This is a genomic window from Chlorogloea sp. CCALA 695 (assembly GCF_003003885.1).
Lineage (GTDB): Bacteria > Cyanobacteriota > Cyanobacteriia > Cyanobacteriales > Chroococcidiopsidaceae > Aliterella.
Map to the genome: position 1 here is coordinate 1 of NZ_PVWN01000005.1, position 57,671 is coordinate 57,671.

Here is a 57,671-nt window from a genome sequence, read left to right on the forward strand (position 1 = left end):
CAGCTAGACTTGGGAGTCTTGGCTGGAATAGTTATGTACGGGCTTTCACCGTGATTCACTATTCAACGAATCGCACCTACACTATCCATCTACCATTCACCATTGCAATTTTACGGATATTGGTTTAAAAAGTTTTATTTAGCACCCCAAATAAAGAGCGATAAAATAAAAACAGACCCCTAAAAGGCAGTATTTATGGCAACCCAGGTTAGTGAAACCAAAGCCTCAACTGAACTTGTCATCTCTTGGGAAGCATTACCCGATGATTTTCACCTAGAGGACGACCCCGTGGACAATACAGGTCAGCCACTCTTGGCTGGTGCTTTGAGCGAAAGTCTAGAAATTAGTGGTTTCATCCAACTTCAGATGTTGATAGCCGCAAATTTTGGTCTTTGCGCCACCCTCAACGGACGATTTATTGCTAAAGCCCCCGACTGGGTTTATATTTCTCGCGTAAATGAGCCTTTAGATAACCGCCGTAGCTATACACCAAACTATGAAGGTGATATTCCGGTGGTGGTGATGGAATTTTTGTCTGACGATGAGGACAGAGAATATTCAGTAAAGCCAACCTATCCACCGGGAAAATGGTTTTTCTACGAGCAAATTTTACAAGTCCCGATTTACGTAATTTTTGAGCCGGATGGGGGTTTGCTGGAATTTTATCAACTTGAAAATGGACGCTACCAGTTGAAGCAACCTGATGAAAATGGTCGTCATTGGATTGCGGAGATGGGATTATTTTTGGGAACTTGGCAAGGTACAAAAGAAACCCGAACAGGTTACTGGTTGCGGTGGTGGGATGAAACAAGTAATTTGTTACTGTGGGCAGTGGAACATATTGAAAAAGAACGAATAATCGCCGAACAAGAACGTCAACGCGCCGAACAAGAACGTCAGCAAAAAGAACGATTAATTGCCTATTTACAATCTCAAGGTATCGACCCGACTAATTTGCCTAACGAATCCTAGAGCGATTTCAAAACCAATGTTAGAGACGTTGCAATGCAACGTCTCTACATCTAATTAGCAAAGAAAACTCCTAAAACGAGCAATATCAAACTGATAACGACCATAAGCAACTTTTGCCGCCAAATAACGGATTTTAGCTTTGTTTCTACTTCAGCGCGATTGCATTGTTGGCTTTTTAACAAAAATTGATAATCTACATCAATTAAACTTTTATCTTCTGCCCACTTTTGAGCTTGATTCAAAGCCTCGCCGCGCAAGAGTTTTACCGAATCATGATTTGCTACCCATTCCTGTAATGCTTGGGAATAAGGGCGCAGTTTAGTTAATTGTTTCTCTACCCAAGCTAAGGAAAAAACCTCTTGATAAATCCGATTTTTTACTTGCAATTGTCCGCCTTGGTCGATCACTAAACCAGATAGCAACAGTTCTATTTGTTCAGTAGAGCCATCTGTCACAACTTGGGAGCCTTGTAATATCTGCTGATATTTTAGTAGCATTCCCGCCCTTGGTTCGTTCCGCAGCAAGCGATCGCGCACTGTCTGTAAATGCTCTGGTTCGTCCTGTGCTTCCCAGTTTTCAATGATATGCGCTCGCACCAATTTTTCTAAAACGAAGGGCGAAAACTGATAATAGAAGCCAATCAGATGATAATTAACAATTGGTAAATGGGTGTCTAACTTGTACCGCTCCTCAACGGCTTCTCCGTTGCTCGATTTATTGCCACTAGATCGTTGTTGAATGACTATCTGACAAAGCTTTTGAGTTAGAAACGGTTGCCCGTTTGTCCATGCCAAAATCTCTTTAAGTACCGCCAACGGATTATCTACTTTTTCCTCTAATCCGGCGGCTAAAGGTTGAATTTCTGCCAGTTTGAAACCAGATAGATTTATAGATTTACCAATATTGAACGGAGTACGCTGAAAGTCGCCCATTAAATCTGTGGGCGTTGCCACCCCAAATAGCGCCCAAGTGAGACGATTATAAGCCGGAGTTTCTGCCCTTTGGTTGTAGCAAGAGCGAATCAAAGCAAAAAAGTCTTCGGTAGGAAAATTCAGTCCCAAAATACTATCAATTTCATCAACAAAAATAAAAATTCGCTCTTTGACTTGAACTAATAAAATATCTTCGATAAACTGACTTAAGCGTTGAAGCGGCGATAAATCTTCTTTTTCTTGCCACCAAGTTTTTAAATCAACTTTATTAAATAAATTAAAACCTCGTAATAATTCCACTACGATGCCTTTGTACCACTGAGTCGGGGTAATATTTTGGCTGCCGATGCGAGTCATATCAATTGAAGCGCAGATACAACCAGCTTTTTCTAATCGATGCCGAGTTCGCAGACGCAAGCTAGATTTGCCCATTTGCCGAGAACTAAATACATAGCAAAACTCGCTTCTTAGTAAAGCATGATAAAGCTCGTAGTCTGCTTGGCGCTCTACGTAAGTGGGCGCGTCTATTTTCAAACTACCGCCGACTTGATACTCGTACTTATTCATTACTTTATGTCAATTGTTCGCAGAAGTACAATCGATATAACTCACAGCTTGGCGTTGCCTGATTTTCTTGCAACTTGACTAAACCCATGCTTTCTAATTTATAAGCTGCGATCGCTTCTAAAGGCAATGGTTCGACGGCTCTTACTACCTGTTTATAGGCTGCGGCTAGTTTTGGATGCTCTTGGAGATTAGCTAAATGATGGCGTAAATGGTCGCTATAAATACCCGCTACAGTGGGAGCGGTTTGTAATAGTTGACTTAGAGATACTTCATTACGTGCTAAATGATAAAGCGCAACCCGCACTAAATAAGGATGTCCGCCAATAGTTGCTAGAAGGGTAGCTAATTGCTCCTCTGTCAGCCAGTTTAGGCGATGACGTTCAGCCAAATCAAGCACTTGCTCTGGGCTAAATTCGGGTAATTTAATCGGCAAACCAACGTTAAAGGGAGATTGATTAATTGCTAAGGGAATATAAGCCTCGGTAGCATGAACTATTACCAGTCGGAGCTTTTGCCATTTTTCTAATTCCGCCGCATCCTCATACCAGGAGCGCAATAGGGGGAGAAAGTCGCTAGAAATTTCCGGATACTCAAAAAGCCGATTGACTTCATCCAAAGCTAAAACAATTGGGGCGTTTATTTCTGTTAGCAAATACTCTTGAAAATATAAGGTACAGCTAACTTTGCTGCCAATATCTGCATCCCAATAATTATCTAGTTTTGGTTCAAGGGTTAGCTGCCGACTCACGTTAGCGCACAACCAGCGCAGAAACTTATCTAAGGACGTAAAAATGCCGCTATCTGCTTGCTGCAAGCTCAATAGCACCGTGCGTAAACCTGTTTGTTTAGCATGAGCTAAAATCCTGTGCATGAGGGAAGTTTTACCCATTTGCCTAGGTGCTTTGATCCGAATTAAGCTCCCTGGTTTGCTAACTTGTCCGTAGGCGCGTTCTTCGATGGGAGGACGTTTAATATAAAACAGGGAATTGATTGGTACTATCCCGCTCGGAACTTCTAAAAAGTCTTCTTTTGGAGCATCTAGACTTTCATTTGTTCTATTATGCGATCGCCAATGTCGTTCTAGAGCGGTTTGAAAGTTGGTTTTACTAACTGTTTCTCCTAATACTTGGCTAAGAAGTTTCCAAACTTTAGGCCCAACATCGCGGGTAATATAGCTGATTGAATAGCCAGAACTAAAAGCAATCTGCTCATAGGTTTGACTTTGCGAAGATCCTATTAAAATCGCCGTCTCCACATCCGTTAAATGTCTGCCAAAACGGGCAAACATCGATTGATTGACTACTTCCAGCGCTTGCTCAAAATTCATTTTGTGTCATATTTTTCGCTGCGATTAGACTCTACCTGAGATTTCCAGAGATCGGGAAATAGCAGGGTTTTCCTGTAGAAATTTTTGAGCGAAGCATTACTTACTACGGTTACAAGACAAAGATTTCAACAACTGAGTAGTAAGTCCAGACATTTTCTGTAACGACAAATACAAAATTCGCAATTACTTTAGAAATTGTTGGTTGAAAGCAACTATTAACAATCTATTGCAAATATACAGATAAATTATGCAACAAATTATTGCGATCGCCCCAGCTATCGAAGCGCCACAAACGCCACTAATTCTCCTCCATAAAAATCCATCTAATCAACGCCAGTTAGTTGCTTCATGGCAACTAGACGAACAAAAGAAGCTTTACTGCCATTGGGTACAAGATATCAATCAATAATTAGTTCAAAAAAACATCCTCAAAAGCTATGCAAACCTTACGAAAAAATATCGGCGCTCTATTTATAACTAGCCTACTATTTACAGGCTCCGTTGTCTCGTTGAAAGAAGTCCGCGCTCAAATTCCCCAAGCGCCAGCAACTAGCGAAATCCGCACAAATATTTTTGTCCAAGATGAGTTGTACTTTGGCAGAAATAAATCAGTAGGAGAAGTTTCTAATCGTGATTTTCAGCTATTTTTGCAAAATGAAGTCACGCCTCGCTTTCCTGATGGATTAACAGTATTAGATGCTAATGGGCAATTTCTTGGTAGCAATGGAATTATCAAAGAAAAGACAAAACTACTGGTTTTGATTCACTCTAACAGCCAAGAAGATCGAGAGGAAATCCAAGAAATTATTGACAACTACAAAAAGCAGTTTCAACAAGAGTCTGTACTGCGTGTCACCAGTACGCCGAAACAAGTTCGCTTTTAAACAATCTTTAAAGCTGGCGATAAGCGCTCGGCAAAAACTCTAACTTTGATAAAAAACTTGTAAACACAAATGCAACACCAAATAAACACTACTCAAAATCAACAAGCAGACAGATTTACTCTTACTGACGCTTGTAGTGGCATCAGAATAATTTTCTTGCCGCAAATGCTTAGAGGTAATCGGGGAATTCCTCAATTGGATTACAAAGGTTCTGAAGGACAGTTCACTTTCCGAGGTGATGAAGTCAAGCAACAGCAAAGTAATCTCGGTTTACTGATTTCCATAGCCTTAAAAACTAACGTAGGGGAAGAATTAGATTTTGCTTTAGTGCTGCCATCGGTCAACTTAGCAGGTCAGAAAAAACAGGATTTTGAGACGGTAGCGATCGCTACAACTAAAAGCCGAAAAGTAGACGCAAACCAAGCGGGAATTCAATTTAATTGCCAGGTTTTGACGCTAAAAGGCTATGCAGAAAATTTGTCAATGGTTGCGCCAGTCTCCGTACCATCAGTAGATTGGCAAAATCCTTCCTGGTTTCCTTACACTAAAAAGCATGAAGATCGGTTCAACTTAATGGATTTTCAAAGGTTTTAATACTTGCAACTCAGGAATTATTGTTGGCATTCTCAACCTCACACTTACCTTTTCCCAAGTTCACTTAACCATAACTACGGATTTTTATCATGATTCACCATGTTTCGATTTCGGCTCACCAACCGCAACAAGTCGCTCAAGTTCTAGCCCAGTTGTGTCAAGGACAATCGGCTCCCTTTCCCTACCATGAAGGCAGCTACATTGTTCTTGCCCTTGACCCTTATGGAACCATGATTGAGGTACTTCCCCAAGGTACAAAACTAACGCCAACTTCGGATGACTTTGTTTCTGGCACTACAATGGTGCGAAGTTCGGATAATACTACTAGCTATAATGCTTTCCACGCGGCTTTTTCCGTTGCAACTTCCGAAGCCACAATTCATGAAATTGCTACCCGCGCGGGCTGGCACGTGGTGACGTGCGATCGCCTAGGCTATTTCAGCATCATTGAGGTTTGGGTTGAAAATCAACAATTGATAGAACTCCTACCGCCAAAATTCGCGGCTCAATACATCGATTTTATGCAGCCACAAAGTCTTCAACAGTTCTTAGCACTACCTGATAATGAAGCTGTTGAGGAGGAGGTTTTAAAACAAAATCTAAGCCGCTAAATCTCTTAAGCACTTACTAATAAAGGAAGGAATACTCTTAAAAATGCAACTATATCAAGATATTCTTCGCTTCTGGTTTCCAATTTTACCAAAGGGCGATCGCGCGGCGATAGTTAGTCAGTGGGAATGGTGGTTTCGCTCTGGTGCGGACGCAGATATAACTGAACATTTTGCACCTTTGCTAGAACGGGCTATTCGAGGTGAACTCGATACCTGGACTAACAATCCGCGATCGCGATTAGCGCTGATTCTTATTCTTGACCAGTTTTCGCGATCGCTCTATCGGGGAGATCCTCAAGCCTTTGCCCAAGACTCCAAAGCTTGCGCCTTAACTCTTGAAGGGATCGATATCGGTCATTACGCGGCGCTCAAAACTCCTTGGGAGAAAACCTTTTTCATTTTACCTTTGGGTCATTGCGAGGAGATCGAGAACCTAAACTTAGTAGTCAAGCTTGCAGAGGATCTTGTGAAAGATTCGTCACCGGAGGATCGCGCGTTGCTGGAGTTTTCTGCCGCGCAAGCGTCCAGACATCGGGAAATAATCAACAAGTTCGGTCGTCATCCTCATCGTAACGAGATTCTAGGGCGCAAATCTACTTCCCAAGAGCTTGAATACCTAGCAAGCGGTCAGCTTGTACATCAGCATCCGATGCCGCTCCACTTAGAGCAGTTACTCTCTAGTAATTGACAATAAAACCTCAGCCTATCATTTTTCAAAAGTGTTTTCCATCTAACACTTATCGGCAGTTTAACTATTGTAGATTTTCCCTTTCCTTTTTTTAGAATTGGGCATTCTTGCGCTTTGTCCTAAATTTAAAATACCTGGTTCAAGAACGAAATTGGTCAAAAAAAGCGGTTGTACTGAACAACCGCTTTTTATAACTTTAGTATTTTGCTTTTTTTCGAGCTAATTTTTGCTGCTTGTTCCGCCGCCTATGAGCCGCAACTACCGCTTCATCTACTGGATAACCAATAAGCGGAATTACCTGATACTGACGTTCTTCTTCGTGCTTTTTGACTTCTGTATAATCTAACCAGTGAATGCAATCGACAGGACAAGTTTCAATAGCCTCAATGATTAATTCTTCCGAATCTCCGTCTTGACGAATTACCCGCGATCGCCCATAATCTGGCTCAATATAAAAGGTATTACGGGCTACATGAGCGCAATGCTTGCAACCAATACAGGTCACTTCATCTACATATACGCCATTTTGCCGAACTATACCACCTAATTCTGGTTCTAAACCCGAACGGTCGGGGTTGTCTCGAAAGATTCCCCCTAATTCTGGTTCTAAATTCGATTTCTCTTGTTCAGCCATTAGTTACTCCAACGCTGCACTAAAAGCCGAATGGAACCATCGGTATTTTGTTGTTGTTCGGAAATTTGAAAGCCTTGCTTTGCTGTCTCGTTAACTACTGTATGGTAAGCATAACGCTGAGTTACTTGGCGCAAAAACCCTGCCACCGATAGCGGTTGCTGCCAATATTGCAAGTCTGCTACTAATTCGTACTCTTTGCCATTCCAGCTAAAACCTACATCGTAGCCGTTTTCTTGCTCAATTGCGATCGCCGCTTTCCGGCTTTGTCCTCGATAACCCCTCACTGCCTCCGGTTCGGGTTTCCATTCTATTCCTAAATCGGTAAGTGCGGCTTGCAGGGATGTTAAATTGCGGATTTGAGTTTTGATTTGGCTAAAATGTGACATGGTGTTTGTGTGTAAAGGAGTCTAGAACTAAATAAAAAATATAAATTACCACTGACTCAAAGCATTTTGAGTTGTAGTATCATTGGTTTGATAAACTTGAGCGGCAAAAAACTCTGAGGTTTGCTCAGTGTCAACCACTGTTCCTAACTGGGCTTCAATGGCTGAAGTAACTTCCGCACAAGAAGAGCCAATAATTCCTGTAACTGTTTCCATTACCCGACCGTCTGGATAAATAACAAACTCTAAAGTTTCCATATATCGTTAAATTTCCTACAGCATAGATTTCCTTAACTGTACTAAAAATTTACATAACTTAAGCGACAATTGCTTATAACTAATGTGTCAGTTATTACTTTAAAGTTTCATCTATCAAATTATATATTATCAATAGTTTACAAAACTTATAGATACATGAGCAGCTACATCAGTTATCTGTAAGTTTCCCTTAACTAGACGCTGCCGTCAAGGGAGAAAGAAAACTTTACAATTGAGGTGATCGCACTGTAACGTAACAAATTAAGGAATTTTTGCGCTTAAAGGGGCAGAATAAAGCGGCAAAAGTTTACGATAATTAAACTTTGTTCAATGTGGGTAACAGGCATGAATGCCGATATTAAAAGTTTTACGAGTGCTACTCCAATGCGTGTAGGAGTATTAGGTTTTGGTGGGTTAGGGCAAGCGGCGGCTAAATTAATTGCCCCCAAAAGCGAGATGTTGCTAGTAGCCGTCGCCGATCTCAAAGGGTATGCTTATGCTGCGGAGGGCTTAGACGTAAATAAGTGTGTGAAGGCTTACGCAGATCAGGGTTCCGTAGGCTATTTAGAAGCGGGGGGAATGCTGAGTAACCAAAGTATTCAAGAATTGATCGAATGCTCAGAAGTAGATGGTTATTTTTTAGCATTGCCCAACTTGCCTAATACATTTATAGCTTCTGTAGCTCAAATGTTTATGCGATCGCCTTGGCAAGGAGTATTAGTAGACGCAATTAAACGCACCAGCGCCGTTGAACAACTATTAACACTACGATCAGACTTTCAAGCGGCACAAATTACTTACTTAACAGGCTGTGGCGCAACTCCAGGATTACTCACCGCCGCCGCCGTTTTAGCCGCCCAAAGCTACGCCGAAGTTCATAGTGTAAAAATTACCTTTGGTGTCGGTATTGCCAACTGGGAAGCTTACAGAGCAACGATCCGAGAAGATATCGCCCACTTACCAGGTTACAGCGTCGAAAGAGCAAGAGCTATGACTGACGAGCAAGTAGAAGCCTTGCTAGAGGAGACAAACGGCGTGTTGACCTTAGAAAATATGGAACACGCCGATGATGTAATGTTGGAATTAGCCGGAGTATGCGATCGCGATCGAGTTACTGTTGGGGGTGTCGTCGATACTCGCAATCCTAAAAAGCCTATCAGCACCAATGTACAGGTAACAGGGAGAACCTTTGAAGGCAAAATTTCTACTCATACTTTTACTTTAGGAGACGAAACCAGTATGGCAGCAAACGTTTGTGGTACTGCCTTTGGTTATCTCAAAGCCGGAATCGGATTGCAACGCCGGGGTATTTATGGCTTATTCACGGCGGCGGAAATTATGCCCCAGTTTGTCAGATAAAATCATCAGAGCGCTTAGGTAGAGACGTTTCGCTGAAACGTCTTTCTATATTTTCCTAAACATTCTATATTTTCTCTAAACATTTTCTCTAGTCAACGGGGCTAATTCTTCCTGATCCACAGTAATTACTTGAGGAACAAAAGGCAAATTAGCACCTTGCAAGCCTTTTTTAATTCTGTCGGGAGTTTCTGGGAAGATAACAAACAACGGATAAATAGCATTAGCTCCTTCACTAAAGATATGTTTGTAGCGAGGAGGCATTACCCATTCGTAATCCTTATCTAGCCAAACTTGAATTTGTCGCCAGCGCCGGAGCAAATCGGAAAAATCTTCATCGGGACGGTGAATAAAAATAAAAATTTCTATTCCCGTCTTAATTTTCCACTCTGGATCGCACATCAAAATAGCGACTTCACAAGGTAGCATTCGTGCTTCAGTAGTTTTTTCTGCAAGGCTAGAAGCAGGTTGACGCAAGCGCACAATCGGAAAAGGAATAGTAATTACGCTTTCTTCCGGGCGGCGGAGGCTGGGGACAGCTTCTAAATAAGGTCGATATTGCTTTAGGAGTGCGATCGCTGACAATGGATTGCTATACTCTGCCAATAACTGCTCGTAATCAGATTTTTTGCAAGTCATATTATCAAGTTGGCTATTTTTTAATATTTCAGACGAAAAATTTAATAGAGTTTAAGGTAAATTGCTAAGGCATTAAAGTAAGAAGTTATAATTCATTGGTTATTTTAATACCCGCTACAATTTTTTTGCTTTAACCCAAAGTTTCAAATACCTTGAACATTGGTAAATACATTGATAGTAAAATTATTCCTACCATTCCACCCAAAACGACAATCATAATCGGTTCAATGATACTGGTTAGCGCTTTTACTGATTGTTCTACCTCATCCTCATAAAAATCTGCAACTTTCATCAGCATTTGGTCTAATTCCCCAGTTTCCTCACCAATACTAATCATTTGAATTGCCATAGCTGGAAACACAGCATCTTTTTTTAAAGCCAAACTAATCATGCCACCTTGTTGAATCTCTAACCTTGAAGCATCCAAAGCATTAGCAATTACTTGATTTCCCGCAGTATCGCGGACAATTTCTAGGGCGGTCAAAATGGGTACGCCCGAACGAGTCAAGGCTCCAAAAGTCCGGCTAAAACGAGCTACGGCAGACTTTTGAATTAAATCGCCAAATAAAGGAACCTTCAAAGAAAGGCGATCGATAGTTTCTCGACCTAGCCGAGTTCGGTAGTATTGTCGCAGAAAGAAACTACCACCAACAAATACAGCAAAGGGAATCAGCGCTCTCCAACTTGTAATTATTCCACTAATTGTGAGCATAAACTGCGTTAATGGCGGCAATTCTACACCTAGCTGCTTAAAAATATCCGCAAAAATTGGAATTAAAAAGACAGTCATGCCTAAGAAAATCAGCAAGGCTAAAACACCGACAGCAACGGGGTAAGTTAAAGCTGATTTAATTTGATTTTGTAGTCTAGCAACATCTTCCAACAACTTAGATAAACGATTCATAACTTCGTCAAGTACACCGCCAACCTCTCCGGCTTGTACCATACTGACGTACAAAGTATCAAAACATTGAGGGTGTTTTCTCATGGCATCAGAAAGGTTTACACCCTGTTGCACATCCTCACTAATTTCAATTAGAGCTTTTTTTAATTTGGGATTAGAAGCTTGCTCTGCTAATACCCCAAGACTCCGAACAATTGCTACTCCCGCATTCGTCAACACCGCGAATTGACGAGAAAAAATCGCTTTGTCCTTCACCGAAACTTTTGCCAAAGAGGCTTGAAATTGACTTAAGTCTAAATTCCCACTTAGCTTAAATTCTTGAGCTTGCTTCAAATCTTGAATTGTAAGCCCCTTTTCTCTCAAGCTAGAACGGGCTATAAATGGAGAAGCTGCTACAATTTTCTCTTTTCTGGCATTCCCTTTAGAATCTCGAACGCGAGCGACGTAAGTAGGCATAGCCGATTTCCTAATAATTTGTGATTAAAGCTGATAACGTAGCAAATAGAGAAAAAACTAACGAGCCGTCATCCCCGCCATCCCTGGTTTTGTTCCCGGTGCTGTTCCAGGAACTCCACCAATCAAACGCTGGAACTCGTCAGTTTTAGAAGTTTTAGACATCGCCGCTTCAAAAGATATAGTTCCAGCTTTGTACAAGTCTGCTAAAACTTTCTCCAAAGTTTGCATCCCCAACTTACCCCCCGTTTGAATGGCTGAGTAAATTTGCGCGGTTTTGCCTTCCCGAATTAAGTTAGAAATCGCTGGAGTAACGATCATAATTTCTTGGGCCATTACTCGCCCAAATTCGTTGGCTTTGGGCTTTTTTCTCGATACCAAAGTTTGACTAAATACAGCAATTAACGAGTTAGATAGCTGCACACGGATCTGTTGTTGCTGTTCGGAGGGAAAAACATCCACCATCCGGTCAACGGTTTGAGCAGCCGAACTTGTGTGCAATGTCCCAAATACTAAGTGACCAGTTTCCGCCGCCGAAACCGCCAATTGGATAGTTTCCAAGTCGCGCATCTCCCCCACCAAAATCACGTCTGGATCTTCGCGTAAAGCGGCTCTCAAAGCGTTGGCAAAGCTTCTAGTATCTTCTCCAACTTGACGTTGGTGAATCAAACTTTTAAGTGGCTCGTAAATAAATTCGATCGGATCTTCCACCGTCAGAATATGCTCAGCGCGAGTCATGTTAATGTTATTGATCATCGAAGCTAAGGTTGTGGTTTTGCCTGATCCGGTGGGGCCAGTTACCAGTACAAGTCCTCTAGGCTTTTCTGATATTTCCCGGACGATGTTGGGCAAATTCAAGGTTTCCATTGCCGGAATTTTAGAAGACAACGCCCGTAAACAAGCTGCGTAAGCACCGCGATCTTTGTACACATTGACCCGGAAGCGAGCTAATCCTTTTACGCCATAAGAACAATCGAGTTCCCAGTTTTGCTCTAAGTTTTTGCGTTGGGTGTTGTTGAGCATACTAAATATCAGGCGCTGACACTGTTCTTGGGTCAATGGTTCGTGTTCTGTAGGTGTTAATTTGCCACTAATACGAATGTAGGGCGGTAAACCCGCCGATAGGTGCAAGTCAGAGCCACCACTTGTTACTACTTGTTCCATTAAGTCTTCAATCATATATTCCATGTTTTTTCTCCTTGTTAAATATATTTACGGTCAGAAATAGCAACGTCTTTTTGGTTCAAAAATTAAATCTATTTATTCTTGAAAGCGAACGGTCATGCAGTAGGGACAGTCTAGCCACTCTTGTCGTAATTGAGCATGACAAGTACGGCACTCAAGAGAGCTTTTACGCTTAGACTTGAGTTCAGCTTCTAAACCTGAATCTGTAAAGGTTACTCGTTCTACTTCTTCTAACGTGGTACTTCCTTCTCGTACCAGGTTGAGGCTGTAAGCTAATAAAGTCACCATCCCTTCTTCTACAGCAACTTCTTTGAGCCTTTCGGTGGGCGCTCCTTCGGTAATCAAAGTTTGCAACTGCTCGGTAATCCGCATTACTTCATAAACCCCACACCGTCCTTTGTAACCTATTCCACTACAGTTTGAGCAAAGTTCTCCCGCACTTCGAGCTTGCTGGATTTGATCTGGTTGCAAAGCATTGGCTTTATACAAACTAATAGATACGTCTTGAGAAGACGTAGTTAAACCAAATCGAGCAAGTTCGGCGGTACTAGGCGTGTAAGCAATTTTGCACTCAGTACAAACCCGCCGGACTAAACGTTGAGCGACCACACCCAGCAGCGAACCCGATACCATGAATGGCTCTACGCCCATTTCATCTAACCGCGAGATGGCTCCGGCGGCATCGTTGGTATGGAGAGTCGTTAATACTAAGTGTCCAGTTAAGGCAGCTTCAATAGCTGTTTTGGCTGTTTCTTTATCGCGGGTTTCTCCCACTAAGATCACATCGGGATCTTGGCGCAAGAAAGAGCGCAAAATTGACGCAAAATCCATCCCTTTTTCCCGAATTACCTGTACCTGAGTAATTCCTGGCAAAGAATACTCAATCGGGTCTTCGGCGGTGCAAATGTTTACGCCCGGATCGTTGCGTTCAGATAAAACGGAGTATAAAGTAGTTGATTTGCCTGAACCTGTAGGGCCTGTAACCAGTAATAACCCAAAGGGACGACTAGCCATATCTCTAACCGTTTGCAAACAAATGGGGTCGCTAATTAATTTATCTAAGCCAAGCTGGGTAGCGGCGTTGTCTAAAATCCGCAGCACGACTTTTTCGCCGTAGCGGCTGGGTAAGGTACTAACTCGAAAGTCTACTTTGCGCCCTTCAAACATCCGCCGAATCCGCCCATCTTGAGGCATCCGCCGCTCGGCAATGTCTAATTCAGCAATAATCTTAAGTCGGGCGGTAACGGCAGCAACAATTTGTTTGGGTAAAGGCTCAAAAGCTTTACGCAATACGCCATCTTTGCGAAACCGAATGCGGAGATTTTCCTCTTGAGGTTCGACGTGAATATCCGAAACTTTTTCTTGCAGCGCTTTGACAAGAATTTTATTGACTAGGGCAATGATTGGAGCCGCCGCCGCATCTTGAACGGCGGCTCCTAAGTCTGCGTCAAGATCTTCGGGAGCCAATTGCAAGTCTAGGTTTTCTAATTCTGACTTGACATCAACGGACTTTTCTATGTCTATAAGCTTTTGTTTTTCAACTTGTTCGTCTAAATATTTGGAGAGGATTTGCTGAAAGTCGTCTTGGGTGATAACCATCCTCTGTAAACTCAAACCTTTAGGGCGCAAAATTCGGTTTAAGGTGTCTTGAGCATCTAAATTATCAGGATCGACCATCGCCACTAGCACCGATGGGGGTGGCGTATCATTTTGCGATAGAGGAATGATACGATAGCGACGACAAGCATCGACCGGAATTAGCGTGTTGATTAAGTTTCCGGCGGTAGTGAGGCTGGTTTCACTAACTTCAGGATCGAGAGATTCAACGCCGTAAAGAATTTTTAGCTCAAATAATTGTTGTTTTTTATAGTGTCTAATTAAGTCAGGGGTAAGTTGTTTCCCCGTAATCGCCTCTAAAGCATCGGTCAAAGACTTTCCTGATTGGCGGCTTTGAGTTAAAGCTTGATTTATTTGGTCGCGGTTAGCAAAACCAGCTTCAATTACTTTGTTGCTAAAAGGAGATAGGTCATCTTTAACAATTAGCGCCCTTCGCTGCTGGGGAGAATAAGTCATAAGTTTTTGGGATAAAAGTTGCTATAGATAGAGTATGCCCAAACTCTGGGTTAGAGTTGCTATCCCAAAGCATTTTGTGGCAAAAAATATCAGCAGAGATATTTGGAGAGAATTTTTAGGGGTCTGAAGTTGCCCGAAATGACTCAAGAAAGTCAAAATTAAGTCTTTAGCTGGACGGAGCGTTTAGAGCAAAACCCTAGGAAAAAACCTTTATAACTATTAACTAGCAACAAAATGTCTTCCTCAAGCAGTTTATTTTTAAAACTTTGTTATTCCAGCGTTAATTGGTGCATCCTTAGAGAAGGTGACACCAATTAAATATGCCTCTTGAAGCACAGTTTTGAGTGTCTGGGATTAGTGCATAATGGTGGACGAGGAAAAATAAAGCAGTAATAAACTAAATTAATACAGATTCCCCAAAAACATCAAACCTAACAATCGAGACAACAACACCAACAATGAATTCTAACTTCGATCCAAATAGCGAGGAATTTCCTCAAGCGGAATCTACTAATTTATCGGGCGATGAAATTGCTTTAGAGGAAAATTCTGTCGCCCCCCCTAAAGAAAATAATCCCAACTATCAACAATTATTGGGAGAAAAAGAGCAGCAAATAGCATCACTGCAAAGTCAGGTTGAAGAACGTACTAGCCAATACTTGCGAATTGTGGCGGATTTTGATAATTTCCGCAAAAGATCGCAAAAAGAAAAAGAAGAGTTAGACCAGCTTATTAAAGGCAATACTATTACCGAACTGCTACCAATCGTGGATAATTTTGAACGGGCGCGATCGCAACTTAAACCTCAAACTGAGGCGGAAATGAGCATCCACAAAAGTTATCAAAGCGTTTATAAACAACTGGTAGATGGTCTTAAGCGCTTGGGAGTTGCCCCCATGCGTCCAGAAGGGCAGGAATTTAATCCAAGTCTTCATGAAGCTGTCATGCGTAGTCCCAGCGTTGAACCTGAAGGGACAATATTAGAGGAATTAGTGCGAGGATACTTTTTAGGCGATCGCATTTTGCGCCACGCTATGGTCAAAGTTGCGGCTCCGATGGAAAATGAGCTAAATTCAGAAGAAAATTCCCCTTTACCAGAAGAAAGTTAAGTTGCCCTAATTAGGAATTACAACTTGCTTGTTAAAAAAACCGATCCATTCAATAACCTAGATACTACTAAGCATGGGAAAAGTCATTGGCATCGACTTAGGCACAACAAATAGTTGTGTTGCCATCTTAGAAGGTGGCCAACCAACTGTAATCGCTAACTCTGAAGGCGGACGAACTACCCCAAGTGTTGTTGCCTTTGGCAAAGGTAGCGATCGCTTAGTTGGTCAATTGGCGAAGCGGCAAGCGGTAACAAACGCCGAAAATACGATTTATAGTATCAAGCGGTTTATTGGTCGTCGCTGGGATGATACAGCCTCAGAGCGCCAAAGAGTCACCTATAAGTGCGTCAAGGGGAGAGACGATACCGTTGATGTACAAATTCGCGGACGTAATTACACTCCGCAAGAAATATCGGCGATGATTCTGTACAAGCTCAAACAAGATGCGGAAAACTTTTTGGGAGAAACCGTAGATAGTGCGGTGATTACAGTTCCAGCTTATTTTACTGATGCTCAAAGACAAGCAACCAAAGACGCTGGCACTATAGCCGGGTTAGAAGTTCTCCGCATTGTCAATGAACCCACCGCCGCCGCCCTTGCCTACGGATTAGATAAGGGTCAAGAACAGAAAATTTTGGTATTTGACTTAGGCGGTGGAACCTTTGATGTCTCAATTTTGCAGCTTGGCGATGGCGTATTTGAAGTCAAAGCAACTTCTGGTAACAATCACTTAGGGGGCGATGATTTTGATAACTGTATAGTTTTGTGGATGCTCTCCCAATTTCAAGAACAGGAAAAAATTGACCTGTCCCAAGACAAAATGGCAACTCAGAGGCTTAGAGAGGCCGCAGAAAAAGCAAAAATAGAACTTTCTACCCTGGGCGCAACATCAATTAATTTACCCTTTATTACTGCCGATGCTACAGGTCCAAAACATTTAGCAATGGAACTAAGTCGCTCCAAATTTGAGGAGATAGTTGCTCACTTAGTAGAAAGAACTATCGAACCAATGGTACAGGCGCTTAAAGACTCCGAACTTAAACCCGCAGAAATCGACAAAGTAATTTTAGTGGGCGGTTCGACCCGAATCCCGGCGGTACAAAGTGCGCTGCAAAAGTTCTTTGGCGGCAAAGCTACCGATAGATCCGTCAACCCTGATGAAGCAGTAGCTTTAGGGGCGGCTATTCAAGGTGGGGTATTAAGTGGCGAGGTTCAAGAGGTATTGCTGCTAGATGTTACGCCCCTATCGCTGGGCATCGAAACTTTAGGAGAAGTATTTACTAAAGTAATCGAACGCAATCGGACAATTCCCACTAGCAAAGCCCAAATATTTTCTACAGCCACCGATGGACAAATTTCTGTAGAAATTCACGTCCTCCAAGGCGAACGAGCAATGGCAACGGATAATAACAGCCTAGGACGATTTGTCCTAGCAGGTATTCCCCCCGCACCGCGCGGAATGCCGCAAATTGAAGTAAGTTTTGAAATTGATGTCAACGGGATATTAAAGGTTGCGGCTCAAGACAAAGGAACGGGTAGGGAACAAAGCATTCGGATCACAAGTACGGGAGGATTAAGCACTAGCGAAATAGAGCGCATGCGCCAAGAAGCAGAAATTTATGCTGACCAAGATAAAAAACGTATTGACCTAATCGAGTTAAAAAATCAAGCAGAAAATTTGATTTACAGCTACGAATCAACGTTAAAAGATAACGGTACTTTAATTGCTCAAGAGTTGAAAATCCAAGCAGAGGAGAGCATAACTCTAGTTAGAGGACTATTTGTCGATCCAGAAGTTACCACCGAAAGGGTGCATCAACAAATAGACAACTTCCAGCAGTTATTGCTAACAATTGGCACTAGCGTCTATCGAAAAGCTAATTCTTCAGAAGCAAGCGACTCTATAGAAACTACAATATTACCGACCAATAGAGAAACAAGTACCCAGTTTACCAAGACTTCAGTACCAATAACTCAAGAAGAATTTGACTTAGATTTTGCTGAAGAAGATAGCACAGTCACCGTTGACTATGAAGCAATTGAATAGAGTAGGATTGTTGTAACTAAAATTATTTGTCTACATTCAAGAATAGAACTAACTATTACTCTTGCTCATAGCTAATAAATTTTCGCTCCACTCGTAAACTTTATCTATAAACGAAGCAGCGCTCTATGGCCCGCGACTACTACGAAATTCTGGGTGTCTCTCGTAATGCAGACAAAGAAGAACTAAAATCCTCTTACCGCCGCCTAGCCCGGAAATATCATCCTGATGTCAATAAAGAAGCTGGGGCTGAAGACCGCTTTAAAGAAATTAGTCGTGCTTACGAAGTCTTGTCGGAACCAGATACCCGTGACAGGTATGATCGCTTTGGCGAGGCGGGAGTCTCAGCCGGTGCTGGGGGGGTAGGGTTTCAAGACTTTGGCGATGCGGGCGGCTTTGCCGATATTTTTGAGAATTTATTTAATAACTTCGCAGGCGGTGTTCCAGGAGGGCAGAGCCAAAGGCGACGCAATGGGCCAGTACGCGGCGACGACTTGCGTTTAGACTTGAGACTAGACTTTCGCGAAGCTGTATTTGGTGGCGAAAAAGAAATTCGCATCTCGCACCTAGAAACTTGCCAAGTGTGTAGCGGTTCGGGCGCTAAACCTGGTACTCGTCCCCGGAGTTGCTCGACTTGTACGGGGTCGGGGCAAGTGCGCCGCGTGACTAGAACGCCTTTTGGGAGTTTTACTCAAGTATCGGCTTGTCCTACTTGTAATGGTACGGGGCAGATGATTGAGGATAAATGCGAAACTTGTTCTGGGGTTGGGGCGCACCAAGTTACTAAGAAACTAAAAATTACGATTCCTGCTGGGGTAGATAACGGTACGCGCTTACGCATCTCCGCAGAGGGCGATTCTGGGCAGCGCAACGGGCCTCCAGGGGACTTGTACGTATATTTGTTCATTAATGAAGATGCGGAGTTTAAGCGCGACGGCATAAATATTTTGTCAGAAATAAAAATTAGTTATTTACAGGCCATTTTAGGCGCGCGAATTGAAATAAGTACGGTTGATGGATTGGTAGAACAAGCGATCGCGCCAGGAACCCAGCCAAATATAGTGTTGACGTTGGAAGACCGGGGCGTACCGCGTTTAGGCAATCCTGTTAGTAGAGGAAATCACTTAGTTACTGTTTTAGTCGATATTCCGACCAAACTTAGTAGCGAGGAACGGGAGTTACTAGAAAAATTGGCAAAAATAAAAGGCGATCGCACGGGTAAAGGTGGGAGAGATGGTTTGTTTGGTAAATTATTTCAGTAATGAGTAATATATCTTGCCCAGATGATCGGCTAGACTTGCGCGGCACTCCTTGCCCAATTAACTTTGTGAGGACTAAATTGCGTTTGGAGCAAATGCCGCCAGGGGCATTACTTGAAGTATGGCTAGACCCTGGAGAACCTATTGAGCAAGTCCCCGATAGTTTAACTATGGCAGGTTATAGTATTGAGCAAATAGCCGCCGTTGCCAGTTACTATTGCTTATTAGTTCGCCGTCCCCTTGCTATGACATGAAGGACGAGCAGCAATCAGAAATTTTAACGGGTACAGTAATTGCCGTACAAGCAAATTACTATCAAGTTAAATTAGAGCTTAGTCAATCGCCCTTATTACTATGTACTCGGCGGGCATTGTTGAAGAAAATGGGGCAAAAAGTCATGGTAGGCGATCGCGTGGAAGTTGTCGAACCAGACTGGGCAGGCGGTAGAGGCGCAATTTCCCAAGTTTTCCCTCGACATACAGAGCTAGATCGCCCTCCGGTGGCTAATGCCCAGCAAATTTTGTTAGTTTTTGCCCTTGAAGAACCAAAAATTGAACCTTACCAATTAAGCCGTTTTTTAATTAAGGCGGAAACTACAGGCTTAGAGGTGTACTTGTACTTAAATAAAAGCGACTTATTAACCCCCCAACAGTTGGAGCATTGGCGGGTTCGCCTAGGTCAGTGGGGCTACAATCCTGTTTTTATCAGCGTACATCAGTCTGCGATCGCCCAAATCCAGGGTCAACTAGACCAGAAAATTACTGTAGTTGCGGGGCCTTCGGGGGTGGGCAAATCTAGCTTAATTAATTACTTAATTCCTAATGTCAATTTGCGGACTAACGAGGTTTCGGGCAAATTGGGCAGAGGTCGTCATACTACGCGCCATGTTGAACTATTCCAACTGCCTACGGGGGGCTTGCTTGCCGATACTCCGGGTTTTAATCAGCCCGATTTGGACTGTCAACCAGAGGAATTAATTAATTATTTTCCTGAAGCTAGAGAGCGGTTAGCGGTGGCTCGTTGTCAGTTTAATGACTGTACGCACCGGGAGGAGCCAAACTGTGTAGTGCGGGGCGATTGGGAACGCTACGAGCATTATTTAGAATTTTTGGCGGAGGCGATTGCTCGTGCGGCGGTGCAAAGTCGCACTAGCGACCCAGAAGCTAATAGGAAGTTAAAATCTAAGCGCGGCGAAACTCAGTACGAACCCAAGCTTGAAACAAAAAAGTATCGCCGTACATCGCGTCGTAGTCAACAGCAAGGATTGCAAGAGTTGGGTGAGGATGGTTGACTTCTCCTCGCCCTAAAAGGAACGAGGATTCTTAAGACCATATTTTCAGTTTTAAAGGCGTAGACAATGCGCCGCTACCTACTCGGATCAATTACTCAATCCTTGCATATACTTTTTAATTTTTTATGTTTTCCGAGTCCAACACAACGCCAGAACGGTACGTTCCACATTTTGCTTTGCTTGTCAGTTGTATAGGCTTGCTACTCAAAGGTAGTAGTGACTTACTGTACCGGAATTGCACCGATACTAAAATGTTTCAACACGTAGATGGTTTTTCTTACTCACAGGTTAATTTTACCATTTTTGAGCAATGATGCGGATCTATTCCCGCGAAGAAGTAGTAGGTATTAATATAAAGCCGGGTTGAAGCCACGGGGCTTTAAACCCAATTTTCCGGGAATTGGGAATTGGGAATTGGGAATTGGGAATTGGTGACAATGACTATAGGGCTTAGAATTAAGAATCATTATTTATAATAGAGATACTCATTATGGCTGCCACTGTTGAAATCTATACTTGGAGAACTTGCCCCTACTGCATTAGTGCCAAACAGTTGCTTCAAAGTAAAGGTACAGAATTTACGGAGTACAGTATTGATGGCGATGAATCTGCGCGTAGCTTAATGGCTAAACGCGCTAATGGTCGAAGGTCTGTGCCGCAAATATTTATTAACAACAAACACATCGGCGGTTGTGATGATTTGCAGGAATTGGACTATCTAGGTAAGCTTGACGAACTGCTTACGGCTAACAACACCGTGTAAGTCGGTGGTATTTTAGTTTATTGCCCAATTAATTACTAAATAATTGCTGTGTTAAAACTTGCCTTTATTATCGATCCCATTGCTAAACTTGACCCTCTGCACGATACTAGCGTTGCGCTGATGGAAGCTGCTCAATCTCTGGGTCATCAAGTTTGGATAACTCAGGCAAACTTGTTAAGTGTTGTAGATAGCAAGGCTTGGGCGACTTTAGAACACGTACAGTTGCAAAAAGTAGTATTGGTAGAGGGACACTGGGAAGTAAATTTACCTTGGTATCAATTGGGCGATCGCATTTTTGCCGAGCTAGAAACAATGGATGCGATTTTTGTGCGTACCGATCCCCCGGTAGATGCCCTTTATCTCTACGCTACTTACATACTGGACTATGTAGATAAAGCTAAAACCTTAGTAGTTAACGATCCCCAGGGATTACGAGCCGCTAACGAGAAAATGTATGCTTTGCAATTTCTAACTTCGATCCCCGAAACCATTGTTAGCGCTGATAAAGAAATTATTAGAGAGTTTATGCGCTCAAAAGGGGCGGCAATTCTGAAGCCCTTGGGCAATAAAGCTGGTGAAGGCATACTTTATTTAGAGCAGCGCGATCGCAATTTTAATTCTATAGTCGAACTCAGCACTCTCCAAGGCAAAATTCCGGTAATGGTGCAGACGTTTTTACCTGCCGCCAAGCAAGGAGATAAGCGAATTATCTTACTTGACGGTGTACCTATTGGCGCGCTCAATCGACTTTCTAGCGGTAACGAATTTCGTAACAATATGGCTGCCGGAGGTACGGTAGCTAAAACAGAAATTACCCCGCGCGAGCAAGAAATTTGTGCTGAACTTGCGCCCAAATTGCAAGCTGATGGCTTGTATTTTGTAGGCATTGATGTCATTGGCGGCTATTTAACCGAAGTCAATGTTACGAGTCCTACGGGGATTAGAGAAATAGATCGGCTAGACGCTACTCACTTGGGCGAACAAGTAATTAAATGGGTAGAACAACAGAAATTGGGAAAAATAACTTAGATTCTTCCCGCTTTTGTATCGCCTAATTAACGTGACGGTCTTCTTCTTTGCAGAAAATCAGGAATGTCTAAACCTGTTTTTTCTTTAGGCTCGTAATTAGTAGGGCTTGGTGGCGGCGTAGCAGGTTGTGGTGTCTTCCCCGCAGCTTTGGCAATTGGGGGGGGCGCTGCCAGCATTTCCCCGGTAAACCCGGTTGCTATGACTGTAATTCTCACTTCTCCTTGCAAGCGATCGTCAATGACTGCTCCAAAGATAATATTGGCGTTGGGATCGACCACTTCATAAATAATTTCGGCGGCGGCGTTGACTTCGTGCAGCGTCAAATCGCTGCCCCCAGTAATATTAAAAATCACCCCTCTAGCCCCTTCAATGGATGATTCCAATAGCGGTGAAGAAATCGCAGCATTAGCGGCTTCTTGGGCGCGAGACTTGCCCGATCCTACCCCTATTCCCATCAATGCCGAACCCGCATCTGCCATAATTGCCCGGACATCGGCGAAGTCTACGTTTACTAAGCCGGGAATTGTAATAATATCGGAAATTCCCTGCACTCCCTGGCGCAACACATCATCAGCAAACCGAAAAGCCTCCTGTACTGGAGTTTGTTCGGAAATCACCGACAATAATTTGTCGTTGGGGATTGTAATTAACGTATCTACTCGGCTCTCTAACCCTTCAATACCTTGCTCTGCTTGACTTGTACGCCGCCGACCTTCAAATAAAAACGGTCGTGTCACAACTCCCACTGTCAGCGCACCCATTTCTTTAGCTATTTCGGCAACTATTGGAGCCGCCCCTGTACCCGTACCGCCGCCCATTCCAGAGGTGATAAATACCAAATCCGCATTCTCTAAAGCTGCCGCAATTTCATCGCGGGATTCTTCCGCAGCTTTTTGACCGATCGCCGGGTTGCCCCCAGCCCCCAAGCCCCGCGTTAGTTTCTGCCCTATTTGCAAACGTTTAACGGAGGCTGACTGTACCAAAGCTTGAGCATCGGTGTTAATTGACCAAAACTCAATTCCCGATACGTTACTGGCAATCATGCGATTAACGGCATTTCCCCCACCGCCACCCACACCAATTACTTTGATATTGGCTACTCGACCAGGGACAATACTATTACTTGAGTCGTCGGTTGCAGGTCTTCCCTTGTCGTCGTGACCAAAATTAAGTCCTGCACTGTTAAAAGGATTGTTAGCATTTACTGCTAGGGTAAATGCTGACTGTGCTGAGGATTGAGAGTTATTCTGAGCAAACTCTTGTTTGTTGTTGAGTGACATTGCAATTTTTCAACTATCTGTATAAACGACTTTGGGCAATGGGGCTAGAAGTCTACTGCAACCACGGACTTTTACAATTGGTCTGAGTGTTCAGCTTACTTTTAGAACTGAAAAATCTCCTATTCTTATAGGCAGCTTTGAGGACAATCGAGCTTAGTAAAAGTAGGTCCCTCCTGAGCTTAAAGTTTTGTTAGATAACTAACAAGGTGTTTTTGAGCCAAAACGCGATGAAGAGATGCGCGATCGCTTCTGAACTCCTTATAATTTTTGACTTAAGGAGCGAATAAACTCTCGAATTACGTCGGTTTTTGTGCGTTGGGAATTGTGACAATATTGCTCTAAAACTTTCATTTCTGTTTCTGGAAGTCTAATACTGAGATGACTTTCTAACATGGATGCTGCAATATGCTTTACAGTCCCTAGGTTACACTACCTACGCTTATTTGGCTTAACTAAAGTTGGGTAATCGGTAATTGGTAATTGGTAATTGGTAATTGGTAATGAGGAGGAGACAGGATTGCAAAAAGGAAAGATCATCGCGCTTTTAGCAACGCCAAGTTCGATTAGGGGCGGGGATCGGTTTTTTTGGCTAATTTATCTCTCTGCAAACTTTCAGAAGTCATTTGTACGAATGGATCTTTAGGGTTTGTTAGATCGATATAAGCAACATCTTGAGGATTAACTTTTGTAGGTAAGCGACGCATTTCCTCTAAACGCCGGAGTTGATCGCTTAATTTTGAGCTATAAGCACCTAAATGTATGATTCCAAGTTCAGTTTTTAAAATCAAATTATCGGAATTTTGCCAATCAATTTCGCTGACTTTAACTTCAAGGCTGTTTACCGCTTGATAAAGTTGGCTCCAGTACGGTTTATACGCCTCTACTTGTCCCCTAACTTTTAGTTTTGGCATTTTAAACGATGTACTATTGGGCGCAGCGTAACTTTGCTGAGGTATCCATACTCCGTCTGCGGCGATTAATCCTGGGGTAAGATTTTTGGTTAAAGCGACAGCTACAGGGATTCTTTCAGTAACTTGTACTGTTAAACTTGGCGGAAATAGACTCCGCGTTACTTTAGCGTCACTAATGGTTGGTTGTGCTTCTAATTGTTGAGCTAGAGCTTCGGGTTTAATTTCTAATAAGGTTTGCGGATAAGAAATTTTTAATAGCGATTGAATTGCTGGGGTAGTTAGCAATTGATTCTCTATAACATTAATTTGCCCAGATTCTCGGATTACCCAAACAGGTTGAGTTGCTCCCCATACTAATCCTCCCAATAGCCCACTAATAGCCAAAGTTCTCCAAACGGATTTGATCTGTTTTATGCGTCGATTACGGCGCAGCACTGAGCGGCGCTGAGTTAATTCTCCTGGGGAAACAGAGGCTAGATTGTTCATACTAAAATTACACAATAAGTTTATCTACTTAGCGATCGCCTTTTGCCAGCCAAATTAACCCAATTTTCACCCGAAAACCTAAATTATTTGGCTAATTTTTTGAGTATATTACCATAATTGGTTTGAATTGCTAGAAAATAAATTAATCAGACTTACGCATTTTTTTTCCGGTAGGAATAGCCGCAATTAGGCGGCGGGTGTATTCTTGTTGCGGAGAGCGGTAAATACTTTCAGCGTCGGATTGTTCGACAATTTGACCTTGATTCATCACTAAAATGCGATCGCTCATAAACTTAACTACATTTAAGTCGTGAGAAATAAAAATGTAAGTTAGGTTAAATTCTTGTTGCAATTCCTTAAGTAGGTTTAATACTTGGGCTTGCACGGAGACATCTAAAGACGAAACCGATTCATCGCAAATAATAAACTTAGGTCGCAGCGCCAACGCCCTAGCAATACATATTCTTTGCCGTTGACCGCCGGAAAATTCGTGAGGATAGCGATTTATTAAAGTGGGGTCAAGTCCTACGCGCTCTAAAAGTTCCCCGGCAATTTTTCGTCGATTGCGATCGCTTGATCCCCTACCATGAATTACCAACGGCTCAATTATCGCATCGCCAACTTTGAGGCGCGGATCGAGGGAACTAAACGGGTTTTGAAAAATAATCTGCATTTCCTGGCGCAGTTTTTGTAAGGTATGACCGCCAATAGTAGCGACATCTTGCCCATCAAACATTACACTGCCACTAATGGGAGTAATTAATCTAACTAAAGTTCTCCCCAAAGTTGTTTTACCACAGCCAGATTCGCCGACCAAACCTAAAGTTTCTCCGGGGTAGACTTGAAACGAAACCCCTTTAACTGCCATAAAATAACGTTTAGTTTGACCAAAAGCTCCAGCTTGGGGAAAACCTACTTGCAAATTACTAACATCTAGCAAGGGCTTCTGCTTCATGAGGTGAGCTAAACGCTGCTGCAATGCCTCTTTTGTGACTTCGGGCGGTGATGGAGGGCTTTTTTGTTCAATTTCCACATTGCCATTAGCTGCCCTTGTCATGCCCATAAAATCCGCTACTGTCAGCAGGTATTGCGATCGCACTTCCAAATCTGGGCGACAAGCAAGTAAACCTTTAGTGTAGGGGTGTTGAGGGTGAGTAAATACTGATTCTACAAGTCCAGATTCGACAATTTGTCCTTGATACATTACTGCGATGGAGTCGGCAATTTCTGCTACCAATCCCAAGTCGTGAGTAATGAATATCATCGCCATTTGACGGCTTAAACTCAATTCTCTAAGTAAGTCTAGAATTGTAGCTTGTACCGTAACATCTAAAGCCGTTGTAGGTTCGTCAGCAATTAAAATGGCGGGATTACAAGAAATTGCCATAGCGATCGTCACTCTTTGCAATTGACCGCCCGAAAGTTGATGAGGGTAGCGATCGAGCATGGCTCGTTTTTGCTCGGCAACTTCTTGAGCCAACTTACGCTTATCTTGTCCTAAAGCGGCTTTGGTCGAAATTATTTGAGATTCTAAGTCTTCATCAGTAGGTAATAGCTTGACTTCTTGCAACAAACCTAAAGCTATGCGTTGTGCTTCTTTTGAGGATACTTTTTGATGGCGTAGGATCGCTTCAACTAATTGAAAACCACAAGTATAAACTGGATTTAGGGCGCTCATCGGCTCTTGAAACACCATCGCTATTTTGCCGCCTCGGTATTGCAGCATTTGCTTTTGGGATAATTTCAATAAATCTACCTTTGGCGATTGTTTGTCCCCAAACCAAATTTCACCTTTGCTAATTATGCCGGGACTTGGCACTAAACCCATTAATGCTAGGGATGTGACGGATTTACCTGATCCCGATTCGCCTACAATTCCTAAAGTTTGACCTTGCTCTAACTTAAAAGAGACATTTTGCGCCGCCGTGATTACTTTTTCCTCGGTAATAAAGTCAACTTGTAAGTTGCGAACATCTAAGATTTCACTCATAGGAATTGTTGGGCGTACAACGGAAAAATTAACAGGATTTTAACAGTTTCTTTCGTTGCTTTTTGTGCGTTTGACTAAGGTTTTTATTTTTGCTCCGTCAGCTACAGGCATAACTGACGGAGAGTTTTAAAATGGAATGTCGTCGTTGTCTGTACTATAATCTGGTTGCGGTGCTGGGGGCGCAAACTTACTACTACGATCGCTCTCTTCATCGTAAGTATCTTTTGGCGGAGTTGGATTATAGGGCGCTCCCGCAGTTACAGGCGATCGCATTTCTTCCTCATTAGTTGGGTTTAGCGATGTATCTGTACTACTTACTGAGCCAAGATTAACACCTGCGCCCAAAGGATAAATTTTTTGTACGGTTAATTCCGCTCTTTTTTCTTTATAACCTTCGGCTTGAACGCTGTTAATAGTCAAGCGTCCTTCAATAACTACGCGATCGCCTTGATGGTAAGATTTTTGAATTTCTTGAGCCAAATTTCCCCATCCCACTACTTTTAGTCTAGAAAGAGTTGGTTGAGAACCGCGCTCTGAAAATTCTACCAACATTTCGCAAATCGCCATTTGGTCTGAAGTAAAGCGCAACTGTGGTTCTTGAACGATTTGAGCCATTAAAATGCAACTATTCATAGATTTGTTACCTAAGCATTTTTTTCTAAAGCTGAGTAGACCTGTAGGAGAGCGACTTTTGCTCTCCTTTCTTTATCCCATGACAGTTTCTTGAGAATTAATCTCTGTACCCATTTCTTGCTCTTGCTCAACAAATAATTGAACGCGAGAACGGTACTCTCTTAAACTGTTATCTACCCACTCTCTATCATTACTGTTAGCGTACAAATGTACCAGTGGTTCGCTGGCATCTGGCAAAATTAATACCCAATTATCATTTTGAGGATTAATAATTTTGACTCCATCGACTAACTCTAATTCTTGGGCAGGGTGAGTTTCGACCAAATGACGCATTAGCCCACCTTTAACAGTCCAAGGACAGCGCACGGTATAAGTTTTGTGATAAACGCGCGGTAACTCTGTACGTACTGAAGCAAGCGATCGCTCTTGAATAGTTAGCATCTCAATTAGTTTAGCAATCGAGAACATGGCATCAAAACCCGGATGCAGTTGCGGGAAAATAAAGCCAATATCGCCGCTTCCTCCCATTACTACATTGGGATCATTTTGGCATTCTTCCATCAAGGCGGTGGGGTTTGCTTTGGTACGAATTACTTTACCATCGTGGCGACGGGCAATTTGCTCTACGGCGCTAGAAGCATGAATTGGTACTACTACCGTCCCTCTAGGATGGGCTGTTAAGATTGTATTTACCATTAACGCTGTCAGCAATTCGCCGCGAATCGGCATCCCCGATTCATCTACTAAAATTAATTGTTCGCCATTAGCAGATACTTGCACGCCAAAACTAGCTTTTAATACCTCAACCACCTGTCCTAATTGAGTCAGCAATTGCTCTCTTTCCACCGGAGAAACCGCCGAGGGTTTGAGGCTAGCATTTAAAACTACCGCATCGCAGCCAAACTTAGCCAAAAGCTGGGGTAGTATTGCTCCCGAAACTGAGTAACTATAGTCAATAATTACCTTTGAGTTGCTGTGACGAATTGCCTCTACATTCAAATTCTTCTCAAAAGCCGTACAGTAAGTATCGATCATTTGAATTGGATAAGTTACATTACCAATTTCATGAATTTGTACCCGCCGCAAGTCTTCTTTAAAGTAAGACCCCTCAATTTTCTTTTCTTTAGACTTGGAAATATTAATCCCATTGCGATCGATAAATTCAATTAAAATCGAATCTGGGCGATCGGGATGTAAGCGCACATGGATACCGCCAGCTACTGAAAGCTTAGAAACGACCGTCCGCGCCATTGGTAAAGCTGTAGCATCTAAGTTTTGAATATTTATGCCTACAGACATCAATCCCGCAATCAAACTGCGCGTTACCATCCGCGACATACTGCGCTGATCGCGCGATACTGTAACTTGACTACCAGGTTTTAAAGTCGAACCGTAAGCTGCCCCTAGTTTAACGGCAAATTCGGGCGTTATATCAATATTTGCTAATCCCTGCACCCCTCTTTGACCGAATAAATTGCGCTGGGCGGTGTGACCCCAAATTAAATTGATATTCAAAGTCGCTCCCGATTCTATTTGCTTGCTGGGCCAAACACGCACTCCAGGACTAATTAGCGCTTCTTCTCCCACCGTAGATAAAGAGCCAACTACAGCCCCCTCTAGCACCTGGGCGCGGCGGTCTACGCGCGTACCGCGAGAAATGACGCAAGCTCTTAAATTAGCTTCTTCGCCGATAATTGCCCCATTCCAAATAATCGGACGCTTGATATTTGCATCATTACTAATGGTTACATTGTCGCCGATTACGGTTCCCGCATCGATTTGGACTCTAGCGCCGATACGGCAATTATCACCAATTAAACAGGGGGTAGAAATTTTGGCGCTGGGATCGATAAAAGTATTTTGCCCAATCCATAAATTAGGCGATTGTTCCTCGTAAGCATAATCAAGCTTGACTTTGCGTTGCAAGCCATCGTACTGACTTTCTCTGTAAGCTTCTAAGTGTCCAACATCGCACCAATAGCCTTGAGCAATGTAACCGTACATTGGCTGATCGCTTTCTAAAAGTAGGGGAAATAAATCTTTAGAAAAATCACACTCTTGGTTTGCTGGCAAGTAATCTAATACTGATGGTTCTAATATGTAAGTGCCAGTATTAACGGTGTCAGAAAAAATTTCGCTGGTAGAAGGTTTTTCTAAAAAGCGGCGAATCCGATAGTCTTCATCGGTAATTACTACCCCAAACTCAATGGGGTTAGGTACGCGAGTTAATATTAAAGTTGCTTTTGATTTTTTGCGTTGATGAAATTCAATGGCGGCGGTTAGATCAAAATCGGTAATACTATCGCCGCTAATTACTAAAAAAGTTTTATCTAAAAAGTCAGCAATGTTTTTTACGCAACCCGCCGTCCCCAACGGCTGATCTTCTTCTACGGCGTAGGTCATTTGTACGCCAAAATCACTACCATCGCCGAAGTAATCTCGAAACACATCAGGTAAATAATACAAAGTAGCAATTACTTCGGTAATTTGATGTCTTTTGAGAAGATTGATAATATGTTCGGCAATTGGGCGATTTAAAATTGGCACCATCGGTTTAGGACAATCACAAGTTAACGGTCGAAGCCGCGTCCCCGATCCTCCAGCCATCAATACTGCGCGCATAATTTCTCCTTGAAGTGTTGGCAATTCGTCTCTAGGCTTAAAGCTGACGATCGCCCTTTAACTAATCTTTAACTATTTTCTTATTTTTCTTCATTTCTAAGATACTCCCGCAAGACACATCCCGGGGAGGAAACTAAGATCAATTTTGGAAACGCTCATTTACACTGGTAATACCAGCGATTACTTGTCTTTGCTATAGACTCCGTGATCGCCGACGGTTTACTAGGGAATAACACAGTCCCAAAATGTATAATTATTTAATTGGCAGGTTCAATTTCTATTTTGTCATTATCTTAAGAGGTTGAATAAAATGAACTTAGTTATCTTTGGTTTGGTATTGGTTTATGGTGGCGGCGTGTGGAAGTTTTGGAACGGTTTTAGGCGCACAAATTTCAACGTTGCTTTCACCAATAAATTGCGTTTGGCTCTACTATGGCCTTTTTTGTTAGCGTACAGCAAATCCTATCGCCAGAATTTTAGAAAGGCTCTCAAAGGCTAAAGTTCATTGTCAAACGTTAACTCTACCCGCCGCCTCTGGCTAATTGGCGGTACTACTGAAAGTGCTGTCATAGCTTCAGCAATTTCTTGTAATATTTCTTGTCTAGTCTCTGTAACTACGGTTTCCGCACGAAGTCTTTATCCTTTTACTCCTAATCTCCAAGTCTGGATAGGGACTTTAAAACCCCAAGAGTTAGAGGAGTTTCTACTACTGCAAAACATTACGGCGGTTTTAGATGCGTCTCACCCTTACGCAGTAGAAATTTCCTTAAATGCAATTTCTGCTACCCAAAAGCTGAAAATTCCCTATCTGCGTTACGAAAGACCAGCGATTGATGATTCTTCGGTAATTAATGTTGCTAGTTTTGATACGCTGCTTTCGAGCGATTATTTGCGCTCTAATCGAGTGCTGTTAACTATTGGCTATCGAGCATTACCCTTATTTCAACCTTGGCAAGCCAAAGCTACTTTGTTTGCGCGAATTTTACCTAGTGCGAAGTCTCTAGACACTGCTTTAAATTCAGGCTTTACAGCAGATCGCTTAATCTGTATGCGTCCCCCTATTTCTGTAGCTTTAGAGCGCAGTCTTTGGCAACAATGGGGGATTTCTTTAGTTGTTTCTAAAGCCTCTGGTACGGCAGGTGGTGAAGATGTTAAGCGCCTTGTTGCTCAACAATTAAATATTCCTTTGATTTTGGTAGATAGACCCATGGTTAACTATCCTCAGCAAACTAACGATGTGACCGTTGCCTTAGAATTTATCAAGCTTAATTGTTAACTTTTATTCAAAAAAACCTGTTTATTTTTACAATTTTTAACTTTATCTTGACTCTTTTTCATATATTATTAAATAATAGGAATCTGTAAACTTTTTAAGTTTGAGTTTAGCTCCCAATTGTAAGACAAATTTTATCAAAAAGTCAAGCAAATAGTAAGGTTCTACTAACAAAGATTTCTTAATTTTTCTTAATAAAAATAGGCTCTAATTTTGGGTATTTAAAAAACTAAAAACATGGCTGGGAGCGATCGCAAATTCGATTTAGTTTTCAAGATTAAAATTCATTAATTAGCGAAACTTTCTTTCAGATTCTTGAATTGAGACATCGTTAATACTTGCTTGTCGCCTTTGCATCAAACCATTGGGCGCAAACTCCCATTGTTCGTTGCCATAGGAGCGATACCAGTTATCCGCCGTATCATGCCATTCATACTCAAAACAGACAGAAATCCGATTATCTGTAAAACTCCAAAGTTCTTTTTTGAGTCGGTAGTCTAACTCTTTCTCCCACTTGCGTTGTAGAAAAGCTGCGATCGCCTCTCGTCCGCTAAAAAACTCATCTCGATTGCGCCATTGGGAATCTTCTGTATACGCCAACGCTACCTTGTGCGCCTCGCGGGTGTTCCAGGCATCTTCCGCCGCTTGTACTTTGGCTATTGCTGTTTCTAAAGTAAAGGGTGGTAAAGGCGGTTTGGTTTCCATGATTTAGGCTTCAGGATTGATTACGGGGTACAAGTCTAGAGTGTTGGCAACGGTTATAAATTGCTCAAAAGGTTTCATTACTGTTTGCTCATGGTATTTACTTGCAATTGCAGCAATTCTGGGCGAGAGTAATGACTTACACTATTGATCATTCGTTTGGTAATTAGCGAAAAATAAAAATTTTGGGCTAACGGATTTTGGGACGATGGTAGCTACCGAAGGCGATCGCAATCACTTCTGCTATATATGCGCCAATGGTAGTAGTTATAGCAAATCTACCCTGAGAACTGCGATCGCTCAACACTTTTACACCTTCAGTAATTGGCGGCGCAAGTGAGGGTTTTGTCGCTGTCGATACTAAGGAGCTAAGTTTAGTTATAAGCATAGGTAGAGATGCGAAGCCCTGCAGGCGCGCTAGCGCTATCGCGTTTGTCGCAGATGCAACCTAATACCAATTCTTTATAAAGCTGCACTAAACAAAGCTTCAAGAATAAAGTTATAAGAAGTAAGAGAAGCAATTGTTTCTGGTGTAATGGTCTCCAACACCGCCGATAACCTCTGTCGTAATTGGGTAAGACTAGAGCAATTTTCCCACTCAAGTTTGCTTTTAAGAAACTCCCAAAACCGCGATTGGGGGATTGAGTTTAGGACAGTGAGAGGGTTGAAAAATTGGGATAATATTTTCTAGGATAATCAACAGTGAAGGAACGGTGAAACGACCCTCTATCCATTTGTAGGACTACAACGTCATCCCCAATTTCCACCGCCAAGAGGTCTAAAAACCTTTGAAAACATTCACCATCAAGATGTGAGAACTCGTAAAAAAAACTGTAGCCACTCTCTGGTTCCACTACTCCATACAGATAAAAGTTATCCCGCCAGCATTGATTTAGTCCCAGAGGTTTAACTCCCTTAGCCGTAATTAAACGTCCAGAGATTGTTTTGAGTCCCAACCGCGTCTCGTCTTGGCACAAATACCTTAATCGTTTTGTACCACCAAATTCCTCCTGTAAAAACTTAACAGCTAAAGGAATTTTTTTTGGAAGTGAGGGATGCTCTCTGGCGGTTGTTTTAGACTTTGAGGGCGAGGTACTTTCAGTTTGGCTCCTAGTTCGTAACGAACAAGTTGATAGACCGTTTTATAGGCAATGGTCAGTCCTAACTCGGTTTGAATCCATTGTTGGATTTGACCATAGCTCCTAAATCCAGGAGCTTCAAGTAACTTTTGTTTGAGACGTTCCAACGCTAGTCCACGTACAATTCCAGCTTTCCCCGGTGCTGATTTGACTTCCAGCAAACTTTTTAGCCCAAGCTCTTGATACTTTTTCAGCCATCGACTAATCGTCGCTTGATTTCGCCCCAGTAATGAAGCTAATTGTTGTCTGCTGCTTACTTGTCCGCTTTTGAGCCAGTAGAGCATTTGTAATCTTTCTTTGCTGCTTGCTGTCCTCGCCTGTTTGATTGCTTTCTCTAACCTTTCTTGGCTTTCAGCTATCTCTACTTGGAACGGACGACCCATTACTTTTACCTTCTCCTCACCTCTCTACTAATTTATCGCTTCTTCATCCAGAATTGGTATAACTAAATCAATAAGTAAAAGTGCGAAGCCCTGCAGGCGCGCTTGTTGTGTTTTATATCAGCTATTTAACTATTTGAGGAGTATCAAAAAGAAATATTCAGGGCAATTCCAATTAAAACCAGTAATTGTAATAGTTAATTAAACTAGAGAAATCCCGCTAACATTAGTACGAAACTTCACCATCTCCTCACTAGCGTTAAAGTGTAGGGCAATTTGAGCAATAGTCATTTTTTTTTGAACTGCCCACAATAAGCCACGTCTAGGAATTTGCAGACATCCCCCTAAATATACTGCTTCGTCTTCGTCTTGTTGTCGCCGTTGGGGAAGATTAGTTTTAGGATCGTAGCCAACCATTTTATGTTTTAGAATGATATGAGCTAATTCGTGCATTAAATTAGATTCTTGTCTGGTAGGTGCATGACGAGAATTATGAACGATCCAAAGTGGATTTTTACGGATAATTACTGCTGACCAATTGTCACTATTGCATAAAGATTTTACTTGTTCTAGTTCGGCATTAGGGACTGTTTCAGCAGTAGAAATTGTTGCTTGAAAGTATTGTGCCAAAACACTTGCGGGCAATCGCTCAAAAGCTTTGTAACTTAGTTGATTGCGTTGGGTGGTGGCGACTTCTTCCAATCTCTGTCTATTCTCAGTCGATAGGCTAGTTATCAATCCCACTTGTAACTATTCCTCCTTATTTTTCTGTTGAGATAAGTCTTTATATGCTGCTTTAACTAAAGATGCTAAAGCATTGGCGATCGCAGGATCGAGATTTTTATCAGCCCGTAATTGAATAGAAATCGCTTCAGGAGTATCTAAATGTTCGTCCTCCGTATTTTTGATTAACTCAGATAACGGTACTTCTAGCCAGTCACATAAAGCTAAAAAAGTATCCATATCTGGGATTTTGCCATTTTCTACCCGCGAAATAGTAGAAGGGCTAACATTACCAATTATGAGCGCTGTTTCCCGTAATCCACAAGAACCACGTTTGCTACGGACTAAGCTGGCTAATCTTTCAATATCTAAATAACTTCCCATAATACTATGTTGTTTAACAGAAAAGTCTTCGTTGCTCTATTGACACAAAAAGAGAGACTGGTGTATGTTTGATGAAACGATTGTATCGCTTGTAAGAGAATTAGAGAAAATAACTTAACTATAAATCAAGCAGATAGTTTTATGTCTAGTAGTAAATTTGATTGTCTACTCATTGGATTAAAAGAATACTTAGGTCAAGCAAATAAATATCCCTATCCAGATTTGTTACATCACGGAATGAATTTTTTATCATTGGAGATGCAAAAAAGTATTCCTTTCCCAAAAACGATGAATGGTTTTTTGCTGTTATTGAAAGAACCAGTAAAAGATTGATGTCCGAGTAGCTTTATTCCGCAAGAATTTGATTGCGATTTTGGTTTACTGGATGAAGATAGTTTAAGCGAGGAAGCAAATGATTATCTAGAGGAACTTTCATTAAAAAAAGGCGTAATTCAAGAAATTGATAATCAAAAATTTACTATAATTTTAGACAAACTGCGAGATGCTTACAATAATGATAATTCTGAACAAGCGCAGCAGGAATATTCAATATTTCGTCCGTTTTTAATTCGCTATCAATTTACTACCCCCGGCAAGATTCGTAAGGCTTTTAGGCGTACCAAATATCTTGTTGATGAAATCTCACAAATTGGAGAGTTATATGAAGAATGTCAGGAAAATCAAATTTATTGGTGTTGCGATCGCTGTGGTGTTTTAACGGAAAAATACGGGCGATTAAAAGGAATCAAACCTAGGTTGTGCGGAAATCATCACAAAAACCAGTCTTATGTCAATCAAATTAAGTGGGAAACAGGCTTACTTCGGATTAAAGATGGTATTCATCAACGAGTTTGTTTTCCTGGCATTCCCGAACTTAATTTGCATTCAGCTTTAGAAGAATTAAAAGAAGAACATTCAGATTATTTACAACAAGTCAAGTTATATCCTGGCTTGGATCGTTACGATTTACAGTTGCGCTTCAGTGATGATGCAGTATGGGCGATTGATATTAAGGATGTGCGCGATCCTTATAAACTAGCTAAAAATCTTCAATCTTTATATAGCGAGGGAAGTTTACGTTACGACGAAAGCTTTTATGTAATTAGCGATCGCTGTATTCAAAATCATCCAGATTATTTAGAAATTGCCCGCAAAGCAGCGAAAAACTTGCCCTATGAGACTCATTTGATTAGCGACAAGGTTTTTAGAACCAAAGTAAATAACAAAATTACCGGGTTACAAAAAGGAGGAACAGTTTAAATGTCTAACAATAACTTATTTGAACCTCCTGATTATTTTACAGATCGGATTGCAGCTTTAAAAGAACAGAATGTAAAAGAACCGGGATTACTATTACAAGTCGAACTTGGTTTTGCCTTGATGGAACAATTAGGACTTGATGACGAACCATTTACCGCAGTCTGGGCAATTTTAAGCGGGATGTTTATCAGACATCATAAGTTACAGAATTTAAGCGTAGAAGATAAAAGAGCGATCGCAAATGTTAGACAAATTGTACCTTTTTCGGCTCGTTTCAACTGGCTTAACGCCTTACGAGATTATATTAGAAATATTCCTGAAGATTGGCGCAACTATAATTTCGACCTTTAAGACTTAGATAATCAGATTATTAACGCTGCCAAAAATCTACAACAACAAGCTAATCAAGATATTTATGAAAGATGTTTGAGTGCTACATTAAAGTATCGCCGACGAAAGCGTGAAACAGTAGAAGCAGAAACTTATTATCAATTTGAATCAGAGACAAAAGAAGAAAAGGTAAGGCTACAGGTTAAGTTTACTCAAGAGCAAATTGGAACTATTTATCCTTTACGCTGGTTTGATGGAGTAAAAGAGCGATCGCCTGTTGCTGTTAATCTCACTAACTTAGAAGTAGAAGCTGCTTTTTTAGACGATAGAGAAGAAGTATTAGCACAACAATATTCTTGGTCTGACACAGCAAAAGGCAATTGGGTAAGGCGTTTTAGCAAACTCAACTATCACAAAGTTTTGCCAGGAAACATTGTTGAACAACAAACTGCACAGACTTTGAACATAGACGGCTTTACTCATGTTGCAGGGATGGTAGCATCAGGAAAATCTACTTTATCTTTACTGTTAGCTAGTAGTGTAATTAGAAATCATCCCAATCTGCGTATAACTATAGTTGTCGGTGATACCCAATCAGCTATTAAAATAGCGAATCAAGTTAATTGGTGGTTTTGTGACGATTCAGAAACAGACGATCCTGTAGCTGTACCAATTTTAGGCTCTACCCAGCGAGATAAACATTTAAAAGGCTTTTCTAACTCTAACGATTATCTGGCACATCTTGAAAGAGGACAACCACACTGGGGGGAACGCTGGTTAAGTATTGTCTGTCCTTTACAAGCAAGAATTTCTCAAAGCGATCGCATCAATATTTTAAACCGTTTACCATTTAAACCAGGAACAAAACCTTGTCACAGTCTCAGAGAAGCACCGAAGAATAAAACAAAAGAAGCTGGCAAATCTTATTTTTGTCCTTTATTCGATCGCTGTCCATCACAACAAGCGTATCGAGATATGCCAAAAGCGCAAGTTTGGATTACTACCCCTGGTGCAATGGCACTAGCAGGTATGCCTTATCACTACGAATTACGTCCAATCAAAATTGGTGAATTAGTTTACGAACAGTCGGATATTGTGGTGTTTGATGAGGTGGATACTATTATCGAGTGGTTTGATAAAGCTTATGCGCAACAAGTAACTCTGACTGATAAGAGTAGAAGCGGTGTTTTTGACGATATTGGGGTTAAAACAGAGCAATCTAATCGAGTTGATTTACTGCGATCGCCTTTGAAAGCGAGATGGAGTGCTGTACAAAGAAATGCTCAAACAGCAATCAATGCTACTCTAACGCTTTTAAGCAATGAATCAGGACGAGAAATTTTGCAAGCATGGGTACAACAGGGTTATTTTACGCCTCATGTTCTTTTTTACAAGTTAGCGCGTCGTTTTGCGGGGTTAAAAGAGTTTGATTCTTATCCGCGATCAGAACAGCCACTAAAAATCGACGAGCAAAATATACTAGCAATAATGGATTATTTTGATGATTTTCTCAAAGACGATCCCCTATTAAGGCGTAATGGTTCAAATTCCGCTACAACTAGCTTGTTAGAAATTGTGCAGCGCATCGATAATACGGGTGAAAGTGCAACTGATGAAGACATTTATGATGATTGTCTCAACTGGATTACTACTTTTTTCCCTGATACACAAAGCAACCTAAACCGATTAAGAACAGAGTTAGATAAGCTCAGAAATCAACCAAATTCTCAGGTTTTATACCCATATCTAACCAAAAATGAAGATATTGATACTCTTGAAACTTTAGCTCATCGTTTGCAGTTCGCCCTCACCGTTACTCTGTTAGATCGCCATACCAAAATAGTATTTTACGAATGGCAAAATCGACCTGATAATATTCGCGAAGCCTCTCCTCATCAGCGAATGCCAAGCGCAATGATGAATATTCTGCCATTACCAGTAACAGGGAGACAGTTCGGTACTTACTATTCTCGCAAAGATAGTAATACTCTCAGCTTATTTGCTTATACCAATATTGGGCGGGCCTACGTGCTTAATTATCATCGCTTGTTAACCGATTTTGATGGGCGACGAGGCGGAAATGTTTTAGCACTTTCAGGAACATCCTATTTACCCGACTCAACCACCTTTCATGTGGGCGATCCTCAAGGGATATTAATGCCTGAAGCAAGCGCACAAGAGGCAATTAAGCAAAGTGAGTTTAAGTTTATCCCTCAGTTTGACGATACCAATAAACCAATGCGGATTTCAGGTAATTTGAGTAATAAAAAGCAAGCCAATTCTAAATTTTACCAAATTGCTCAATCCCTAGTCACAGCTAACGGTAGCAATCATTTGATAGAAGAATTGCAAAAACTCAAAGAATTAGGCGAAAATGAACCTGAACTATGGGCAAATCGCGATCGCGTTTTATTACTTACTAATTCTTACGAGCAGGCTAAATGGGTAGCTGATGAGATGCGTAATTATTGTCCCAGTATGCGTCAGCAAATTTATCATCTAGTCAATAACGAATCAGAACCGACAAAAGACGGTAAATCTCAACTAGGAGAGCTAAAAAGAGCAGATATTGAAATATTTGGATACGAGAAAGGCAAGATACTGGTTGCGCCTACAAGTTTGATTGGGCGAGGGTTTAATATTTTAAACAGTAGTGGAAAGGCAGCTTTTGGTGCAGTTTACTTTCTAACTCGCCCTTATCCCCATCCTAATGATACGCAAGCGATCGCTCAAGAAATGAATCGGCGCGCTTATAATTGGCTGGAAAAAGAAGATTTTATTGCTTGGCAACAAGGAGATGGCATTGCCCATCGTGCAGAATTATTGAGGAAAATAGCAAACAATTATTGGCGATCGGTAGAACAACGTTCTTATTATAAAACTTTGCGGGTTAGTAAGGATTTATGCTCTTTCCCTCGTTATGATTTAGCAGCAACTACATTAGGCAGAATTATTCAAGCAGTAGGGCGTTTAGTTCGTGGTGGTGTTCCTTTTCATGGCTATTTTGTTGATTCTGCCTGGGCGGATAACAGTGCTAAAAAGCTTGCTGCTATTAGAGTAGGAGACGATCCTGATTCTATTGATAATGACACAGAAGAAAATAGCTTGTTAGTAGCAACAATTCTCAGAGTTTGTGAATATGCAGACGAAGATAACTCTGTTGGGAATGCTTTATATAAGCCTTTGGCTAATGCTTTAGAAAATAATATTAAAGACGTTTTCTTTTAAGAGCATTTGAAAAGCGGGCAATACCTACCTTGCTGTTGAATAACGTTAAGTAAAAAAATGTAAATACAAACTATGCCTAGCAAAAACAATTTAGCTTTACCTGCTCGTATGGATTTAGCCAACAATTCCCTATCTGCAATGACAATTGCTGTATTAATGTTTCCTTTTGCCAAAGAAGTCAAAGACTTTTGCCAAAATATCGAAAAAGTATTACGCAATAGAAAGAGAATTGATACGCCGTATCGTCAATTAAATAATGGTTTGCTTGCTTGCACTTATACTCTGACTTATGGTTTTGAATATTTTGAAACTATAAATGACATCTCTCAATATAGAGCTTTAGCTGTTGGCAAATTAAATAAAAAATTAAATATACCAACACCAGAACAAATATACGAACTAATTTTTATTTGGGCGCAAACTTGGACAAAACAATATTTCGGTAATAAAGGTAAACAAGATGAAATTAAAACTGTATGCGATCGCTTTCTGGATACAATTGCAGATATTCCTCCGAACTGGGATTGGAAGTATCTTCAACCAGAAACTTTAATTAAAGATATAAACTCACAAAAGAGTTTGGGTTATCAAGCCATACCAAGTTTATTAGCAATTTTACTACACGAGCAAATTTGTATTGTTTCTTCTGGAGATAGAGAACAAAAAATTAAATGGCGCAAAGTACAAGGAGGCGGCTCGACAAGAACAGGATTACATTTAGTTAGTCAACCTTTTACAGCAAATTATATTGACGATGACAAGGAAAGAGAAGGTTACTTTGCTTATCGTTTAGATTTTCATTTGCAGACTCAAGCAGGAAGATTTAATTCAGAAAATCATCTAAAACCTTGGATATTTATACACCTTAGTTGTCCAAAATACGCTCATGAACCTTTAGTAAATGCTAATTATGGACGAGATATTTCAATCTTAATAGGTATGAATCAAGCTCGGTTGGATAATTTTAATTATCCTATCAACTCAACCTTAGTCCAATTGACTATCAAAAATAACGGTAAAAAATATTGGCAAGAACAATTACCGGATTTACTAACTGCATTTAAAGCGCGATCGCTTGTTAATCCTCAAGAGATTTTGAATAATCCAAGTGAATATGGCAATTTAGATAATGTCGATGATTGGGATAAAGATGAATATTATATTAGTCATTCTGAAGGTTATAAATACAAACAAGAAGGTCAAAAAGGAAGAGGACACGGACATTATATTAAAACAGGTTTTAGTTTAAAAGAACGTGCTGATATTACTAATCAAGTATTGCAATTGCTCAATGGTGTATTAATTCCAGATAAACCGATGGAATGCGACATTGACGCACCTATTGGTAAAAAAAAGCCTTTAGCAATGAGAGATTACGAATGGCATCGTAAATCTTTAAATTCATCTTTACCCAAAAAGCTTACTGAAGCAGGAAAACAACAATTCCGAAAAGAGAAGCAAATTATAATTGCAGATGCTATTAAACGAGCATTAAATAATAAACAGATATATTTATTTATTATTTACTACGAAGAACACACTAAAATTTTAGCTCTTCAACAATTACGCCAAGCTTTCTTATTACAAGACGGTGATAATTTTCCAGAACATATCAATGTTATAGATGTTTTTATTAACGACCCTGAACTTTTACAAAAATTGCCTGTATCTGGATTGCCCTCAGTTAATGATAATTTTAAAGAGGAAATTAGAAAGCAACATCAATTTAAACGTCAAGCTTGGCAAAAGTTTATTAAACAAAATGTCATTACTTTAGTAAAAGATAAAACTAACTGCGATCTTTTTGCCATTATTGAAATCGGTACGAGTAAAGAAAAAGGAATACATCCTGAACAAAGTATTCGTGGTGCAGTCAGAGAAGCTTGTGTATTAGAAAATATTAATTCTCAAATGCTGCAAACAGTTAAACCAAAGGTCAAAAAAAATCCAGAAGACGATACAACTTATAGCGATGCGGACGAAGGAAGAGTACTAAATGCAGTGTTAGATGTAACTTTGCGTCAAACAGGAACATTATACGGCTTACCATTAGAATTTTATAAAGTTGCACAAATACCAGAGAATATTACTCAAAAACTAGATGTAATTGCCTTCTGTCGGATTCAAAAAAACAACTTTATTGGTAAATCTCCGTTTCAATATGCAGTTGCAGTTCGTCTTAATGCTACAGGTACAGTAGATGTTTTGCTTCCTCATCAACAGCAATGGATTCCTTACTCACAAGCAGGAATAGCTATAGGTCAATTATTTCATCAGGTACGAAAAGCAAGAAATGTAACAGGAAACGAGCGAAAAATTCTGGATCGAGTTCAAATGAAAGGTGGACAATTAGTGAAATTTGTAGCTGATGTTTTGAGTCAACATATTGAAAATCCCAGTATTGTTCTAATCGAAGCTGATGTTTGGCGCAATGAAAAAAGTAAAGAAGGAAGTAATAATCAAGCTTGGTTTCAATTGAAAAATGAATATTTGTTAGGACAACAAGATATTTTAAACTTCGATGGTGTGTCTGATCATAATTGTCAATATCAAAGAGATGACAAAAATTTTGAAAACTTACTTGGTATAATTCGTCTTCGTAGTGGGAATGAAACCCCACAATATGTAACTAATAGAGCAAGTTGGAACGAAGATTCTACTGCAAGAGATTTTACAAAATTAAGTGGCTTTATAGATCGAACTGTTCCAGAATTACTGCACTATTTTTCTGTAGGAAGAATCCCAGATACACAAAAAAAGACACAAGATACTCGTGATGCTAGAGAATTGTATAAGAGCGATCGCACTGAGAAAGTATACGCTGCTAATATTGCCTACAAACATCAACAAATGGTTGAAATGTTACCGTTTTTTGTTCGTCCCGATTTTCAATCAGAAGACAATCTTAAAGCACTTTGTCGAGTACCACATTTTCTAAGAACTTCCTCGGCATTTACGAGAGGAAATATTATTCATCCCTACCCAATGCACTTAGGAATAACATTAATTAAAGATTTGCTCTGCATCTTAGATTTAGACTAAACAATGTCAGTCACTAGCGTGTAATTAAATCCAGCCATTAGCGATCGCCTGACACCGAGTTTTTGCCTTGAACTTCACCAAAACATTGTTCATGTGAAACTTAACTGTACTTTCGCTAATAATTAAATGCTGGGCAATGTAGCGATCGCGCTTTCCCTGCCTTAGTAAAGCCAAGCTCCCTAAATCGCGCTCTAATGTTTGGCTCAGTTACCTCCGCCTCAATGCCCCAAGAATTGCCGCTAACAACAGAATTGAGGCGCAAACTCACTGTTACTTTTGGATCTCAAACTACGGGTTGCCTATTTTGCTAGCTCAAAAAGCTTGTATCCACTCCTTAACTTCGTACTCTGTCCAAATCCCATTTTGCCAGTAAGGATCGGCTTCAACTAACTGGCGTACCGTCGCTTCAGTATCAGCCTTGTAAATCCCAAAAACTTTTGTTACGTCCTTAGTAGGGCCAATAGTAACTAAAACCCCAGATTGTTTCTGTTCGGCTAGTCCATCTAAATGAGCTTGACGGTAAGGATCGCGTTTTTCTAACACGTCCTCACAATAAGTTCCCCACATTACATATTTAGGCATGATTATTAACTTCTTAAATTGACACTGAACTTTTCGATTAGAGATTCTCGGACTTTTTGATGTACGGGTTCAACTTCGCTATCAGTTAAAGTGCGATCGCCTGCGCGATAAATTAGCCTGAATGCCAAGCTTCTTTGACCTTTAGGGACATTTTCACCCCGATACTCATCAAACAACTGTACCGATTCTAAAATTTCGCCCCCAGCGAAGGACATTACTTTAAGTAATTCTGCTACCGAAATCTCCCTAGCAGCAAAAAAGGCAATATCTCGATCCGTTGCAGGGTAGGTAGAATAATTTTGGAACTGATGCTTAGACACCACTTCCGCATCTACACCATCAACTAGCACATCTAAATATAGTTCAAAAGCATACACTGCATCGGGCAAATCTTTCTCTTTCCTCAATTGAGGATGCAACTGACCAAAGGTTCCTAGGCGATTTCCCTGCAACCACAAAGACGCTGTACGTCCTGGATGCAGGCGCGGATCTTGATGACTGGGTTGATACTCTACCTTTAAACCCAAACGCTGAAATACTCTCTCTAGTAAGCCTTTAGCTTCAAACCAATCAAGGGGACGACTTTTGCCGCCACGAGTCCACTTACCACTACTGGGATCGCCGCCCAAAATTCCGGCTAATTCTTCTGCTTCGGCGAGTCCTTCTTCATCTTGCCAAAAAATTCTGCCAATTTCAAAGCCATTAAGCGGTTGATTACCTTGAGAGTGGTTGTGTTCAAAAGCTGCAATCAAGCCCGAAACTAAGTCTATCCGCAAAGCAGAATATTCAGCAAATAAAGGGTTAGCTAAAACTATTTGCCGATCTTCTCCAGGTTTAACTAAAGAATAATGGATTAATTCTGTAAGTCCTGTAGCGCGAAAAGCCTCCCGAATTTGCCGCCTTAGCTGCTGCTCTAAACTAAGATAACCCGGCTCAGTTTTTTCGGGGAGAGTGTCGCAAAAGCGGTTGTAGCCGTAAACTCGACCAATTTCTTCAATTAAATCAATTTCCCGTTCCAAGTCTCGATGGCGGTAAGGGGGAACTTTTACCGTCCAAATTCGCTCCTCCTTTGGGTTAGGGGTAATAACACATCCCAGAGCGATCAATATCTGCTGCATTTGCTCGGCTGCCAATTCCCCCGTAGTTTCGCCTAAGTCTACAGGGCCAAGCAATTGATTTACGCGGTCTAAACGCAGTTCAATGGAGCGCGAGAAAGTTTCTAAGTTTGGGCGGGTATCGACAACAACTTGCGCCTCTATTACGCCGTGAGTTATCTCCTGAAGCAAATTTAAAGCGCGATCGCACGCTATCTCTAGTTCTACCGAATTTACACCCCGTTCGTAACGTGCCGATGCTTCACTGCGTAATCCCAAGCTTCTCGCCGAACGCCGAATTGCCGCACTATCAAATAATGCTGCTTCTAAGACTAAGTTCTTTGTCCCTTCATGCACCTCAGTTTCCGAGCCTCCCATCACCCCAGCAACGGCTACAGGCTTGTCATTGGCAGTAATTAGCAAGTTTTGGGTAGAGAGCATTCTATGTTGTCCGTCTAGAGTTTGTAAAGATTCTCCAGTTTCGGCAAAACGAACACCCATTGTTAGGCTATCTCCTCCAGCTACCGATTGTAGGCGATCGCCATCGAAAGCGTGTAAGGGCTGTCCCCATTCCAATAAAACGTAATTGGTAACATCTACAACATTGTTGATCGGTCGTACTCCCGCCCCTTGCAAGCGCTGCTGCAACCATGCAGGAGAAGGAGCGACTTTTACTTGAGATATTACCGTTCCAATATAAGTAGGATTAGCCGTCGTTGCTGATACCTTTAATTTCAAGCTACTTTCAGCGCTAGGTTTTTCAACTTTTGTCGCCCTTGGTAATTTTACTGATACCCCAGTCAAAGCTGCTACTTCTCGCGCCACCCCTACCATACTTAGAGCATCAGCACGATTTGCCGTTGCTGTCAAGTCTAAAATTACGTCATCTAAACCTAATAAAGGGCAAACATCACTACCTACTTTAAATAAACTTGAATTCTCCTCATTTACCTCCGCAAATATATGAATTCCTGCCGATTCTTTAGCTAAACCAACTTCCGCCAAAGAGCAGATCATCCCTTCAGAACGAACGCCCCGCAACTTTGCTGGGCGAATTTTTAAGTCTATTTTTGGTAAATAAGTACCAACAGTTGCTACCGCCACATAAATATCTGCTCGGACGTTAGCAGCCCCACAGACAATCTGCAATGGTTCCGAGCCAATGTCAACGGTTGTAACGCTTAATTTGTCGGCATTAGGGTGAGGAGTACAGGTCTGTACTCTACCGACGACAACACCGGAGGCCCAAGAGTTGCGATCTTCAATGTCTTCAACCTCAAACCCCGCCAACGTTAGGGTTTCGGCTAACTCCTCTGGAGAAAGTGTCAATGCTGGTTCTACCAGTTCCCGCAGCCAGTTAAGAGAGATACGCATGAAAAAAGTGCTTGCTTATGCTCAGGTCAGATTGATTATTTTACTGCGGTCTGGTAGAAAAACCAAATAGTTGGGAACTATAAACTTGAGAGTAAAAAACGTAACTTTTTGATGACAAAGGGATTCCCGTAGCTAGGCTTCCGTATTACGGAGTTAACAATGGGTGTAACTTTATCAAATCTTCAAAAAACTTTCAGCAAAAATGACTTTGTATTTGTGCATATTTATTTGGATAATTGAACTAGGGTACAACTATTCAAAAAACCCTAGCCCTAGGAGTTGACCCGTTCATGACTTACTGCCTAAATCCTAAATGTCGTCATCCAGAAAACCCTATAGATCGAGCTAAGTGCGAGTCCTGTGGCAATGATCTAGTCAGGTTGCGCGATCGCTATCGTGTATCCCAAGCTTTGGCTCATGGAGGGTTTGGTGCTACTTTTTTAGCCCAAGATGAAGGCTTACCCGGCGAACCAATTTGCGTTATTAAACAACTGCGCCTATCGGTTGACGATCCGAATGTGTTTGAAATGGCACGAGATTTGTTTGAACGCGAAGCTAAAACCCTAGGTAAAATAGGCAATCACCCGCAAGTACCGAGGTTGCTTGATTATTTTGAAGAAGATAATCAATTTTATTTAGTCCAAGAGTATGTCAATGGGCCGACCTTGCAACAAGAAGTCAAACGCTTTGGCGCTTTTAGTGAAGCTGGAGTTAAGCAATTTTTAAGCGAAATTTTACCGATAGTTCAGTACATCCACGATCAACGGGTAATTCATCGAGATATCAAGCCCGCTAACTTAATTCGGCGTGTGGAAGACTGCAAACTCGTGATGATTGACTTTGGTGCTGTCAAAAATGAAGTAAATAATACAATTAATAGTCAATCATTGCACACTACTGTTACTTCCTATGCTGTTGGCACGGCGGGTTTTGCGCCCCCCGAACAAATTGCTTTGCGCCCAGTTTATGCTAGTGATATTTATGCCGTAGGTGTAACTTGCATCTATTTACTTACAGCTAAAGCGCCTAAAGATTTTGATTACCATCCTTCTACAGGAGAAATGTTATGGGAGCAAAAAGTTCGCGTTAGCGATTCCTTAGCTAAAGTTCTCAAAAAAATGCTAGAGGCTTCCGTTCGTCATCGTTATCAATCTGCGACTGAGGTATTAGACGCTATTGAGCTTGAACCCTATGAAGACAGTTTAGCTAGTAGTATGGCTAGTAACCGCAAGTCGCTCCCAAATAGCGATAGATCCGGGTTCACGGATCGTTCTAATCCTGGAGAAGGTTACAATCCATCAATTGTCCAGATGGCAACATCAATCCGCGAAAGACGGGTCAAATCTATAGAATCTAATCCCAAGTCTAGTGTAGATGTTGCTCAAGAATTGAAATCAAAAACTTGGAAATCAAAAATAACCAGTTCAAGTATTCCTCTTACCAAAAATCTACCCGTTGCCAGGATAAATAGCCATACTTTACTGAGTGATTATATTAACGGCAAACGTGACTTTGCTATGCAAAACCTGAGTATGCTGGATTTAGAAAGGGCAGATTTAACCGAAGTAAATTTTCATGGTTGCAAGCTGCATAAAACTAATTTACACAAAGCAATTTTATTTAATAGCGATTTAGGGCAAGCAAGTCTCAATCAAGCATCTTTGAAAGAAGCTAACCTCAGCAAAGCTTATTTGAGCCATGCTGACTTGGAAGGCGCAGATTTACGGGGAGCAGATTTGAGTAATGCCTATCTCAATCATGCCAACTTACGCGGAGCTAATTTAAGCGGCGCCAACCTAACCAATGCTAAGGTTTCGGAGGAGCAGTTAGCAATGGCGAAAACTAATTGGATGACTATACGACCTAATGGTAAACGTTCGGTTTTGTAGAGACGTAGCAGTGTTACGTCTCTACTCAATTAATTTGTAAAACTACGTCTCTACTCAATTGATTTGTAAAACCTGTACTTGTTCTCCGGCGCTAACATGAGTTTGTCCTATAGGCAAAACAGCTAAACCATTGGTTTGAGCTAAGTTAATTAAATTCCCTGAACTTGAATTGCCTTTAGCAAGTAAAAATTCATATTTACCATTTACTAAATGCAACTGTCCCCACATATAACTTTCGCGTTTGCCATCAGAGGTTAAATCGTTACAACTGCGCGCTAATACAAACTTTGGTTGCCAGTTATGGGTTAAACCCGAAAGCTTCCGCAATGCAGGCTGCACAAAGCGCCAAAAAGTTACTAAAGCTGAAACCGGATTTCCGGGTAAACCAAAGTATAAAACCCTTTGTTTGGTTTTGGGCTTAGGAAAAGTAGCAACAGTTAGCGGTTTACCAGGTTTTATGCCGACAGCACGAATATGGATTGTTGCCCCCAATTGTTCTAAATTTTTATCTATATAGTCGTAATCTCCTACCGAAACACCTCCCGAAGACAAAACTACATCGGCTATAGATATCGCTTGAGAGATAGCTTTTTTGACGTATTCTGGGCGATCGCGCACAATTCCCATAGGTACAGGTTCCGAGCCAATTTGCGCCACTAAAGCCGCTAAAGCATACTGATTTGAATCGACTATCTGACCCATATGGAGGAGTTCATCAGGGGCGACTAATTCGTTGCCTGTAGACAAAATTGCCACGCGCGGACGGCGATAAACCGTTACTTCTCGACATTGCGCCGCCGCTAGTACGGCAATTTCTGCCGGATTAATTGTAATTCCGGGGGGTAGTAATTGCTCTCCGGCTTGGTAAAAAGAGGCACGATGGCGCACAAACTCCTGATTTTTGGGCGCTTCGAGAATTAATACGCGATCGCCTTCAATTTGCGTTTGTTCTTGCATCACAACAGTATCAGCCCCTTCAGGCATAACTGCTCCTGTAAAAATCCGGGCGGCTTGTCCAGATTTTAGGGGGCGCAAAGGTTTAACCCCGGCGGGGATTTCAAAGGCGATTTCTAAAGCTGTTGGTTGCTCTTTATTAGCGCCTTTAACATCGTCATAGCGTACCGCATAGCCATCCATTGCCGAATTATCCCAGTGGGGAAAATCTAGTTCGCTAGTGACAGGTATGGCTAAAATGCGATCAATCGCCGTTAATAAAGTTACAACCTCTCTATCCCACTTTTGATCTAAAGGCTGGACTAAATTAAAGATAATTGCCTCCGCATCGCTAACTTGTAGCATGACGATTTCTTACTCCCACTTTTTTACTAAACTATCAGTTTAAAAAAACATCCACAACCTTAATTTATTAATGGTTAACGAGCGGTGCGTCCAACTTAATATATTATTTACCTAGTTAAAACAGTTAATCTCAACTTTTTAGTTGCGCTCATCGCCGCTCTTGTGACAAAATAGATATTTGTGTAAAATTTCGCCTTGAGCAAAAAGCACTGATATTATGGCTAAAAGTAAGGGTGTACGGATTGTTGTGACTCTGGAATGTACAGAATGTCGCACCAATCTAGATAAGCGATCGCCGGGTGTATCTCGTTATACCAGCATGAAAAACCGCCGCAATACTACCGCAAGATTAGAATTAAAGAAATTTTGCCGCTACTGCAACCGTCACATTGTTCATAAGGAAATTAAGTAATATATGGCTTACTATCGTCGTCGGCTATCTCCAGTAAAGCCCCAAGATCCCATTGATTATAAAGACATCGATTTGCTGAGAAAGTTTGTTACCGAGCGCGGAAAGATTTTACCACGTCGGATTACTGGATTAACATCCAAGCAACAAAGAGATTTAGCTTTAGCAATTAAGCGAGCGCGAATTGTGGCTTTGATGCCGTTTATCAATGCTGAAGGATAAATTGTAAAAGACTGCGCTAAATTGGGCTATTTGTGGAAAAGTTAACAATTTTTTACGCTTGTTGTGGATAAGGGAACGCTAGTTGAATTTAAAGTCCAAAGCGATCGCAGGCTAGCGGTGGTAGACCGTCCTGATGGCAAAACGCGCTGGTTTGTAGTCGATGAACGCGGTACGGCTCACAGTTTAACGCCTCGACAAGTTACCTATAGCGTTCCTGGACAAACTTACAAAGCTACGGAAATTCCTAAGTTTTTAAAAGAAGTCCAACCTTATATAGACCCAACAAGCATAGAAATAGCCTGGGAGTTGTTAGTAGAACTCGGCGAGGAGAGTGTAAACCCACCAGCAATGGCAAACTTGCTGTTCTCCGAGCAAAACCCACCCCAGTGCTACGCGGCTCATTATTTGTTGTCGGAAGACAAGGTTTATTTCAAACAAAAAGGCGACTTTTACGAACCGCGCAGCGCGACCCAAGTAGCAGAACTCAAGCATCAGTTAGAAGTAGCCACCCTCCGCCAACAAGAGCAAGAGCAATTTTTTGAGCGGATTTCTCAAGTTTTAGCTGGTACAAACGTAGAATGGGAGAAGTATGATCGCCAAAGATTAGAAGCGATAGAACGTTTTGCTTTAACCAGTATTGAGGCAGGGCGGACGGGAGGAATGCCGGAACCTAATCGCAATCCTCCACCTCTAGTTATAGAAATTATGAATCATCTAGAACGCACCGCTACCCCGCAAGCGGCAATGCAGTTATTAGTTGATTTGGGCATTTGGAGCGAACACGAAAACTTGGTACTGCGGCGCTCATCAATTCCGAGTCAGTTTCCCCCAAAGGTATTAGAAATTGTGCAGCAGTGCTTAGATTCTCCACCGCCAGACTTAGACGTAAACCGTTTAGACTTAACAAAATTAAAAGTTTATACGATTGACGATGAAAGCACTAAGGAAATTGATGATGGTTTAAGTTGGGAATTGTTGGCTAATGGACAAGAAAAGCTATGGATACATATCGCCGATCCTACACGCTGGCTGATCCCAGAAGACGAATTAGATAAAGAAGCAAGAAGGCGCGGGACAACGGTGTACTTGCCCACAGGAATGGTGCCGATGTTTCCGGCAGTATTGGCTACAGGCCCAATGAGTTTAATTCAGGGGAAGGCTTGTTGCGCTTTGAGTTTTGGCGTAATTTTAGACGACCTAGGGGCGGTAGAAAGCTATAGCATTCATGCCAGTGTAATTAAACCTACCTATCGCCTAACTTATGAAGATGTAGATGAGATGTTGCAACTAGGAGTAAAGGCAGAACCAGAAATTGCCGCGATCGCCTTAAAGGCGCAATTGCGTAAAACTTGGCGACATTCTCAAGGGGCAATTAGCATTCATTTACCCGAAGCAAGTATTAAAGTTAAAGGCGACGAAATAACAATTAATGTTTTAGAAGATTCTATTTCCAGGCACTTAGTAGCAGAGATGATGATTTTGGCGGGAGAAGTTGCCGGACGCTACGGTCAAGTTCACAATATTGCCTTGCCTTTTCGCGGTCAGCCCCAGCCGGAACTACCATCGGCAGAAGAATTGCTCCAATTACCCGCCGGGCCTGTCCGTGCCTGCGGAATGCGCCGTTGTATGCCTAAAAGCGAGATGAGTATTACCCCTAATCGTCACGCAAGCTTGGGTTTGCCTGCTTATACTCAAGCAACCTCTCCGATTCGTCGATACAGCGATTTGCTGACTCATTTTCAACTCAAAGCTCACCTGCGGGGCGAGGATTTGCCTTTTTCTGACGAACAGCTTAAAGAAGTAATGTTAAGCGTGTTTAGCGTCACCCAAGAGGTAGTTTTGGTAGAACGTCAAACTAATCGTTATTGGAGTTTAGAGTACCTCCGCCGCCATCCACAGGAAGTATGGCAAGCCTTAGTTTTAATGTGGCTGCGGGAAGATACAGGTTTGGCACTGATATTGATTGAAGACTTGGGCTTGCAGTTGCCAATGCCCTTTAAACGCGATGTCGCCCTAGGCGAACAAGTATTAGTTAAGGCTGCCTATGTAGACCCCCGCCAAGATATCCTTCAGTTTCAAGAAGTAAGTCAATGTGAGGTTTAATCAGGGCGTTTAAAGTCTTGCAAAATTTCTGTAAGCGATAAATGTTTGCGAATATCCATCATTTCGGCTAAAGATGGCCCATCTAAATCGCTAGGTTGATCTCTTTCTGGTGGTAGTACAGTGACGATTGGGGAACTAGGCTTTACAGATTGGTTTTCTATTAATGGTGGCACTATTTCGGGAGTGATTTCCGCCATACCTGCATCTTGTTTGAGTAATAGTCGGCGCTGCTGGCGACGTGATCGCCCGCCTTTGAAAACTATTGGCAAATTTCGCCCTTTAAAAATTACTACGGTAGTAGCCACGCCAGCACCCAATAGAGCCATAGCCCACCAGTTTCTAAAGGCAGAATCAACTTTTTGGGTAGCTAGGGTGGTTTGTTTGCTAGGGTCTTTTGCTATCCGCCCAGTACTGGTTAAACTGATAATAGCTACCGAGGCGATCGCTATTGATAATACTCCCCCTCCCACTATTAGCAACCATGGATGAACTAAAAATCGTGATTTGGGAAGGTTGGACTTAGTTAGGCTGGGCGATCGCTCAGGAGTATGAGAATTTTTTGGCATGGCGATCTTCAACTACTATTTGTTAGCAAGCTTACTACAAATAATTGTCACCATAGCAGCCATTTATTTGACTGTAAGCGGCTTTAGATAAATGGGTAATTGGTAATTGGTAGAAATGAGGGGGAGACAGGATTGCAGAAAGGAAAAATCATTACACTTCCGCAATACCGAAAAATTCAAAAATTAACAGTAAAGCGATTAATGGGAACTGTAATCGCCCTTGTTGGTCAAACTACGGCTTTTAAATTAGGCAATTGATTTTAGCTACAAATAAGTTACTTATTTGCCCTGCTGCCAGTATTTATAAGCACTATAAGCCATCGTTACAACTCCCGTGACAATCGCCGTTTCATCCACATCAAACAACGGATGGTGTAAAGGATAATTGAGAGCGCGATCTTTGTAACCCACTCCTAAACGAAACATCATTCCTGGGGCGTGTTCTAGGTACATAGAGAAGTCTTCGGCCCCTAAAGAGGGTTCCGTAAGTACCAAAACGCGATCGTTCCCAAAAGCTTCTTCGGCGGCATTCTGTACCAACTGCGATAAAGCTAAATCGTTTTGCACCGATGGCACACCGGGACGATAATTAATGTGATAACGAGCGCCGTAACTATCGCAAACGCTAGAAACTATTTTAGTAATCCAATTAGGCAAGTTAGCGCGAGTTTCTGGGTGCAAGCTTCGCACCGTACCTAACAATTTTACGTGATCGGCAATTACATTTGGCGCTCTACCGCCGTTAATTTGTCCAATACTCAACACCATTGGGCGCAAAGGGTTCTGAGTGCGGCTAATTGCTTGCTGGAGATTCGTTATCACTTGCGAAGCAATCCAAATCGCATCTATAGCTTCGTGAGGTCTAGCACCATGGCCAGACTCCCCAATAATCTCTATTTCTAAGTCGTCGGCGGCGGCGGTTAACGCACCATAGCGGACACCAATCGACCCGGCGGTAATTGATGGAAAAACGTGCAAAGACAATATTGCCGTCACTTGATCCATTCCCCCATCGGCAATCATCCAACTCGCGCCTTGAGCAATTTCTTCGGCGGGTTGAAACAACAACCGCACATTACCAGGTAATTCCTTGGCTAATTGCGCCAAAATCATCGCTGTACCTAAGCCTACGGTTGTGTGTACGTCGTGTCCGCAGGCGTGCATGATTCCCGGTTCGCGCGAGGCATACTCTAAGAGCGTAAGTTCTTGAATGGGTAAAGCATCCATATCTGTCCGAATTGCCAATAATCGCTTATCTGTGCCATTGCCGATTACTTCGGCAACAACTCCAGTCTTACCTACTGTTTCGGTGACGCGAAGCCCACTTGAAGATAAAACCCCCGCCACAAAAGCAGCAGTTTTGTGTTCTTGGGCGCTTAATTCAGGGTGGAGGTGGAGGTGGCGGCGAATTTCAATTAGGCGATCGCGCAGGTTTTCTGCCAGTTCTTGAATACGAGTTAGCATTAATCAATTAATCGAGCGGCTTATCCCCCATCATAAAGAATTGTTAACAGCTAGGGAGATATTTTTAAACTACTTACCCCCCCTTAGGGCAGTAATATTTGGTAGCTAAGTTAGTAATAATTTGGGCATTAACTATACTTGATTGCTCGACAGTTTCTCTAGCCTGCTTTTGTTTGACTTCATCAAGAGAAAGTCCTGATTTTAGTTCGTTACACACTCTTTGAGCTTGCAAACTGCTCATTTCTGGCGATTGCTGCACGTTAGATAGCAAATTATCGCGTACTTCGGCGTACTGCATGACATTACGCTTGTATTCTCCTAAAAATGCTTCGTCGATATTAACTGGAAGTTTTGGCACAGTTTTTTGAGCGCCACAGAGGGAAGTTTGGGAAAAATCAATGGTGCTGCCAGAATTGGTAGTTAAAAAACAAGCGTAGTCTTGTTGCTGTTGAGCATAACTAATTCCTGGCAGCAGGCAAATAGCAGTAAAGGCGATCGCGCTTAGGTATTTAACGTTCATTTGGTTACGGAGATTAGAGTTCTGTACTTAGTAATCCCCAGTAACCAGAAAAACTAACATCCCAACCAAAAATCTTTAGTAACTACCAGTAGCGACGGTCGGAGGTTACTAAACCGCTAGGCGAAGTTGTTAGCCTAAACCTAGAACCGCGAAAATTAGCATAGGTTGTAGTTGCACCTTTAAAGTTAGCGCCATCTAGATTAGTAGCAAATAATCCTGCACGGCTCAAATTAGCATTTTCTAAGGTCGCTGATTTGAGGTTAGCACCTGTCAATGTAGCGCTGATTAAGTTAGCACCCGTCAAGTTAGCAACTTCTAAATTAGCTTCGGTTAAATCTGCATCAGCAAGATTGGTTTGAGATAAATCAGCTTGACTCAAGTTAGCGTTGCGTAAGTTAGCGCCACTAAGGTTGAGTTGCGAGAGGGGAGCGCCTGTTAAATCACACCTCGCACATAAACCCGTTTGTTTTAACTGTTCCAAGTCTTCGGGGCTATAAGCCATCGCTGGAGCCATTAAGCCCCAAGGAGCGAGTATAGTAATGAGTGCAATAATACTTAATTTCATTTTTTTGACGGCGCGTTGAATTTAGGTTAACTTCAAAAATATTTCCCAGCTAAATTTATCACCTTTAGCTCTAGCTTGGCGAGATGCCTATAGGGGTGATAGACGGCAGCGCTACTTAGTAGGTTCCGTACATTAGAGAGGTTACAACTATGATTCCCGGAGAAATAATCGTCAAATCAGGAGAAATTGAACTAAATGCCGGACTTGCGACTATAAAGTTAGTTGTGGCAAATATTGGCGATCGCCCAATTCAAATTGGCTCTCATTTTCACTTCTACGAAGTCAACGACGCTTTAAGTTTTGACCGCGACGAAACAAAGGGAATGCGCCTCGATATCCCCGCCGGAACAGCCGTGCGCTTTGAGCCAGGAGACGAAAAAGAAGTGACTTTAGTACCGTATACAGGTAGCCGCCAAGTTTACGGATTTAACAATAAAATTAACGGGTCGTTGGATAAATAAAGGAATATATGAGTTACCGCATGGATCGCCGCGCTTACGCCCAAACTTACGGCCCAACGAGAGGCGATCGCGTTCGTTTGGCGGATACAGAGTTATTTATTGAAGTAGAACAAGACTTTACTACCTATGGCGATGAAGTCAAGTTTGGCGGCGGGAAGGTAATCCGCGATGGTATGGGTCAATCTCCCCTCTCTAACGCCGATGGCGCGGTGGATCTAGTCATTACTAACGCTCTAATTCTCGATTGGTGGGGAATTGTTAAAGCCGATATTGGCATCAAAGACGGACGCATATTTAAAATTGGCAAAGCTGGCAACCCTTACATTCAAAACAATGTAGATATTATTATTGGTGCGGGTACAGAAGTAATCGCCGGGGAAGGTGCGATTATTACTGCCGGGGGAATAGATAGCCATATTCACTTTATTTGCCCGCAACAAATTGATTGTGCGATTTCATCAGGAATAACTACGATGATTGGCGGCGGTACAGGCCCAGCTACCGGAACAAATGCTACTACTTGCACTCCTGGAGTTTGGAACATTCATCGAATGCTACAAGCGGCGGATGCTTTTCCCGTCAATATTGGCTTTTTAGGTAAAGGTAATAGCAGCCAGCCTCAAGGACTTGTCGAGCAAGTAAATGCTGGGGTAATGGGGTTAAAACTCCATGAAGATTGGGGAACTACACCCGCCACTATCGATACTTGTCTCAGCGTCGCCGATGACTATGATGTGCAGGTGGCAATTCACACCGATACTCTCAACGAAGCTGGCTTTGTGGAAACAACGATCGCAGCTTTTAAGGGTCGCACTATTCACACTTACCACACCGAAGGCGCTGGGGGCGGTCATGCACCAGACATTATCAAAGTTTGCGGACAGAGTAACGTTTTGCCGTCTTCTACCAATCCTACCCGCCCTTATACTCTCAACACTTTAGACGAACATCTAGATATGCTGATGGTTTGTCATCACCTCGATCCGGATATTCCCGAAGATGTAGCTTTTGCTGAGTCGCGCATTCGCCGCGAAACTATTGCCGCCGAAGATATTTTGCACGATTTGGGCGCTTTTAGTATGATTTCTTCCGATTCTCAAGCTATGGGGCGAGTGGGAGAAGTAATTATTCGCACCTGGCAAACTGCACACAAAATGAAGGTGCAGCGAGGACAATTAACCGAAGATAGCCCCGATAATGACAACTACAGGGCGAAACGCTACATTGCTAAGTACACAATTAATCCTGCTATTACTCACGGCATTGCGGCTCATGTAGGTTCGGTAGAAGTCGGAAAATTGGCTGATTTGTGTCTGTGGAAACCAGCGTTTTTTGGAGTCAAACCCGAAATAGTTATCAAAGGTGGTGCGATCGCCTGGGCGCAAATGGGCGATGCTAATGCTAGTATTCCCACACCTGAACCCGTACATATGCGTCCGATGTTTGCCAGTTTTGGCGGTGCAATTGCGAGAAATAGCTTAACTTTCCTCTCTAAAGCCGCCCTAGAGCGCGAAATTCCAAAGCAGTTAAACTTGCAAAAAATGACTGTAGCAGTTTCTGGGACTAGGCAAATAACTAAGCAATCTATGAAGCTAAACGATGCAACCCCTCACATTGAAGTAGATCCCGAAACCTATACTGTTAGAGCCGATGGGCAATTGCTTACTTGCGAAAGCGCTACTATATTACCTCTAGCTCAACGTTACTTTTTGTTTTGACTTGCTTTAGTTTTCTTTTTTAACGTTAAAACTCCTTGCTTGCTAACTTGGTAAGCTTTGCCTACATAACCCGTGCGATCATAAAGAATCTGATGAGTATGTAAATTTAGTTTTGCTTCCTCCGCAAACTGAGGGCGGTAATAAGGTTTTAACTTTTCTGCTAAATTCATACTTTGAATTTGGGCGTGCAGTTTTTCCTCGTCTCCATCAAAATAAGCAATCCTTGCACTGTCGTTTTGTAAAAAGCTCAGAATGATTGGACTTGGAACCCCACCAATAGCTAAATAACCTTTTGTCAGCATTTCTACCCAAATCAACCCCAAACTACCCAAAAATATGAATAAAATACTGGCAAATCTTATAGAAAATGGGCTGAGAGTGCGATCGCTTACTTTATACCTGCTATTTCTTTTTCGTCCGGCGGTAAAACTAGGTAGCACCATAGTATTTTTTGAAAATTAGCTTTTAATTTAGCTTTGAATTGACTTTTTGGCAAAGCTAATCTGAAAAAATCACAAATCCTGGATATTTGTAAAAAATGCTACATTGACTCTTAGTTTGGTTAATTTATTCATAAATTCCTTAGCATTGGCAACTTCTATGCCCAAAATATTATCAGCAAATCGTCTAAGTTGCGCTGCTAAACTTAAGTCTTTTTTTAAACGACAATAACTAATAATTACGGTTAGATTTATAGGTCAATTTGTCGTAAATTTTGGGTTTAATAATCAATTTCTTGGTGGCAAACTCAATTAAAAGTTAAAAGTCAACAACAATTAGTAGGATATAAAGCAGTAAATAATCTGCCGCAAGTAAGAGGTTAATTGCGCGTTCAAAAGAAAAAATGATACAGGTAGAAGATGTATTTAAACAACTTAATTAGTTAAAAACAATCCCCTCCATGAGTTCGCTAGCTGCTATAGACCAGATACTTGTTGTTGATGACTCTCCTGATAACGTCTTTTTGATCCAAACCATTTTGGAAGAAGAAGGCTACGAAATCGCCACTGCCGAAAATGGCGTTTCGGCTTTAGCACAAATTGAACTTTCTCCGCCAGACTTGATTT

At 41.8% G+C, this 57,671-nt stretch carries 58 protein-coding genes (1 of these 58 running past the window's edge); 28 read left to right on the forward strand and 30 right to left on the reverse strand.

Annotated elements, in window-relative coordinates:
• Nucleotides 1-195: 195 nt before the first annotated feature.
• Nucleotides 196-972, forward strand: coding sequence for a Uma2 family endonuclease (locus C7B70_RS04080; protein ID WP_106367800.1), 777 nt, complete (start codon nucleotides 196-198; stop codon nucleotides 970-972).
• A 50-nt stretch (nucleotides 973-1,022) separates the two neighbouring features.
• Here the strand turns inward: C7B70_RS04080 and C7B70_RS04085 are convergent, their stop codons facing one another.
• Together C7B70_RS04085 and C7B70_RS04090 are read right to left on the reverse strand one after the other, a co-directional pair.
• The gene (locus C7B70_RS04085) at nucleotides 1,023-2,471 is read right to left on the reverse strand and encodes an AAA-like domain-containing protein (protein ID WP_106367801.1); all 1,449 of its coding nucleotides are present in this window, start codon (nucleotides 2,469-2,471) and stop codon (nucleotides 1,023-1,025) included.
• 4 nt (nucleotides 2,472-2,475) lie between these two features.
• Nucleotides 2,476-3,798 carry an AAA-like domain-containing protein gene (locus tag C7B70_RS04090; RefSeq protein ID WP_106367802.1) on the reverse strand — a complete coding sequence of 441 codons (1,323 nt, stop codon included), beginning with the start codon at nucleotides 3,796-3,798 and terminating at the stop codon, nucleotides 2,476-2,478.
• A 247-nt stretch (nucleotides 3,799-4,045) separates the two neighbouring features.
• Here C7B70_RS04090 and C7B70_RS26260 point away from each other — a divergent pair, with 247 nt between their 5' ends.
• From C7B70_RS26260 to C7B70_RS04110, 5 genes are all read left to right on the forward strand, one after another.
• Nucleotides 4,046-4,207 carry a hypothetical protein gene (locus tag C7B70_RS26260; protein ID WP_158260469.1) on the forward strand — a complete coding sequence of 54 codons (162 nt, stop codon included), beginning with the start codon at nucleotides 4,046-4,048 and terminating at the stop codon, nucleotides 4,205-4,207.
• Nucleotides 4,208-4,235: 28 nt separating this feature from the next.
• The gene (locus C7B70_RS04095) at nucleotides 4,236-4,682 is read left to right on the forward strand and encodes a DUF3574 domain-containing protein (RefSeq protein WP_106367803.1); all 447 of its coding nucleotides are present in this window, start codon (nucleotides 4,236-4,238) and stop codon (nucleotides 4,680-4,682) included.
• Between the two features lie 69 nt (nucleotides 4,683-4,751).
• On the forward strand, nucleotides 4,752-5,276 hold the full coding sequence (locus C7B70_RS04100; RefSeq protein ID WP_106367804.1) for a hypothetical protein: 525 nt from the start codon (nucleotides 4,752-4,754) through the stop codon (nucleotides 5,274-5,276).
• 89 nt (nucleotides 5,277-5,365) lie between these two features.
• Nucleotides 5,366-5,887, forward strand: a complete 522-nt coding sequence (locus tag C7B70_RS04105; protein ID WP_106367805.1) for a hypothetical protein — start codon at nucleotides 5,366-5,368, stop codon at nucleotides 5,885-5,887.
• 43 nt (nucleotides 5,888-5,930) lie between these two features.
• Complete coding sequence (locus C7B70_RS04110) at nucleotides 5,931-6,575, forward strand: DUF924 family protein (protein ID WP_106367806.1); 645 nt, start codon at nucleotides 5,931-5,933, stop codon at nucleotides 6,573-6,575.
• Between the two features lie 196 nt (nucleotides 6,576-6,771).
• Here the strand turns inward: C7B70_RS04110 and C7B70_RS04115 are convergent, their stop codons facing one another.
• The 3 genes from C7B70_RS04115 to C7B70_RS04125 are packed head-to-tail and all read right to left on the reverse strand — an operon-like array spanning nucleotide 6,772 to nucleotide 7,850.
• Nucleotides 6,772-7,209: a ferredoxin gene (locus tag C7B70_RS04115; protein WP_106367807.1), complete on the reverse strand. Its 438-nt coding sequence runs from the start codon at nucleotides 7,207-7,209 to the stop codon at nucleotides 6,772-6,774.
• Entirely contained in the window at nucleotides 7,209-7,595 is a 387-nt protein-coding gene (locus C7B70_RS04120; RefSeq protein WP_106367808.1) for a DUF1257 domain-containing protein, read from the reverse strand. Before C7B70_RS04120 ends, C7B70_RS04115 begins: the two co-directional genes overlap by 1 nt.
• A gap of 45 nt (nucleotides 7,596-7,640) precedes the next feature.
• Nucleotides 7,641-7,850: a DUF2997 domain-containing protein gene (locus tag C7B70_RS04125; RefSeq protein ID WP_106367809.1), complete on the reverse strand. Its 210-nt coding sequence runs from the start codon at nucleotides 7,848-7,850 to the stop codon at nucleotides 7,641-7,643.
• Between the two features lie 345 nt (nucleotides 7,851-8,195).
• Between C7B70_RS04125 and C7B70_RS04130 the strand changes: the two genes are divergently transcribed.
• Nucleotides 8,196-9,209, forward strand: coding sequence for a saccharopine dehydrogenase-like oxidoreductase (locus C7B70_RS04130; RefSeq protein ID WP_106367810.1), 1,014 nt, complete (start codon nucleotides 8,196-8,198; stop codon nucleotides 9,207-9,209).
• Nucleotides 9,210-9,284: 75 nt separating this feature from the next.
• Here C7B70_RS04130 and C7B70_RS04135 read toward each other — a convergent pair whose 3' ends face one another.
• From C7B70_RS04135 to C7B70_RS04150, 4 genes are all read right to left on the reverse strand, one after another.
• Nucleotides 9,285-9,845 (reverse strand): hypothetical protein, encoded by a 561-nt coding sequence (locus C7B70_RS04135; protein ID WP_106367811.1) that lies wholly within the window; start codon nucleotides 9,843-9,845, stop codon nucleotides 9,285-9,287.
• 130 nt (nucleotides 9,846-9,975) lie between these two features.
• Nucleotides 9,976-11,205, reverse strand: coding sequence for a type II secretion system F family protein (locus C7B70_RS04140; protein ID WP_106367812.1), 1,230 nt, complete (start codon nucleotides 11,203-11,205; stop codon nucleotides 9,976-9,978).
• Between the two features lie 57 nt (nucleotides 11,206-11,262).
• The gene (locus C7B70_RS04145) at nucleotides 11,263-12,390 is read right to left on the reverse strand and encodes a type IV pilus twitching motility protein PilT (RefSeq protein WP_106367813.1); all 1,128 of its coding nucleotides are present in this window, start codon (nucleotides 12,388-12,390) and stop codon (nucleotides 11,263-11,265) included.
• Nucleotides 12,391-12,462: 72 nt separating this feature from the next.
• Nucleotides 12,463-14,460 carry a GspE/PulE family protein gene (locus C7B70_RS04150; RefSeq protein WP_106367814.1) on the reverse strand — a complete coding sequence of 666 codons (1,998 nt, stop codon included), beginning with the start codon at nucleotides 14,458-14,460 and terminating at the stop codon, nucleotides 12,463-12,465.
• Between the two features lie 458 nt (nucleotides 14,461-14,918).
• On the opposite strand from C7B70_RS04150, the gene grpE reads away from it, so the two are divergent.
• The 7 genes from grpE to gshB all read left to right on the forward strand — a co-directional run bounded on the left by grpE (nucleotide 14,919) and on the right by gshB (nucleotide 21,955).
• Complete coding sequence (grpE, locus tag C7B70_RS04155) at nucleotides 14,919-15,569, forward strand: nucleotide exchange factor GrpE (protein ID WP_106367815.1); 651 nt, start codon at nucleotides 14,919-14,921, stop codon at nucleotides 15,567-15,569.
• Between the two features lie 73 nt (nucleotides 15,570-15,642).
• Nucleotides 15,643-17,616 (forward strand): molecular chaperone DnaK, encoded by a 1,974-nt coding sequence (dnaK, locus tag C7B70_RS04160; RefSeq protein WP_106367816.1) that lies wholly within the window; start codon nucleotides 15,643-15,645, stop codon nucleotides 17,614-17,616.
• 125 nt (nucleotides 17,617-17,741) lie between these two features.
• Entirely contained in the window at nucleotides 17,742-18,875 is a 1,134-nt protein-coding gene (gene dnaJ, locus C7B70_RS04165; protein WP_106367817.1) for a molecular chaperone DnaJ, read from the forward strand.
• A complete protein-coding gene (locus C7B70_RS04170) occupies nucleotides 18,875-19,126 on the forward strand; it encodes a sulfurtransferase TusA family protein (RefSeq protein WP_106367818.1) in 252 nt (83 codons plus the stop codon). The genes dnaJ and C7B70_RS04170 overlap by 1 nt, the downstream gene beginning before the upstream one ends.
• Complete coding sequence (gene rsgA, locus C7B70_RS04175; RefSeq protein ID WP_106367819.1) at nucleotides 19,123-20,163, forward strand: small ribosomal subunit biogenesis GTPase RsgA; 1,041 nt, start codon at nucleotides 19,123-19,125, stop codon at nucleotides 20,161-20,163. The genes C7B70_RS04170 and rsgA overlap by 4 nt, the downstream gene beginning before the upstream one ends.
• 490 nt (nucleotides 20,164-20,653) lie before the next feature.
• The gene (grxC, locus tag C7B70_RS04180; protein WP_106367820.1) at nucleotides 20,654-20,926 is read left to right on the forward strand and encodes a glutaredoxin 3; all 273 of its coding nucleotides are present in this window, start codon (nucleotides 20,654-20,656) and stop codon (nucleotides 20,924-20,926) included.
• Between the two features lie 48 nt (nucleotides 20,927-20,974).
• Entirely contained in the window at nucleotides 20,975-21,955 is a 981-nt protein-coding gene (gene gshB / locus C7B70_RS04185; RefSeq protein WP_199192041.1) for a glutathione synthase, read from the forward strand.
• A gap of 26 nt (nucleotides 21,956-21,981) precedes the next feature.
• Here gshB and ftsZ read toward each other — a convergent pair whose 3' ends face one another.
• The 6 genes from ftsZ to C7B70_RS04215 form a co-directional block, all read right to left on the reverse strand.
• Nucleotides 21,982-23,235 (reverse strand): cell division protein FtsZ, encoded by a 1,254-nt coding sequence (ftsZ, locus tag C7B70_RS04190; RefSeq protein ID WP_106367822.1) that lies wholly within the window; start codon nucleotides 23,233-23,235, stop codon nucleotides 21,982-21,984.
• Between the two features lie 258 nt (nucleotides 23,236-23,493).
• Complete coding sequence (locus C7B70_RS04195) at nucleotides 23,494-23,628, reverse strand: CopG family transcriptional regulator (RefSeq protein WP_106367823.1); 135 nt, start codon at nucleotides 23,626-23,628, stop codon at nucleotides 23,494-23,496.
• A gap of 170 nt (nucleotides 23,629-23,798) precedes the next feature.
• Nucleotides 23,799-24,632: a cell division protein FtsQ/DivIB gene (locus C7B70_RS04200; protein WP_106367824.1), complete on the reverse strand. Its 834-nt coding sequence runs from the start codon at nucleotides 24,630-24,632 to the stop codon at nucleotides 23,799-23,801.
• 142 nt (nucleotides 24,633-24,774) lie between these two features.
• Entirely contained in the window at nucleotides 24,775-26,622 is a 1,848-nt protein-coding gene (locus C7B70_RS04205; protein WP_106367825.1) for an ABC transporter ATP-binding protein, read from the reverse strand.
• 126 nt (nucleotides 26,623-26,748) lie between these two features.
• Entirely contained in the window at nucleotides 26,749-27,255 is a 507-nt protein-coding gene (locus tag C7B70_RS04210; RefSeq protein ID WP_106367826.1) for a single-stranded DNA-binding protein, read from the reverse strand.
• 72 nt (nucleotides 27,256-27,327) lie between these two features.
• On the reverse strand, nucleotides 27,328-29,877 hold the full coding sequence (locus C7B70_RS04215) for a mannose-1-phosphate guanyltransferase (protein WP_106367827.1): 2,550 nt from the start codon (nucleotides 29,875-29,877) through the stop codon (nucleotides 27,328-27,330).
• A 310-nt stretch (nucleotides 29,878-30,187) separates the two neighbouring features.
• Between C7B70_RS04215 and C7B70_RS04220 the strand changes: the two genes are divergently transcribed.
• Nucleotides 30,188-30,376, forward strand: a complete 189-nt coding sequence (locus tag C7B70_RS04220) for a hypothetical protein (protein WP_106367828.1) — start codon at nucleotides 30,188-30,190, stop codon at nucleotides 30,374-30,376.
• 6 nt (nucleotides 30,377-30,382) lie between these two features.
• Nucleotides 30,383-31,153, forward strand: coding sequence for a cobalt-precorrin-6A reductase (locus tag C7B70_RS04225; protein ID WP_106367829.1), 771 nt, complete (start codon nucleotides 30,383-30,385; stop codon nucleotides 31,151-31,153).
• A 288-nt stretch (nucleotides 31,154-31,441) separates the two neighbouring features.
• On the opposite strand, the gene C7B70_RS04230 is transcribed toward C7B70_RS04225, so the two are convergent.
• The 6 genes from C7B70_RS04230 to C7B70_RS04250 form a co-directional block, all read right to left on the reverse strand.
• Entirely contained in the window at nucleotides 31,442-31,855 is a 414-nt protein-coding gene (locus C7B70_RS04230) for a nuclear transport factor 2 family protein (protein ID WP_106367830.1), read from the reverse strand.
• Between the two features lie 187 nt (nucleotides 31,856-32,042).
• Nucleotides 32,043-32,240, reverse strand: a complete 198-nt coding sequence (locus tag C7B70_RS04235) for a hypothetical protein (protein ID WP_106367831.1) — start codon at nucleotides 32,238-32,240, stop codon at nucleotides 32,043-32,045.
• A gap of 259 nt (nucleotides 32,241-32,499) precedes the next feature.
• Nucleotides 32,500-32,829, reverse strand: a complete 330-nt coding sequence (locus tag C7B70_RS26795) for a transposase (protein ID WP_199192042.1) — start codon at nucleotides 32,827-32,829, stop codon at nucleotides 32,500-32,502.
• Nucleotides 32,830-32,879: 50 nt separating this feature from the next.
• Nucleotides 32,880-33,374: a helix-turn-helix domain-containing protein gene (locus tag C7B70_RS26800; protein ID WP_199192043.1), complete on the reverse strand. Its 495-nt coding sequence runs from the start codon at nucleotides 33,372-33,374 to the stop codon at nucleotides 32,880-32,882.
• Between the two features lie 198 nt (nucleotides 33,375-33,572).
• On the reverse strand, nucleotides 33,573-34,115 hold the full coding sequence (locus C7B70_RS04245; protein WP_106367832.1) for an ImmA/IrrE family metallo-endopeptidase: 543 nt from the start codon (nucleotides 34,113-34,115) through the stop codon (nucleotides 33,573-33,575).
• Between the two features lie 6 nt (nucleotides 34,116-34,121).
• Entirely contained in the window at nucleotides 34,122-34,478 is a 357-nt protein-coding gene (locus C7B70_RS04250; protein ID WP_106367833.1) for a helix-turn-helix domain-containing protein, read from the reverse strand.
• A 141-nt stretch (nucleotides 34,479-34,619) separates the two neighbouring features.
• Between C7B70_RS04250 and C7B70_RS26805 the strand changes: the two genes are divergently transcribed.
• From C7B70_RS26805 to C7B70_RS26265, 5 genes are all read left to right on the forward strand, one after another.
• Nucleotides 34,620-34,811: a hypothetical protein gene (locus C7B70_RS26805; protein WP_199192044.1), complete on the forward strand. Its 192-nt coding sequence runs from the start codon at nucleotides 34,620-34,622 to the stop codon at nucleotides 34,809-34,811.
• A gap of 423 nt (nucleotides 34,812-35,234) precedes the next feature.
• Nucleotides 35,235-35,738, forward strand: a complete 504-nt coding sequence (locus C7B70_RS26810) for a hypothetical protein (RefSeq protein ID WP_199192045.1) — start codon at nucleotides 35,235-35,237, stop codon at nucleotides 35,736-35,738.
• Nucleotides 35,739-36,089 (forward strand): hypothetical protein, encoded by a 351-nt coding sequence (locus C7B70_RS26815; protein ID WP_199192046.1) that lies wholly within the window; start codon nucleotides 35,739-35,741, stop codon nucleotides 36,087-36,089.
• Between the two features lie 75 nt (nucleotides 36,090-36,164).
• A complete protein-coding gene (locus C7B70_RS04260; protein WP_199192047.1) occupies nucleotides 36,165-39,296 on the forward strand; it encodes a hypothetical protein in 3,132 nt (1,043 codons plus the stop codon).
• Between the two features lie 72 nt (nucleotides 39,297-39,368).
• Entirely contained in the window at nucleotides 39,369-42,338 is a 2,970-nt protein-coding gene (locus C7B70_RS26265) for an RNaseH domain-containing protein (RefSeq protein WP_158260470.1), read from the forward strand.
• A 24-nt stretch (nucleotides 42,339-42,362) separates the two neighbouring features.
• On the opposite strand, the gene C7B70_RS04270 is transcribed toward C7B70_RS26265, so the two are convergent.
• The 3 genes from C7B70_RS04270 to pheT form a co-directional block, all read right to left on the reverse strand.
• On the reverse strand, nucleotides 42,363-42,545 hold the full coding sequence (locus C7B70_RS04270; protein ID WP_106367834.1) for a helix-turn-helix transcriptional regulator: 183 nt from the start codon (nucleotides 42,543-42,545) through the stop codon (nucleotides 42,363-42,365).
• Nucleotides 42,546-42,650: 105 nt separating this feature from the next.
• The gene (locus C7B70_RS04275; protein WP_106367835.1) at nucleotides 42,651-42,920 is read right to left on the reverse strand and encodes a YciI family protein; all 270 of its coding nucleotides are present in this window, start codon (nucleotides 42,918-42,920) and stop codon (nucleotides 42,651-42,653) included.
• A 5-nt stretch (nucleotides 42,921-42,925) separates the two neighbouring features.
• Nucleotides 42,926-45,388, reverse strand: a complete 2,463-nt coding sequence (gene pheT, locus C7B70_RS04280; RefSeq protein WP_106367836.1) for a phenylalanine--tRNA ligase subunit beta — start codon at nucleotides 45,386-45,388, stop codon at nucleotides 42,926-42,928.
• Between the two features lie 290 nt (nucleotides 45,389-45,678).
• Here pheT and C7B70_RS04285 point away from each other — a divergent pair, with 290 nt between their 5' ends.
• Nucleotides 45,679-47,277 (forward strand): serine/threonine-protein kinase, encoded by a 1,599-nt coding sequence (locus C7B70_RS04285; RefSeq protein WP_106367837.1) that lies wholly within the window; start codon nucleotides 45,679-45,681, stop codon nucleotides 47,275-47,277.
• A 54-nt stretch (nucleotides 47,278-47,331) separates the two neighbouring features.
• Here C7B70_RS04285 and glp read toward each other — a convergent pair whose 3' ends face one another.
• The gene (gene glp, locus C7B70_RS04290) at nucleotides 47,332-48,576 is read right to left on the reverse strand and encodes a gephyrin-like molybdotransferase Glp (protein WP_106367838.1); all 1,245 of its coding nucleotides are present in this window, start codon (nucleotides 48,574-48,576) and stop codon (nucleotides 47,332-47,334) included.
• A gap of 217 nt (nucleotides 48,577-48,793) precedes the next feature.
• Here glp and rpmG point away from each other — a divergent pair, with 217 nt between their 5' ends.
• From rpmG to C7B70_RS04305, 3 genes are all read left to right on the forward strand, one after another.
• Nucleotides 48,794-48,988 (forward strand): 50S ribosomal protein L33, encoded by a 195-nt coding sequence (gene rpmG / locus C7B70_RS04295; protein ID WP_009631295.1) that lies wholly within the window; start codon nucleotides 48,794-48,796, stop codon nucleotides 48,986-48,988.
• 3 nt (nucleotides 48,989-48,991) lie between these two features.
• Complete coding sequence (gene rpsR, locus C7B70_RS04300; protein WP_106367839.1) at nucleotides 48,992-49,207, forward strand: 30S ribosomal protein S18; 216 nt, start codon at nucleotides 48,992-48,994, stop codon at nucleotides 49,205-49,207.
• 63 nt (nucleotides 49,208-49,270) lie between these two features.
• Nucleotides 49,271-51,310: a ribonuclease catalytic domain-containing protein gene (locus C7B70_RS04305; RefSeq protein WP_106367840.1), complete on the forward strand. Its 2,040-nt coding sequence runs from the start codon at nucleotides 49,271-49,273 to the stop codon at nucleotides 51,308-51,310.
• Here C7B70_RS04305 and C7B70_RS04310 read toward each other — a convergent pair.
• The 4 genes from C7B70_RS04310 to C7B70_RS04325 all read right to left on the reverse strand — a co-directional run bounded on the left by C7B70_RS04310 (nucleotide 51,307) and on the right by C7B70_RS04325 (nucleotide 54,425).
• On the reverse strand, nucleotides 51,307-51,876 hold the full coding sequence (locus tag C7B70_RS04310; RefSeq protein WP_106367841.1) for a hypothetical protein: 570 nt from the start codon (nucleotides 51,874-51,876) through the stop codon (nucleotides 51,307-51,309). The genes C7B70_RS04305 and C7B70_RS04310 overlap by 4 nt on opposite strands.
• Before the next feature lie 279 nt (nucleotides 51,877-52,155).
• Entirely contained in the window at nucleotides 52,156-53,340 is a 1,185-nt protein-coding gene (locus C7B70_RS04315; protein ID WP_106367842.1) for a M20 family metallopeptidase, read from the reverse strand.
• A 73-nt stretch (nucleotides 53,341-53,413) separates the two neighbouring features.
• Nucleotides 53,414-53,860 (reverse strand): DUF732 domain-containing protein, encoded by a 447-nt coding sequence (locus C7B70_RS04320; RefSeq protein ID WP_106367843.1) that lies wholly within the window; start codon nucleotides 53,858-53,860, stop codon nucleotides 53,414-53,416.
• Between the two features lie 82 nt (nucleotides 53,861-53,942).
• Entirely contained in the window at nucleotides 53,943-54,425 is a 483-nt protein-coding gene (locus C7B70_RS04325; RefSeq protein WP_106367844.1) for a pentapeptide repeat-containing protein, read from the reverse strand.
• Nucleotides 54,426-54,574: 149 nt separating this feature from the next.
• Here C7B70_RS04325 and C7B70_RS04330 point away from each other — a divergent pair, with 149 nt between their 5' ends.
• On the forward strand, nucleotides 54,575-54,886 hold the full coding sequence (locus tag C7B70_RS04330; RefSeq protein WP_106367845.1) for an urease subunit beta: 312 nt from the start codon (nucleotides 54,575-54,577) through the stop codon (nucleotides 54,884-54,886).
• Nucleotides 54,887-54,894: 8 nt separating this feature from the next.
• Nucleotides 54,895-56,604 (forward strand): urease subunit alpha, encoded by a 1,710-nt coding sequence (gene ureC, locus C7B70_RS04335; RefSeq protein WP_106367846.1) that lies wholly within the window; start codon nucleotides 54,895-54,897, stop codon nucleotides 56,602-56,604.
• Here the strand turns inward: ureC and C7B70_RS04340 are convergent.
• Entirely contained in the window at nucleotides 56,589-57,047 is a 459-nt protein-coding gene (locus tag C7B70_RS04340) for a hypothetical protein (protein WP_106367847.1), read from the reverse strand. The genes ureC and C7B70_RS04340 overlap by 16 nt on opposite strands.
• A gap of 458 nt (nucleotides 57,048-57,505) precedes the next feature.
• Here C7B70_RS04340 and C7B70_RS04345 point away from each other — a divergent pair, with 458 nt between their 5' ends.
• Nucleotides 57,506-57,671, forward strand: partial view of a hybrid sensor histidine kinase/response regulator gene (locus C7B70_RS04345; RefSeq protein WP_106367848.1) — the 5' portion only. The gene runs 953 nt beyond the window's last position; only the first 166 of its 1,119 coding nucleotides appear in the window; it begins with the start codon at nucleotides 57,506-57,508; the stop codon falls past the right edge of the window.

Bases quoted from the DNA above. Each gene is read 5' to 3' on its own strand.
- C7B70_RS04080 (WP_106367800.1), top strand. From the start codon at position 196: ATGGCAACCCAGGTTAGTGAAACCAAAGCCTCAACTGAACTTGTCATC.
- C7B70_RS04085 (WP_106367801.1), bottom strand. From the start codon at position 2,471: ATGAATAAGTACGAGTATCAAGTCGGCGGTAGTTTGAAAATAGACGCG.
- C7B70_RS04090 (WP_106367802.1), bottom strand. From the start codon at position 3,798: ATGAATTTTGAGCAAGCGCTGGAAGTAGTCAATCAATCGATGTTTGCC.
- C7B70_RS26260 (WP_158260469.1), top strand. From the start codon at position 4,046: ATGCAACAAATTATTGCGATCGCCCCAGCTATCGAAGCGCCACAAACG.
- C7B70_RS04095 (WP_106367803.1), top strand. From the start codon at position 4,236: ATGCAAACCTTACGAAAAAATATCGGCGCTCTATTTATAACTAGCCTA.
- C7B70_RS04100 (WP_106367804.1), top strand. From the start codon at position 4,752: ATGCAACACCAAATAAACACTACTCAAAATCAACAAGCAGACAGATTT.
- C7B70_RS04105 (WP_106367805.1), top strand. From the start codon at position 5,366: ATGATTCACCATGTTTCGATTTCGGCTCACCAACCGCAACAAGTCGCT.
- C7B70_RS04110 (WP_106367806.1), top strand. From the start codon at position 5,931: ATGCAACTATATCAAGATATTCTTCGCTTCTGGTTTCCAATTTTACCA.
- C7B70_RS04115 (WP_106367807.1), bottom strand. From the start codon at position 7,209: ATGGCTGAACAAGAGAAATCGAATTTAGAACCAGAATTAGGGGGAATC.
- C7B70_RS04120 (WP_106367808.1), bottom strand. From the start codon at position 7,595: ATGTCACATTTTAGCCAAATCAAAACTCAAATCCGCAATTTAACATCC.
- C7B70_RS04125 (WP_106367809.1), bottom strand. From the start codon at position 7,850: ATGGAAACTTTAGAGTTTGTTATTTATCCAGACGGTCGGGTAATGGAA.
- C7B70_RS04130 (WP_106367810.1), top strand. From the start codon at position 8,196: ATGAATGCCGATATTAAAAGTTTTACGAGTGCTACTCCAATGCGTGTA.
- C7B70_RS04135 (WP_106367811.1), bottom strand. From the start codon at position 9,845: ATGACTTGCAAAAAATCTGATTACGAGCAGTTATTGGCAGAGTATAGC.
- C7B70_RS04140 (WP_106367812.1), bottom strand. From the start codon at position 11,205: ATGCCTACTTACGTCGCTCGCGTTCGAGATTCTAAAGGGAATGCCAGA.
- C7B70_RS04145 (WP_106367813.1), bottom strand. From the start codon at position 12,390: ATGGAATATATGATTGAAGACTTAATGGAACAAGTAGTAACAAGTGGT.
- C7B70_RS04150 (WP_106367814.1), bottom strand. From the start codon at position 14,460: ATGACTTATTCTCCCCAGCAGCGAAGGGCGCTAATTGTTAAAGATGAC.
- grpE (WP_106367815.1), top strand. From the start codon at position 14,919: ATGAATTCTAACTTCGATCCAAATAGCGAGGAATTTCCTCAAGCGGAA.
- dnaK (WP_106367816.1), top strand. From the start codon at position 15,643: ATGGGAAAAGTCATTGGCATCGACTTAGGCACAACAAATAGTTGTGTT.
- dnaJ (WP_106367817.1), top strand. From the start codon at position 17,742: ATGGCCCGCGACTACTACGAAATTCTGGGTGTCTCTCGTAATGCAGAC.
- C7B70_RS04170 (WP_106367818.1), top strand. From the start codon at position 18,875: ATGAGTAATATATCTTGCCCAGATGATCGGCTAGACTTGCGCGGCACT.
- rsgA (WP_106367819.1), top strand. From the start codon at position 19,123: ATGAAGGACGAGCAGCAATCAGAAATTTTAACGGGTACAGTAATTGCC.
- grxC (WP_106367820.1), top strand. From the start codon at position 20,654: ATGGCTGCCACTGTTGAAATCTATACTTGGAGAACTTGCCCCTACTGC.
- ftsZ (WP_106367822.1), bottom strand. From the start codon at position 23,235: ATGTCACTCAACAACAAACAAGAGTTTGCTCAGAATAACTCTCAATCC.
- C7B70_RS04195 (WP_106367823.1), bottom strand. From the start codon at position 23,628: ATGTTAGAAAGTCATCTCAGTATTAGACTTCCAGAAACAGAAATGAAA.
- C7B70_RS04200 (WP_106367824.1), bottom strand. From the start codon at position 24,632: ATGAACAATCTAGCCTCTGTTTCCCCAGGAGAATTAACTCAGCGCCGC.
- C7B70_RS04205 (WP_106367825.1), bottom strand. From the start codon at position 26,622: ATGAGTGAAATCTTAGATGTTCGCAACTTACAAGTTGACTTTATTACC.
- C7B70_RS04210 (WP_106367826.1), bottom strand. From the start codon at position 27,255: ATGAATAGTTGCATTTTAATGGCTCAAATCGTTCAAGAACCACAGTTG.
- C7B70_RS04215 (WP_106367827.1), bottom strand. From the start codon at position 29,877: ATGCGCGCAGTATTGATGGCTGGAGGATCGGGGACGCGGCTTCGACCG.
- C7B70_RS04220 (WP_106367828.1), top strand. From the start codon at position 30,188: ATGAACTTAGTTATCTTTGGTTTGGTATTGGTTTATGGTGGCGGCGTG.
- C7B70_RS04230 (WP_106367830.1), bottom strand. From the start codon at position 31,855: ATGGAAACCAAACCGCCTTTACCACCCTTTACTTTAGAAACAGCAATA.
- C7B70_RS04235 (WP_106367831.1), bottom strand. From the start codon at position 32,240: ATGCTTATAACTAAACTTAGCTCCTTAGTATCGACAGCGACAAAACCC.
- C7B70_RS26800 (WP_199192043.1), bottom strand. From the start codon at position 33,374: ATGGGTCGTCCGTTCCAAGTAGAGATAGCTGAAAGCCAAGAAAGGTTA.
- C7B70_RS04250 (WP_106367833.1), bottom strand. From the start codon at position 34,478: ATGGGAAGTTATTTAGATATTGAAAGATTAGCCAGCTTAGTCCGTAGC.
- C7B70_RS26805 (WP_199192044.1), top strand. From the start codon at position 34,620: ATGTCTAGTAGTAAATTTGATTGTCTACTCATTGGATTAAAAGAATAC.
- C7B70_RS26815 (WP_199192046.1), top strand. From the start codon at position 35,739: ATGTCTAACAATAACTTATTTGAACCTCCTGATTATTTTACAGATCGG.
- C7B70_RS26265 (WP_158260470.1), top strand. From the start codon at position 39,369: ATGCCTAGCAAAAACAATTTAGCTTTACCTGCTCGTATGGATTTAGCC.
- C7B70_RS04275 (WP_106367835.1), bottom strand. From the start codon at position 42,920: ATGCCTAAATATGTAATGTGGGGAACTTATTGTGAGGACGTGTTAGAA.
- pheT (WP_106367836.1), bottom strand. From the start codon at position 45,388: ATGCGTATCTCTCTTAACTGGCTGCGGGAACTGGTAGAACCAGCATTG.
- C7B70_RS04285 (WP_106367837.1), top strand. From the start codon at position 45,679: ATGACTTACTGCCTAAATCCTAAATGTCGTCATCCAGAAAACCCTATA.
- glp (WP_106367838.1), bottom strand. From the start codon at position 48,576: ATGCTACAAGTTAGCGATGCGGAGGCAATTATCTTTAATTTAGTCCAG.
- rpmG (WP_009631295.1), top strand. From the start codon at position 48,794: ATGGCTAAAAGTAAGGGTGTACGGATTGTTGTGACTCTGGAATGTACA.
- rpsR (WP_106367839.1), top strand. From the start codon at position 48,992: ATGGCTTACTATCGTCGTCGGCTATCTCCAGTAAAGCCCCAAGATCCC.
- C7B70_RS04310 (WP_106367841.1), bottom strand. From the start codon at position 51,876: ATGCCAAAAAATTCTCATACTCCTGAGCGATCGCCCAGCCTAACTAAG.
- C7B70_RS04315 (WP_106367842.1), bottom strand. From the start codon at position 53,340: ATGCTAACTCGTATTCAAGAACTGGCAGAAAACCTGCGCGATCGCCTA.
- C7B70_RS04320 (WP_106367843.1), bottom strand. From the start codon at position 53,860: ATGAACGTTAAATACCTAAGCGCGATCGCCTTTACTGCTATTTGCCTG.
- C7B70_RS04325 (WP_106367844.1), bottom strand. From the start codon at position 54,425: ATGAAATTAAGTATTATTGCACTCATTACTATACTCGCTCCTTGGGGC.
- C7B70_RS04330 (WP_106367845.1), top strand. From the start codon at position 54,575: ATGATTCCCGGAGAAATAATCGTCAAATCAGGAGAAATTGAACTAAAT.
- ureC (WP_106367846.1), top strand. From the start codon at position 54,895: ATGAGTTACCGCATGGATCGCCGCGCTTACGCCCAAACTTACGGCCCA.
- C7B70_RS04340 (WP_106367847.1), bottom strand. From the start codon at position 57,047: ATGGTGCTACCTAGTTTTACCGCCGGACGAAAAAGAAATAGCAGGTAT.